65 protein-coding genes (2 of these 65 only partly in view) are annotated in these 55,333 nt (G+C 59.9%); 58 read left to right on the forward strand and 7 right to left on the reverse strand.

Annotated features, from left to right (window positions below; genetic code table 11):
- The 4 genes from E6W33_RS04360 to E6W33_RS04375 form a co-directional block, all read left to right on the forward strand.
- On the forward strand, nt 1-285 hold the 3' portion of the coding sequence (locus tag E6W33_RS04360; protein WP_247869516.1) for a lysylphosphatidylglycerol synthase transmembrane domain-containing protein. It extends 702 nt beyond the left edge of the window; 285 of the gene's 987 nt are visible here — the last part of the coding sequence; its start codon lies beyond the left edge, outside the window; it ends in the stop codon at nt 283-285.
- 2 nt (nt 286-287) lie between these two features.
- Nucleotides 288-1,616 (forward strand): NAD(P)/FAD-dependent oxidoreductase, encoded by a 1,329-nt coding sequence (locus E6W33_RS04365; RefSeq protein WP_136414724.1) that lies wholly within the window; start codon nt 288-290, stop codon nt 1,614-1,616.
- Nucleotide 1,617: 1 nt separating this feature from the next.
- Nucleotides 1,618-2,790, forward strand: a complete 1,173-nt coding sequence (locus E6W33_RS04370) for a hypothetical protein (RefSeq protein WP_136414726.1) — start codon at nt 1,618-1,620, stop codon at nt 2,788-2,790.
- A 630-nt stretch (nt 2,791-3,420) separates the two neighbouring features.
- Nucleotides 3,421-4,893 (forward strand): AarF/UbiB family protein, encoded by a 1,473-nt coding sequence (locus E6W33_RS04375; RefSeq protein ID WP_136414728.1) that lies wholly within the window; start codon nt 3,421-3,423, stop codon nt 4,891-4,893.
- A gap of 18 nt (nt 4,894-4,911) precedes the next feature.
- Here the strand turns inward: E6W33_RS04375 and E6W33_RS04380 are convergent, their stop codons facing one another.
- Nucleotides 4,912-5,967, reverse strand: a complete 1,056-nt coding sequence (locus tag E6W33_RS04380; protein WP_136414732.1) for a helix-turn-helix domain-containing protein — start codon at nt 5,965-5,967, stop codon at nt 4,912-4,914.
- Nucleotides 5,968-6,176: 209 nt separating this feature from the next.
- Here E6W33_RS04380 and E6W33_RS04385 point away from each other — a divergent pair, with 209 nt between their 5' ends.
- Nucleotides 6,177-7,589 (forward strand): MmgE/PrpD family protein, encoded by a 1,413-nt coding sequence (locus E6W33_RS04385; protein ID WP_168798522.1) that lies wholly within the window; start codon nt 6,177-6,179, stop codon nt 7,587-7,589.
- Nucleotides 7,590-7,687: 98 nt separating this feature from the next.
- Here the strand turns inward: E6W33_RS04385 and E6W33_RS04390 are convergent, their stop codons facing one another.
- Entirely contained in the window at nt 7,688-7,882 is a 195-nt protein-coding gene (locus tag E6W33_RS04390) for a hypothetical protein (protein ID WP_136414736.1), read from the reverse strand.
- 325 nt (nt 7,883-8,207) lie between these two features.
- On the opposite strand from E6W33_RS04390, the gene E6W33_RS04395 reads away from it, so the two are divergent.
- The 9 genes from E6W33_RS04395 (at nt 8,208) to E6W33_RS04435 (ending at nt 19,191) form a co-directional block, all read left to right on the forward strand.
- Nucleotides 8,208-9,800 carry an ABC transporter substrate-binding protein gene (locus E6W33_RS04395; protein WP_136414739.1) on the forward strand — a complete coding sequence of 531 codons (1,593 nt, stop codon included), beginning with the start codon at nt 8,208-8,210 and terminating at the stop codon, nt 9,798-9,800.
- Between the two features lie 57 nt (nt 9,801-9,857).
- Nucleotides 9,858-10,835, forward strand: coding sequence for an ABC transporter permease (locus E6W33_RS04400; RefSeq protein ID WP_136414742.1), 978 nt, complete (start codon nt 9,858-9,860; stop codon nt 10,833-10,835).
- A 2-nt stretch (nt 10,836-10,837) separates the two neighbouring features.
- The gene (locus E6W33_RS04405; protein ID WP_247869517.1) at nt 10,838-11,737 is read left to right on the forward strand and encodes an ABC transporter permease; all 900 of its coding nucleotides are present in this window, start codon (nt 10,838-10,840) and stop codon (nt 11,735-11,737) included.
- A gap of 12 nt (nt 11,738-11,749) precedes the next feature.
- Entirely contained in the window at nt 11,750-12,730 is a 981-nt protein-coding gene (locus E6W33_RS04410) for an ABC transporter ATP-binding protein (protein WP_136414746.1), read from the forward strand.
- Nucleotides 12,727-13,788, forward strand: a complete 1,062-nt coding sequence (locus tag E6W33_RS04415; protein ID WP_247869518.1) for an ABC transporter ATP-binding protein — start codon at nt 12,727-12,729, stop codon at nt 13,786-13,788. Before E6W33_RS04410 ends, E6W33_RS04415 begins: the two co-directional genes overlap by 4 nt.
- Nucleotides 13,789-13,845: 57 nt before the next feature.
- Nucleotides 13,846-14,736 (forward strand): LysR substrate-binding domain-containing protein, encoded by an 891-nt coding sequence (locus tag E6W33_RS04420; RefSeq protein ID WP_136414751.1) that lies wholly within the window; start codon nt 13,846-13,848, stop codon nt 14,734-14,736.
- Nucleotides 14,737-14,971: 235 nt separating this feature from the next.
- Nucleotides 14,972-16,396 (forward strand): MmgE/PrpD family protein, encoded by a 1,425-nt coding sequence (locus tag E6W33_RS04425; RefSeq protein ID WP_136414753.1) that lies wholly within the window; start codon nt 14,972-14,974, stop codon nt 16,394-16,396.
- A gap of 222 nt (nt 16,397-16,618) precedes the next feature.
- The gene (locus E6W33_RS04430) at nt 16,619-17,812 is read left to right on the forward strand and encodes a M20 aminoacylase family protein (protein ID WP_136414755.1); all 1,194 of its coding nucleotides are present in this window, start codon (nt 16,619-16,621) and stop codon (nt 17,810-17,812) included.
- 359 nt (nt 17,813-18,171) lie between these two features.
- Nucleotides 18,172-19,191, forward strand: a complete 1,020-nt coding sequence (locus E6W33_RS04435; RefSeq protein WP_136414757.1) for a porin — start codon at nt 18,172-18,174, stop codon at nt 19,189-19,191.
- Between the two features lie 470 nt (nt 19,192-19,661).
- On the opposite strand, the gene E6W33_RS04440 is transcribed toward E6W33_RS04435, so the two are convergent.
- Nucleotides 19,662-20,045: a DNA-binding protein gene (locus E6W33_RS04440; protein WP_168798523.1), complete on the reverse strand. Its 384-nt coding sequence runs from the start codon at nt 20,043-20,045 to the stop codon at nt 19,662-19,664.
- A 243-nt stretch (nt 20,046-20,288) separates the two neighbouring features.
- On the opposite strand from E6W33_RS04440, the gene E6W33_RS04445 reads away from it, so the two are divergent.
- Together E6W33_RS04445 and E6W33_RS04450 are read left to right on the forward strand one after the other, a co-directional pair.
- On the forward strand, nt 20,289-20,606 hold the full coding sequence (locus E6W33_RS04445) for a helix-turn-helix domain-containing protein (RefSeq protein ID WP_136414762.1): 318 nt from the start codon (nt 20,289-20,291) through the stop codon (nt 20,604-20,606).
- A gap of 55 nt (nt 20,607-20,661) precedes the next feature.
- The gene (locus tag E6W33_RS04450; RefSeq protein WP_247869519.1) at nt 20,662-21,147 is read left to right on the forward strand and encodes a hypothetical protein; all 486 of its coding nucleotides are present in this window, start codon (nt 20,662-20,664) and stop codon (nt 21,145-21,147) included.
- Nucleotides 21,148-21,211: 64 nt separating this feature from the next.
- Here E6W33_RS04450 and E6W33_RS04455 read toward each other — a convergent pair whose 3' ends face one another.
- Nucleotides 21,212-21,592 carry a hypothetical protein gene (locus E6W33_RS04455; protein ID WP_136414764.1) on the reverse strand — a complete coding sequence of 127 codons (381 nt, stop codon included), beginning with the start codon at nt 21,590-21,592 and terminating at the stop codon, nt 21,212-21,214.
- A 149-nt stretch (nt 21,593-21,741) separates the two neighbouring features.
- Here E6W33_RS04455 and E6W33_RS04460 point away from each other — a divergent pair, with 149 nt between their 5' ends.
- From E6W33_RS04460 to E6W33_RS04530, 16 genes are all read left to right on the forward strand, one after another.
- Nucleotides 21,742-24,048: a Mu transposase C-terminal domain-containing protein gene (locus E6W33_RS04460; RefSeq protein WP_136414766.1), complete on the forward strand. Its 2,307-nt coding sequence runs from the start codon at nt 21,742-21,744 to the stop codon at nt 24,046-24,048.
- A gap of 64 nt (nt 24,049-24,112) precedes the next feature.
- The gene (locus E6W33_RS04465) at nt 24,113-24,847 is read left to right on the forward strand and encodes an ATP-binding protein (protein WP_136414768.1); all 735 of its coding nucleotides are present in this window, start codon (nt 24,113-24,115) and stop codon (nt 24,845-24,847) included.
- Nucleotides 24,844-25,461, forward strand: coding sequence for a hypothetical protein (locus E6W33_RS04470; RefSeq protein ID WP_136414770.1), 618 nt, complete (start codon nt 24,844-24,846; stop codon nt 25,459-25,461). The genes E6W33_RS04465 and E6W33_RS04470 overlap by 4 nt, the downstream gene beginning before the upstream one ends.
- Nucleotides 25,445-25,972, forward strand: a complete 528-nt coding sequence (locus E6W33_RS04475) for a helix-turn-helix transcriptional regulator (RefSeq protein WP_136414772.1) — start codon at nt 25,445-25,447, stop codon at nt 25,970-25,972. Before E6W33_RS04470 ends, E6W33_RS04475 begins: the two co-directional genes overlap by 17 nt.
- On the forward strand, nt 25,972-26,250 hold the full coding sequence (locus tag E6W33_RS04480; protein WP_136414775.1) for a hypothetical protein: 279 nt from the start codon (nt 25,972-25,974) through the stop codon (nt 26,248-26,250). Before E6W33_RS04475 ends, E6W33_RS04480 begins: the two co-directional genes overlap by 1 nt.
- Nucleotides 26,251-26,294: 44 nt before the next feature.
- Complete coding sequence (locus E6W33_RS04485) at nt 26,295-26,549, forward strand: hypothetical protein (RefSeq protein ID WP_136414777.1); 255 nt, start codon at nt 26,295-26,297, stop codon at nt 26,547-26,549.
- Nucleotides 26,550-26,578: 29 nt separating this feature from the next.
- Entirely contained in the window at nt 26,579-27,238 is a 660-nt protein-coding gene (locus tag E6W33_RS04490; RefSeq protein WP_136414780.1) for a hypothetical protein, read from the forward strand.
- Nucleotides 27,239-27,259: 21 nt separating this feature from the next.
- Nucleotides 27,260-27,889: a DUF3164 family protein gene (locus tag E6W33_RS04495; RefSeq protein WP_136414782.1), complete on the forward strand. Its 630-nt coding sequence runs from the start codon at nt 27,260-27,262 to the stop codon at nt 27,887-27,889.
- Complete coding sequence (locus E6W33_RS04500) at nt 27,886-28,140, forward strand: hypothetical protein (protein WP_136414784.1); 255 nt, start codon at nt 27,886-27,888, stop codon at nt 28,138-28,140. Before E6W33_RS04495 ends, E6W33_RS04500 begins: the two co-directional genes overlap by 4 nt.
- 11 nt (nt 28,141-28,151) lie before the next feature.
- Complete coding sequence (locus E6W33_RS04505; RefSeq protein ID WP_136414786.1) at nt 28,152-28,538, forward strand: hypothetical protein; 387 nt, start codon at nt 28,152-28,154, stop codon at nt 28,536-28,538.
- Between the two features lie 5 nt (nt 28,539-28,543).
- Nucleotides 28,544-28,810 carry a hypothetical protein gene (locus tag E6W33_RS04510; protein ID WP_136414789.1) on the forward strand — a complete coding sequence of 89 codons (267 nt, stop codon included), beginning with the start codon at nt 28,544-28,546 and terminating at the stop codon, nt 28,808-28,810.
- A 36-nt stretch (nt 28,811-28,846) separates the two neighbouring features.
- Nucleotides 28,847-29,323 (forward strand): hypothetical protein, encoded by a 477-nt coding sequence (locus tag E6W33_RS04515; RefSeq protein WP_136414791.1) that lies wholly within the window; start codon nt 28,847-28,849, stop codon nt 29,321-29,323.
- Between the two features lie 5 nt (nt 29,324-29,328).
- Complete coding sequence (locus E6W33_RS04520; protein ID WP_136414794.1) at nt 29,329-29,757, forward strand: regulatory protein GemA; 429 nt, start codon at nt 29,329-29,331, stop codon at nt 29,755-29,757.
- Nucleotides 29,758-29,777: 20 nt separating this feature from the next.
- The gene (locus tag E6W33_RS04525; RefSeq protein WP_136414796.1) at nt 29,778-30,206 is read left to right on the forward strand and encodes a hypothetical protein; all 429 of its coding nucleotides are present in this window, start codon (nt 29,778-29,780) and stop codon (nt 30,204-30,206) included.
- 159 nt (nt 30,207-30,365) lie between these two features.
- Nucleotides 30,366-30,677, forward strand: coding sequence for a hypothetical protein (locus tag E6W33_RS26925; protein WP_168798524.1), 312 nt, complete (start codon nt 30,366-30,368; stop codon nt 30,675-30,677).
- The gene (locus E6W33_RS04530) at nt 30,647-31,306 is read left to right on the forward strand and encodes a transglycosylase SLT domain-containing protein (RefSeq protein ID WP_168798525.1); all 660 of its coding nucleotides are present in this window, start codon (nt 30,647-30,649) and stop codon (nt 31,304-31,306) included. The genes E6W33_RS26925 and E6W33_RS04530 overlap by 31 nt, the downstream gene beginning before the upstream one ends.
- Before the next feature lie 32 nt (nt 31,307-31,338).
- Here the strand turns inward: E6W33_RS04530 and E6W33_RS26930 are convergent, their stop codons facing one another.
- Nucleotides 31,339-31,512 carry a hypothetical protein gene (locus tag E6W33_RS26930; protein ID WP_168798526.1) on the reverse strand — a complete coding sequence of 58 codons (174 nt, stop codon included), beginning with the start codon at nt 31,510-31,512 and terminating at the stop codon, nt 31,339-31,341.
- 25 nt (nt 31,513-31,537) lie between these two features.
- Between E6W33_RS26930 and E6W33_RS04535 the strand changes: the two genes are divergently transcribed.
- The 18 genes from E6W33_RS04535 (at nt 31,538) to E6W33_RS04620 (ending at nt 44,370) form a co-directional block, all read left to right on the forward strand.
- Nucleotides 31,538-31,798 carry a hypothetical protein gene (locus E6W33_RS04535; RefSeq protein ID WP_136414800.1) on the forward strand — a complete coding sequence of 87 codons (261 nt, stop codon included), beginning with the start codon at nt 31,538-31,540 and terminating at the stop codon, nt 31,796-31,798.
- A complete protein-coding gene (locus tag E6W33_RS04540) occupies nt 31,795-32,052 on the forward strand; it encodes a TraR/DksA C4-type zinc finger protein (RefSeq protein WP_211097232.1) in 258 nt (85 codons plus the stop codon). Before E6W33_RS04535 ends, E6W33_RS04540 begins: the two co-directional genes overlap by 4 nt.
- Before the next feature lie 13 nt (nt 32,053-32,065).
- Entirely contained in the window at nt 32,066-32,392 is a 327-nt protein-coding gene (locus tag E6W33_RS04545) for a hypothetical protein (RefSeq protein ID WP_136414802.1), read from the forward strand.
- Entirely contained in the window at nt 32,392-32,901 is a 510-nt protein-coding gene (locus E6W33_RS04550; protein ID WP_136414804.1) for a DUF1804 family protein, read from the forward strand. Before E6W33_RS04545 ends, E6W33_RS04550 begins: the two co-directional genes overlap by 1 nt.
- Complete coding sequence (locus E6W33_RS04555; protein WP_136414807.1) at nt 32,898-34,673, forward strand: hypothetical protein; 1,776 nt, start codon at nt 32,898-32,900, stop codon at nt 34,671-34,673. The genes E6W33_RS04550 and E6W33_RS04555 overlap by 4 nt, the downstream gene beginning before the upstream one ends.
- Nucleotides 34,670-36,244 carry a DUF935 domain-containing protein gene (locus E6W33_RS04560; RefSeq protein ID WP_136414809.1) on the forward strand — a complete coding sequence of 525 codons (1,575 nt, stop codon included), beginning with the start codon at nt 34,670-34,672 and terminating at the stop codon, nt 36,242-36,244. Before E6W33_RS04555 ends, E6W33_RS04560 begins: the two co-directional genes overlap by 4 nt.
- Nucleotides 36,245-36,246: 2 nt before the next feature.
- Entirely contained in the window at nt 36,247-37,494 is a 1,248-nt protein-coding gene (locus E6W33_RS04565; RefSeq protein ID WP_136414811.1) for a phage minor head protein, read from the forward strand.
- A gap of 120 nt (nt 37,495-37,614) precedes the next feature.
- Nucleotides 37,615-38,145 carry a phage virion morphogenesis protein gene (locus tag E6W33_RS04570; RefSeq protein ID WP_168798527.1) on the forward strand — a complete coding sequence of 177 codons (531 nt, stop codon included), beginning with the start codon at nt 37,615-37,617 and terminating at the stop codon, nt 38,143-38,145.
- A gap of 246 nt (nt 38,146-38,391) precedes the next feature.
- Entirely contained in the window at nt 38,392-39,528 is a 1,137-nt protein-coding gene (locus E6W33_RS04575) for a phage protease (protein ID WP_136414815.1), read from the forward strand.
- Between the two features lie 40 nt (nt 39,529-39,568).
- The gene (locus E6W33_RS04580; RefSeq protein WP_136414818.1) at nt 39,569-39,970 is read left to right on the forward strand and encodes a hypothetical protein; all 402 of its coding nucleotides are present in this window, start codon (nt 39,569-39,571) and stop codon (nt 39,968-39,970) included.
- Nucleotides 39,971-40,045: 75 nt separating this feature from the next.
- Complete coding sequence (locus E6W33_RS04585; RefSeq protein ID WP_211097233.1) at nt 40,046-41,104, forward strand: Mu-like prophage major head subunit gpT family protein; 1,059 nt, start codon at nt 40,046-40,048, stop codon at nt 41,102-41,104.
- Nucleotides 41,105-41,200: 96 nt separating this feature from the next.
- On the forward strand, nt 41,201-41,500 hold the full coding sequence (locus E6W33_RS04590) for an HI1506-related protein (RefSeq protein WP_136414820.1): 300 nt from the start codon (nt 41,201-41,203) through the stop codon (nt 41,498-41,500).
- 3 nt (nt 41,501-41,503) lie between these two features.
- Nucleotides 41,504-41,899 carry a DUF1320 domain-containing protein gene (locus E6W33_RS04595; RefSeq protein WP_136414822.1) on the forward strand — a complete coding sequence of 132 codons (396 nt, stop codon included), beginning with the start codon at nt 41,504-41,506 and terminating at the stop codon, nt 41,897-41,899.
- The gene (locus E6W33_RS04600; RefSeq protein ID WP_136414824.1) at nt 41,896-42,318 is read left to right on the forward strand and encodes a hypothetical protein; all 423 of its coding nucleotides are present in this window, start codon (nt 41,896-41,898) and stop codon (nt 42,316-42,318) included. The genes E6W33_RS04595 and E6W33_RS04600 overlap by 4 nt, the downstream gene beginning before the upstream one ends.
- A complete protein-coding gene (locus tag E6W33_RS04605; protein WP_136414826.1) occupies nt 42,315-42,563 on the forward strand; it encodes a hypothetical protein in 249 nt (82 codons plus the stop codon). Before E6W33_RS04600 ends, E6W33_RS04605 begins: the two co-directional genes overlap by 4 nt.
- Nucleotides 42,556-43,503, forward strand: a complete 948-nt coding sequence (locus E6W33_RS04610) for a hypothetical protein (RefSeq protein ID WP_136414828.1) — start codon at nt 42,556-42,558, stop codon at nt 43,501-43,503. The genes E6W33_RS04605 and E6W33_RS04610 overlap by 8 nt, the downstream gene beginning before the upstream one ends.
- A gap of 82 nt (nt 43,504-43,585) precedes the next feature.
- Nucleotides 43,586-43,927 (forward strand): phage tail assembly chaperone, encoded by a 342-nt coding sequence (locus tag E6W33_RS04615; protein ID WP_136414830.1) that lies wholly within the window; start codon nt 43,586-43,588, stop codon nt 43,925-43,927.
- An 83-nt stretch (nt 43,928-44,010) separates the two neighbouring features.
- Nucleotides 44,011-44,370 carry a DUF1799 domain-containing protein gene (locus E6W33_RS04620; RefSeq protein ID WP_136414832.1) on the forward strand — a complete coding sequence of 120 codons (360 nt, stop codon included), beginning with the start codon at nt 44,011-44,013 and terminating at the stop codon, nt 44,368-44,370.
- Nucleotides 44,371-44,454: 84 nt separating this feature from the next.
- On the opposite strand, the gene E6W33_RS27440 is transcribed toward E6W33_RS04620, so the two are convergent.
- Both E6W33_RS27440 and E6W33_RS27445 read right to left on the reverse strand, forming a co-directional pair.
- Nucleotides 44,455-44,631, reverse strand: a complete 177-nt coding sequence (locus tag E6W33_RS27440) for a hypothetical protein (RefSeq protein WP_247869520.1) — start codon at nt 44,629-44,631, stop codon at nt 44,455-44,457.
- A gap of 64 nt (nt 44,632-44,695) precedes the next feature.
- On the reverse strand, nt 44,696-44,980 hold the full coding sequence (locus E6W33_RS27445) for a hypothetical protein (protein WP_247869521.1): 285 nt from the start codon (nt 44,978-44,980) through the stop codon (nt 44,696-44,698).
- Between the two features lie 6 nt (nt 44,981-44,986).
- Here E6W33_RS27445 and E6W33_RS04625 point away from each other — a divergent pair, with 6 nt between their 5' ends.
- The 8 genes from E6W33_RS04625 to E6W33_RS04665 all read left to right on the forward strand — a co-directional run.
- Nucleotides 44,987-49,837, forward strand: coding sequence for a phage tail length tape measure family protein (locus E6W33_RS04625; protein ID WP_247869522.1), 4,851 nt, complete (start codon nt 44,987-44,989; stop codon nt 49,835-49,837).
- Nucleotides 49,834-51,435 (forward strand): hypothetical protein, encoded by a 1,602-nt coding sequence (locus tag E6W33_RS04630; RefSeq protein WP_136414836.1) that lies wholly within the window; start codon nt 49,834-49,836, stop codon nt 51,433-51,435. Before E6W33_RS04625 ends, E6W33_RS04630 begins: the two co-directional genes overlap by 4 nt.
- A 1-nt stretch (nt 51,436) precedes the next feature.
- A complete protein-coding gene (locus tag E6W33_RS04635; protein ID WP_136414838.1) occupies nt 51,437-52,306 on the forward strand; it encodes a hypothetical protein in 870 nt (289 codons plus the stop codon).
- A gap of 9 nt (nt 52,307-52,315) precedes the next feature.
- Entirely contained in the window at nt 52,316-52,927 is a 612-nt protein-coding gene (locus E6W33_RS04640; RefSeq protein WP_136414840.1) for a hypothetical protein, read from the forward strand.
- Entirely contained in the window at nt 52,927-54,186 is a 1,260-nt protein-coding gene (locus E6W33_RS04645) for a sialidase family protein (protein ID WP_136414842.1), read from the forward strand. Before E6W33_RS04640 ends, E6W33_RS04645 begins: the two co-directional genes overlap by 1 nt.
- Nucleotides 54,187-54,188: 2 nt before the next feature.
- Complete coding sequence (locus E6W33_RS04650) at nt 54,189-54,485, forward strand: hypothetical protein (protein WP_136414844.1); 297 nt, start codon at nt 54,189-54,191, stop codon at nt 54,483-54,485.
- Complete coding sequence (locus E6W33_RS04655) at nt 54,442-54,987, forward strand: hypothetical protein (RefSeq protein ID WP_136414846.1); 546 nt, start codon at nt 54,442-54,444, stop codon at nt 54,985-54,987. Before E6W33_RS04650 ends, E6W33_RS04655 begins: the two co-directional genes overlap by 44 nt.
- A gap of 244 nt (nt 54,988-55,231) precedes the next feature.
- A protein-coding gene (locus tag E6W33_RS04665; RefSeq protein WP_136414848.1) for a hypothetical protein crosses the window boundary here: on the forward strand, nt 55,232-55,333 show its 5' portion. 330 nt of this gene lie beyond the right edge of the window; 102 of the gene's 432 nt are visible here — the first part of the coding sequence; its start codon is at nt 55,232-55,234; its stop codon lies beyond the right edge, outside the window.

The raw sequence follows: 55,333 nt of genomic DNA on the forward strand, positions 1-55,333 counted from the left end.
TGGTTTGCCGCACTGGCATTGCCAGCTGTTCTTTCCCCCATTGCTGCTTGGCTCGCTCTTCCGGTCGGCACGCTGGCTACTGTTATTCCAAGCACCCCCGGGTATGTCGGGACATTTGATTTTTTCACCGTGAGCGCCATGACAGCGCTCGGCAACTCAGTGGCGGCTGCAACAGGGTATGCACTTCTTGTGCATGCCCTGCTTTGGATTCCGCCAACAGTCGTCGGCGGGCTGTACTTGTTGCAGCACCCGATAAGACCAGGTGACAAATCGAAGGAAGCATGAGGATGAGTTTGTCTCACAAGACCCAGGTGACGATAGTCGGTGGCGGCTTTACTGGTTTGGCCGCAGCCTATGAATTGGTCAAAAAGGGTATCCAGGTCACGGTTCTTGAGGCTGAGCCGGAACTAGGCGGACTGGCTGCCGCTTTCGAGGTGGGAGGGGAAAAGCTCGATCGCTTCTACCATCACTGGTTTACAAATGACCTTGAAGTCATGGGTTTGATAGATGAGCTCGGACTGAACGATCGTGTTGAAATCAGTCCGACCAATACCGGCGTCTATTACGCGAACAATATCTTTCGGCTTTCCACCCCGTGGGATCTCCTGAATTTCACGCCACTCAGTTTTTGCGATCGAATTCGTTTAGGTTTGCTGGCGTTGCGCGCACGTCGAGTCACGGATTGGAAGTCTCTCGAAAGCAAGACCGCGCATGAGTGGCTGCGTGAACTTGGCGGTGAAGAGGTGTACAGGGTGGTGTGGCAGCCGTTGTTGAAAGGGAAATTCGGCCCGTATGCCGAGGAAGTTTCGGCGGTCTGGTTCTGGAACAAGCTCAAACTACGGGGTGGCAGTCGTGGCAAAGGCGGCGAAGAGCGTCTTGCCTATTTCAAGGGGGGCTTCGTCGCATTGGCTGAGGCAATCGCGGGCAAAATACGGGAATTGGGTGGCCGTATTGAAGTCTCTGCACCCGTGCTAAATATCGGATTGTCGGATGGGAAATGGACGATCACGACAAGCAAAGGAGATGTTTCATCTGAACGCGTCATCGCTACGACCGCATTGCCGCTTGTGGCCGGCATGATCGGAGGCTGGGCCAGCAGCGACTATATCGAACGTCTTGAACGTATTCGATACATTGGAAATGTTTGCCTGATTCTTGAACTCGACCGGCCGCTATCCAAGACCTATTGGTTGAATGTGAACGACCCGAGCTTTCCGTTTGTCGGCGTCATTGAACATACCAATTTTGAACGCCCGGAGACCTATGGCGGGCGACATATCGTCTACCTCTCAAAATATCTGCCACACACGGATCATCTGTATTCCATGAGTTCTGACGAATTCCTTGAATACGCGCTTCCATTTCTAAAAAAAATGTTTCCGTCGGTGGAGCGTAGCTGGATCCAAAAATATCACTTATGGCGCGCTCGATGGTCGCAGCCAGTTGTCGAAAGACATTACAGCGGCCTCATTCCAGATGAAAAAGGCCATGAAGCCGGTTTTTACATCTGTTCGATGGCACAAATCTACCCTGAAGACCGAGGGACAAACTACGCCATTCGTGGTGGCGTCGATATCGCGCGAAAAGTGTGGTCTTCTTTTGAAACGAGGAAATGACATGGCAATTCAATTCCGCGAGCACAGAGGTAACTCGCTCGCAATTGTTTGTGTGGTTATTACACTTGGCATAGTCCTCAGGTTATGGGCCGCTTTGCGGGGACACAACTTCGATGTCGATTCGTACAGAATTGTTGCGGATATTGTTGCTGCGGGCGGCAATGTGTACGCCGAAACGCGTCGGTATAACTATGGGCCGATCTGGTTTCATATTCTTCATTACCTAGACGTTATCCCTTGGCCGGGCGTCGATGCATTGACATCATTGCGGATCAAAGTCGCTGAATTTTTGACGGTAGTTGATTTGTGTATTTATTTTTTCCTGCTCAGGCGTTATTCGAATGCCGTTGCTGCCCTGTTTTTCCTTAATCCGATATCGGTATTGATCACAGGTTACCACAGCCAGTTCGATAACCTAGCCGTCTTGTTGGCCTTGATAGCGGTGGCAGACTATCATGAAGAAAAAGGCGTTGGTGTGCGGCTTTCCTGTTTGATTGGTATTGGATTATCTCTGTCCGTCAAACACTTACTATTTGTATTCCCCCTATGGATGGCGTTCAGGGAGCGGATTTGGTCGAGACGCCTATTTGTCTTGCTAGTGCCTTACCTGGTATTCATGTCGGGCTTCGTGTTTTATCTCCCCCAAGGATTGCAGGGGATCATCAGTAATGTGTTTTTGTACAAATCGTTTGACAATGCCCCGTTCTGGGCAATTTTTGCACCCAGCGTTGTTTTTAATGCTTTTCCCAAAATAGACTTGTTCATTAGTGCATTGGCATTGCTTGGGATATGGGCTCGTCAAAAGTCACCGCTTGAAAGCCTTCATCTTTACCTGATATCGCTGGTGACTTTTTCATCGGCCATCGCCAATCAATATCTGTCCATTCCGACAGCATCGATCGCGGTTTTCTGGAATTGGGCTTATGCCTTGTACTCGCTCGTCGGAGGGCTGTATTTGACAGTTGAAGGTAATGGATTGCACCTGGAATATGTTCGTAACCTTTTGCATTGGAACGGAAGCACCGGCTACCACTGGCTTATTTTCTTGCTCGCGATTGGGTTGTTATTCACTGTCCTTGGCAAACAAAGGGCGGGCACCTATTTCAGAAACTGTGTTGGTTTCATGCGATCGCGGATTCAGGAAGCGAGAGTCCAGATCAACGCTCCCTGGTGAGTTCATCGATTCTCTCGATCATTGCAACCACATGTTCTACTGGAAAGGCAGAGATTAGTGCGTTCATCAAGATCCCGAAATGAGCCAAGCAAAAAAGTATGCTGCCCTTCTTGTGGTCAGAAGGCGGGCGTGCCTCTGGTATGGGGCGATCCGGATGAAGAAACCTGGGCGGCTTATCAGCGTGGCGAATTGATCTTGGCCGGCTGCATGATCAAGCCAGTTGGCGGGGCGGCCCCTGACTATGCTTGTTTGAACTGCTGCCATCGATGGATATCGCAAGACGATTTTCTGGAACGCTCCTAGGCTGATACAGCAGCTGCTGCAGATACAGGTGGCGGTTCGACAGGACGCATCGATGGACATAAAAAAGCCCGCGAACCATGCGGCTGCGGGCAAGACTTTCATCAGTAGGGAGGGAACTGACGGAGCCACTTTACTCGGATGGCCGTCGTCTCTCTGCAACAATTACAACTGTTTACCTCGAACACACTACGATACATTCGGCTACCTGCTGACAGATGCCCGGATGCTGGCCGGGCACATCAAGTGCGACCGCTGACCAGACTAGAATTGGGAGTGAACGGTTACAGTACCCGCGGGAACTCCCTGAGCCAGGCTGAAGGAGCCATCATGCTGCACGACGAATTGCTCGAATCGATCAGCTTGCACCAATTGCTCCCTTCGTCGCTCGCGCCATGGCGACCGCTGCTTGCCGATGGCATGACGTTCTTTCTCGGGCATTTGCCGGCCCATCGACAGGAAGAAATATTGGCGCACCAGTTGGCGCTCCCTGCGCGCGCCGATGCACCGATTCGTCTGGCGACCCTGCTTGTGCAGTGCCCCACGCTGCATAAGCTGGGACAGGTGCTGGCGCGCAACCGACAGCTTCCCGAGGAAATACGGCACCAGTTGCAAAAGCTGGAGTCGATGCCGCCCACCACGCCAATGGAGTCGGTGCTGACCCGGCTTCACGATGAACTGTCCGATGATCCGCCGGTGGACGTTGCGCAAGATGCCCTGGCCGAGGGGAGCGTCGCGGTGATTGTGCCATTCACCTACAGGGAAAACGGGCAAGTGCGTGACGGCGTTTTCAAGGTGCTCAAGCCGGGGATCGAGGAGAAGTTCGACGATGAGATCGCCGTGTGGGGTGCATTGGGAACGTTTCTGGAAGAGCGTGGCCGGAATTTGGGCCTGCCCGCCCTGGATTATCGGCATACGCTCGACAGCGTGCGCGAACTGCTGACCAATGAAATCCACCTACGGGTTGAGCAGCACAACATGCGAGCGGCGAGAGCATTCTACGCGCACGATCCGCGCATCCTTGTACCACGCCTGCTGCCGTGGTGCACGCCGCGAGTGACCGCGATGGAACGGATTTTCGGTGTAAAAGTGACCGACGCACGGCTATCCAGGCTGCGCCGCGCGGACCTGGCGTCGACCCTTGTTTCCTCCTTGGTGGGGCAGCCGTTCTGGAGTGTCGCGCAGTCAGCCATGTTTCACGCCGATCTCCATGCGGGAAACCTGTTCGCGACGGACGACGGCCGGCTGGCGGTCTTGGACTGGAGCCTGACGCTGCGTCTCTCGAAGGCTGACCGGGGCTTGCTTGTGTCCATCATCCTCGGAGGCTTGACGCTGGACGGCGAGCGCATTTGCAAGGCGGTGGCGGCACTCGGGACGATCGCGGCGGATGATCCGATACTTGAGCGCGCGGTTGAGCGGGCACTCGACCGGGTAGCATTTCAAGGGCGCTTTCCGGGATTCGACTGGGTACTGGATTTCCTTGACGAGCTTGCGCTGGAGACTGCGACCGGGTTTCGGGAGGATTTTGTGCTGTTCCGGAAGACGTGGTTTTCGCTTTCCGACGTGATTGGTGACATGGTGGGCGCATATTCGCCCGACATTCCCTTGCTGATGGCAGGGCTGACCCGATTTATCGCCGAATTGCCCGAGCGATTGTTTGCCCGCCCCGAGTCGACCTGCTATTCGACGCATCTCTCCAACGCTGACATGATGCAGGCCAGCGCTTCGGCATGCCTGATTCCCGGGCGCTACTGGGCAAGATGCTGGCAGGGCCTCGTGCCGCGCGAGTTCTCCCCGGAATGATGCAGGCCGCGCCTGAATTCAGTCAACGTCTTCGACCTTCCAGTGCACACGGCGCGAGCGAAGCGCGAATCGCGCCCGGTAGGCATGCGGGGTCATCCCGGTCTCGGCACGGAACAGTCGTCGGAAGGAGGCTGCATCGGAATAACCGCAGGCGAGGGCGATGGTGTGCACCGTCTGCAAGGTGACTTCAAGCAGCATTTTTGCTCGTTCGACCCGAAGCTTGTGCAGGTAGTCGAGCGGGCTCATGCCCGTCACTTCCTGAAAGTGACGCAACAAGGTTCGCTCGCTCGTCGCCGCCGCTTCCGCCAGCGCGGCAAGGCGATAGGGTTCGTCGATATGCGTACTGAGCCATTGCGTCGCCCGATACACCGGGCTGTCGGAAGTTTTCTGCGACCAGTTCTTTCGCGAGATGTCCCGGATGGAGGCTTGGCGCTCATGCTGATAGCAGAGGAGATTGGCGCATGCTTGCGCGAGATCGGTATCGAGCAGGTGATCAAGGATGGCGAGCATCATGTCCGTCTGTGCATCGATGGCCACGCTGACGAAGACCTTGCGATGCATTGCCACACGGTCGGTACCGGAGAAGTCGAGGCCCGGATAGGTCCGTGCAAACCAGCTTTGAAACGCCCAGGGCGCACATATCCGCTCGCCGCTCAAGAGCCCAAGTCTGGCGGCGAAGGCGAGCCCGGTGAATACCGTCGCGACCCAACCGCCGGCGGTCGCATGTTGATGGAGCATTTCCAGGGCCTGGGGATTGGCGTCGGTGATTTCTCCGAGGTGCGGATTGTTGTGGCAGTGAATAGCGGGAACCAGCATCAAGGTCTGTTCAGGCCTTGGCTGGTCGGTCTCGTCGCGCGGTTCTTCGCAGGGCACGCCTGGCAGCTTCACGGGATTGCCATCGGGAGAAACAATCTGCCAGGAGACCGGACTCGGTTGCTTCGGATGCTGCAGCCGGTAAATCATCGATGCCGTCTTCAGGACATCACGCGCGTTCAGCAATGTCCCGTGCATCGCATCGGGAAGCCAGAGCAGCTTGACGTGAAGACGGCCCGCCGAAGAATCGAGTGATTTCATGTTGCTAATATTGGCAGTGTGACACCGGCTTGGCAAGCACTTGCGTCTGCCTGCGGCGGGCCGTATCGAAAGCGAATCGATATACCGCGACCGGGCTATTCCGGATCGGAATGGGCGGCGGTACCTATATTCATTTTGCAAGCCTTGCCACGCTGGCGATAATGCCTTTCCAGATCTGTCGGCGAACGAACAGTCAACAAGGAGACATCATGACAAGCGACCCACAACGCATCCGGCTGACTCGGCGACTTGCGAACTTTTGCGCCGACCAGGCCTTGCATGCACGCTTTCCGTCCTCTGCCATCCTGACCGCCGAACTCGCCATTGCCGACACCGTCGCCTGCATTCTTGCTGCCGTCGATGATCCCGCCGTCGTCAAGCTCGGGCATACGATACCCGACGAACCCTCCGGCCCGTCCAGAAGATCAAACTCGGTTCGCCACGCGTTCCCGGTCTCGGCACGCGATGCAGCCGCGGTCAACGGCTGCGCCGCCCACGCGCTGGACTTTGACGACAACGTCCTGCCAGCGGTTATCCACTCCAGCGCCATTCTGGTCCCCGCCCTGTTCGCACTGGCCGACGAAATCCATGCGTCGGGCGCCGACATCGTGCGGGCGTTCATCGTCGGGATGGAGGTCAACGCGCAGATCGGCAGACTCGTCAATCCGAGACATCATGAATCGGGGTGGCACACGATCTCGACCATCGGGCTCATCGGCGCGGCTGCGGCTTGCGCCGCATTGATGAAACTCGACAGCGACCAGGTCGGACATGCGATGAGCCTCGCCTTCAGCAAGGCCAGCGGCAGCAAGCTTCAGTTCGGATCGGAAGCCAAACCGATGCAATGCGGATTCTCGGCAGAAGGAGGCGTTTGGGCCGCGCAACTGGCGCGGCAGGGGTTCGAGGGGAACCGGGAAGTGTTGCAGGGAAAATGGTCTTTTCAGGATTTGTACGCGGGTTGTCGTAGCGACGATATATTCGAGCCGGTGATGTTTCCGGACGCGCCGCTTGCCATTGACGAATATCCGCCGGTTGCCAAGCTCTATCCGTGTTGCGGGTCGGCGCATCTTGGCATCGGCGCGCTGCTTGAGCTGCGCGACAAGCACCGAATTGCCTTGCAGGACATCGAGCGGATCGATGTTCACATGCAAAAAGTAATGACGGAAAATGTGCGGTACAAGGTGCCGCTCGATGAAAAAGAGGCTCGCTTCAGCATGCCGTATTGCGCAGCCATTTCGCTGGTGTATGGCATTCCGCGCTTGTCCCATTTCACACCGGAAGCCGTATCGCGGCCCGAACCCATGGTGGCCCGGCTCATGCCGCTGGTGCATACCGTCGTGCGCGATCCTACTGCCGAGACGCGCAAGCTGCCGTTTGGCGGAGATTGCTGCGTCGAGATCCGCATGAAGAACGGCGAGGTATTGAAACAGATCGCCGAATGCCCGAAGGGCTGTACCGACAATCCGCTCACCGCGGAAGAGCGGCGTATCAAGTTCCTCGACTGCGCGGCTACGCGGCTGGAGGAAGCCCGGGCGGCGCAATTGTATTCCAGCGTTGGGACGCTGTTCCGCACTGAGTCGATTGCCGGTGTAACGTCGGCATTGAGGATGCTGCGCTCGTAGCTTGCAGTTGCGGCGTCTCTGCCGCATCGTGCCTGCAGGATGAAGAGCAAAAACAAACCGTGCTCTTTACCCTGCAAGCAATTCAATCCAAAACCCCATCAGAATTCTTCCCTCCTGTCTCTGGCGAAGCGCAGCTTTTGCGCTCCCATCCCCGTTCCAAAACGTCTCTTCCAGTGTCCTTGGCGCAGCCGGCATGCAGTGCCGCGCCGGCGGAGCGTGGACGCGTTCACCATGTGCAGTTGCAGCAATTTTGCGGCGGTTCCGGCACCAATGATGGCGGAATAGGCATTCATGAAAAAAATTTCCCGGGATTAGAATCCGTCTCACTGAATCACAAAAAAACAAGGAGACGTGTTGGATTGCGGCGTTCCGGGTTCGAAACCGGACTGCTTGCTGTTGCCGGCTTGTTCTGCGCAATTACCGGTGTTGATCCAACGAAGTGGCGCGCACGAGTGAGGAAACGAACTCAAGGATCAGCGTCAGATCGTCCACGAGACGAATGCAAGCCTGCAGCAGTTGCTGCCCTCTCGTCCCCTTGTGCAAAAGGTTCGTTTGAACCTGCAAGCACCTATGGCAACGCATAGGCTCCGATGATGTACATCATGGATGGGAGAAACAATGAAACTCACTCGTGTCGCGCACCACTTCAAGCGTTTCGCCGCTGCGGCTGGTCTTGCTGCAATCTGCATGGCCGCGCATGCCGAAGATTTTTCACTGGCGATCAGTTCGCCGCCAACTTCGATGGACCCGCATTTTCATGCCAATACGCCCAACTATGTGGTGTCGGCACACATGTTCGAAGCGCTCGTCAAAATGAACGAGGATAGTACGCCCGTCCCAGGACTGGCCGAATCCTGGAAACCGATCAATGACGTAACCTGGGAGTTCAAGTTGCGCAAGGGGGTGAAGTTCCACGACGGTTCCGAACTCACCGCGCAGGATGTAGCCTGGTCGCTGGATCGGCCGGCGACCATGGTGAACAGCCCGGGAAAATATGACATATTCACGCGATCGATCGCGTCCAAGAAAATCGTCGATCCGTACACGATCCGGCTGACGACGCACGAGCCGTATCCTTTGCTTCCGCGCGATCTGGCGGCTGTGGTCATTGTGTCGAAGAAAGCCACGGAAGGGCTCAAGTCCGAGGACTTTGCAAACGGCAAGGGAATGATCGGGACCGGGCCGTTCAAGTTCGTCCGTTATCTGCGCAACGATCGCGTCGAGATGGAGCGAAACGATCACTACTGGGGGCCCAAGCCTGCGTGGGATAAGGTCTCGCTCCGCTTCATTTCGAATAACGCGACCCGTCTCGCCGCGCTGTTGGCCGGGGATGTCCAGGCGATCGAGGCCGTGCCGACCGCGGACTTGCCGAAGGTGCGCGAGAACAGCAATCTGCAACTCTATTCAAAGGTATCGCATCGGCTGATTTACGTCTTCATGGACTCCGCGCGCGACAAGTCACCGTACGTCACCGATGCCAACGGCAAGATCCTGGAGCACAATCCCTTGAAGGATCGCCGGGTGCGGGCTGCGCTCAGCATGGGCATCAACCGCGAAGCGATACGAGACCGAGTCATGCAAGGCATGGCGGTCCCGGCAAGCAATCTTGTGCCGATTCGGTTCTTTGGATACAACCCTGCGATCAAGGAAACCAGGTACGACCCGCAAGGCGCCAAGAAGCTGCTGGCGGAGGCGGGTTATCCGAATGGCTTCGACCTGACTTTGCACACGCCGAACAACCGCTACGTCAATGACGAAAAGATTGCGCAGACCATCGCACAGATGTGGGCGAAGATCGGCGTCAATACTCGTGTCGAATCGCAGCCGGTCGCGGTATTCGTGGCGCAGTCTTCACCCAAGAAGAATAGCTACTCGGCAGGTCTGTTCGGATGGGGAGCGGCCACCGGAGAGTCGTCGTCTTCTCTGCGTGCGATTGCGGCCTGCTACAACAGCGAAAAAGGCATGGGAAGCTCCAACCGGGGGCCGTATTGCAATCCCAAGGTAGACGCAGTTCTGGAAAAGGCGCTGTACACCATGGACGACGGTGAGCGCCTGAAGCTGTTGCAGGAAGCGACTGCGGTCCTGACCGACGATGTCGGTGTGATTCCGATTCATCATCAGGTCACGACATGGGCCACGCGCAAGGGTATTGGCTTCACTCCGCGCACGGATGAAACGAGCTTTGCGCAGGATTTCCATCCGCTGCATTAACTTTGCCTGCCGTTCGTCCGGCAGTGGCCGGGCGAACGCTGAATTGATCGGATTGCCATGCTTGTATTTATCATTCGCCGCTTATTGCAAAGCATCGTCGTGCTGGCAGTTGTCTCGCTGCTGGTGTTCGTCGGCGTGTACGCCATCGGCAACCCGGTGGAAATTTTGATTCATCCGGACGCTACGCAGGTCGAACGCGAAGCCATGATCGCTGCGATGGGCCTGGACAAGCCGGTGTGGATGCAGTATCTCGTATTCGTCGCCAATGCCTTGCGCGGCGACCTGGGGAACTCCTTTGTCTATGCGTCGCCGGCGATCTCGCTCATTCTGGAGCGCATGCCGGCCACGCTGGAACTGGCCGTCGCCGCGATTCTGATCTCGGTCGTCATCGGAATACCGCTCGGCCTGTGGGCCGGATTGCGGCCGAATCGACTCGTCGGGCGCGGCATCATGTTGTTCTCGATTCTCGGCTTTTCCCTTCCCACGTTCTGGGTCGGGCTCATGTTCATCATGGTTTTCTCGGTGCAGCTCGGCTGGCTGCCTTCCAGTGGACGCGGCCCGACCACGCTGCTGCTCGGGCTGCCCGTAAGCTTCCTGTCGTGGGAAGGCATTCGGCATCTGATCATGCCGGCGACCAATCTGGCGCTCTTCAATATCGCCATGGTGATCCGCCTCACGCGGGCGGGAACGCAGGAGGCGCTATTGCAGGACTACGTGAAGTTTGCACGGGCAAAAGGCCTTTCGGAGATCCGGATCATCGGCGTGCATGTCTTGAAGAACATCATGGTTCCGATCGTCACGGTGCTGGGTTTGCAGTTCGGTGCGATCATCGCTTTCGCCATCGTGACGGAATCGATCTTTGCATGGCCCGGCATGGGAAAACTGATCATCGATTCGATCATGATGCTGGACCGCCCGGTCATTGTGGCCTATCTGATGTTGATCGTCGTGTTTTTCGTGCTGATCAACCTGGCCGTCGATATCGCCTACTCGCTGCTTGACCCACGCGTCCGGCTCACGGAAGCAAAAGGATGAACATGAAACCAGCAACTCTGGCCCCCGAAACGCCGTTCCAGCGATTCAGGAGGGACTTCTTCGCCAGCACCACGGCGACCATCGGATTGATCGTGCTGGGCCTGATCATTATCGTCGCCGTGTGCGCGCCGCTGATCGCGCCGCAAAACCCCTATGACTTGATGAAGCTTGACATCATGGACTCCCGCCTCACACCGGGAACGCCGTCCGCCGACGGGGCGATGCGCTACGTATTGGGAACGGACGAGCAGGGGAGGGATATCCTGTCGGCCATCATGTACGGGCTGCGCACATCCGTCTTGGTGGGTGTGAGCAGTACCGTGATTGCGCTCGGTATCGGTCTGGGTCTCGGTCTCGCCGCAGGCTATGCCGGCGGCCGGGTCGAATCCCTGATCATGCGAATCGTGGATATCCAGTTGTCGTTTCCGCCGATTCTGCTGGCGCTCATCCTGCTGGCGACGAGCGGCCCCGGCGTCGGAAAAATCATCATCGCGCTGGTCGCGGTGCAGTGGGCCTATTATGCGCGGACCGCGCGCAGCGCGGCGCTGGTGGAGCGAAGGAAAGAGTATATCGAGGCGGCCATGGCGCTGGGGCTCTCTTCGCGGCGCGTCGTGTTCCGGCATCTGCTACCGAACTGCCTGCCGCCCTTGATTGTCATCGCCGCACTCCAGGTGGCACATGCCATCTCGCTCGAATCCACGCTGTCATTCCTCGGCATGGGGCTGCCGGTCACGGAGCCGTCGCTGGGACTGCTCATTGCAAACGGATTCCAGTACCTGCTGTCCGGGAAATACTGGATCAGCCTGTTTCCGGGCCTTGCGCTGCTTTTCACGATCGTTGCCATCAACGTCGTCGCGGACCAGCTTCGGGATGTCCTCAATCCCCGGCTGCAGACTCAATAGGGAGCAGTCGACATGAGCACAACCGTATTGAAAGTCGAGAACCTGCGCACCCACTTCTTTTCCCGGGCGGGTGTCGTCAAGGCCGTCGATGGCGTCTCGTTTCAGGTGGGCGCGGGCGAAGTGGTCGGCCTGGTCGGGGAATCCGGATCCGGCAAGTCGATCACCGGATATTCCATCATGGGACTGGTGTCCGAGCCGGGAAAAATCGTCGGCGGCAGCATCCGTTTCATGGGCAAGGAATTGCGCGGACTGTCGCAGTCGCAGATGCGCGCGATTCGCGGCAAGGACATCGCGATGATCTTCCAGGACCCGATGATGACCTTGAACCCGGTGCTGCGCATCGACACGCAAATGATCGAAGCCATCGCCGCACACAGCAAGGTCGGGGCGAAGCGTGCACGCGAGCTGGCGCGCGACGCGCTGGCCCGCGTCGGCATCCCCTCGCCAGATGAGCGGCTGCTGGCCTATCCGCACCAGTTCTCCGGCGGCATGCGTCAACGGGTGGCCATCGCGATTGCCTTGCTGAACAATCCGAAGCTGATCATCTGCGACGAGCCGACCACGGCGCTCGATGTGACCATACAGAGCCAGATTCTGTGCGAAATGCAATCGCTCTGCCGCGAGTCGGGTACCGCGCTGATCTGGGTGACGCACGACCTTTCCGTGGTCGCCGGGCTGGCGGATTCGTTATGCGTCATGTATGCCGGCAAGATCGTCGAAAGCGGAAACACCGCCGACGTGCTCGACCGCGCCATGCATCCTTACACCCGAGGCCTGATCGGTTCGATTCCGGCCTTGAACCAGCGCGGTCGAATGCTGAGGCAAATTCCCGGCGTGACGCCATCCCTGCTCAATCTCGGCGCGGGATGTGCGTTCCGCGAACGCTGCGAGCACGCGTCGCCGGCGTGCACGCAAGACCCGCCGCTGAGCAGCGTGCTTCGGCATTCGCTCCGATGCTTTCACCCCCTATCCGAAGTCGAGGCAGTGCAATGAGTATCCAGTACCTTGCGGGGGAAGCGCCGCGGCCGATCCTGAGCGTGAAGACCGTCGGCAAGAAATTCATCAAGCCGCTCGATGTCGCCGCCAAGATGGCGAACCTGTTCGGCGCCGGATTGAAAGAGGAAGTCGTGCATGCGGTCGACAGCGTGACGCTCGACATACGTGCAGGCGAAGTCGTCGGCCTGGTGGGCGAATCCGGTTGCGGCAAGTCCACGCTCGGCCGCATGGTCGTCGGCTTGCATGGATTGAGCTCGGGCACGCGCTTCTGGAAGGGGCGGGACATCGACCAGATGGATGCCGCGCAAAAGCGCGCGACGCGACTGGCAATCCAGATGATCTTTCAGGACCCTTATGCGTCCCTGAATCCGCGCATGCGGGTGCAGGATATCGTTGGCGAGGCACCGGTCGTCCACGGCCTGGTCGAGCGGGCCATGCAAAAGGAATATGTAGAAGAGAAGCTGAAGCTGGTGGGGCTGGACCCGCTGATGATCCGCCGCTTTCCGCACCAGTTTTCCGGCGGCCAGCGCGCTCGCGTGGGCATTGCGCGCGCACTGGCGGTGAATCCCGAATTCCTGGTGTGCGATGAGGCGGTGGCCGCACTCGACGTATCGATCCAGGCGCAGGTGCTGAACCTGTTCGTCTCGCTGCGCGACATGCTGAACCTGACCTATCTGTTCATCAGCCATGATCTGAGCGTCGTGCGCCATCTTTCCGACCGGGTCGTCATCATGTACCTCGGCCGCGTCGTCGAAGTGGCCGCGACGGACGAGATTTTCTCGCGGGCGAATCATCCCTATACGCAAGCCTTGCTCGCGTCGGCGCCCGAAATGACCGTCAGAAAAAAGGTGTTCGCAGCGGTGCGCGGCGAAATTCCATCGCCCTTGAATCCGCCGTCCGGTTGCCATTTTCATCCGCGCTGCCCGCACGCGATGGATCGTTGCAAGAGCGAGCGGCCGGAATTGGTCGAGATCGCGCCGCTGCATTTCTCAGCCTGTCATCTGGAGCAAGGCGCGGCACGAGCCATCACGCCGCTGCAGGCTGCAGCAAGATGAACTGAACAGGATATTTCAACCGGCAGGTTCAACATATCGATATCCGAGGGAACAGCAATGCAGCTTTTGCCCCACTCCTTGACGGCTATCCGGGTGTTTGACGCGGTGGCGCGGCATGCTTCGTGCTCGCGTGCCGCCGACGAGCTTTTTCTAACCCAGAGCGCCGTCAGCAAGCAATTGCAGTCACTGGAAGACTACCTGGGCGTGAAACTGTTTACGCGCCTGCACCAGGGCGTCGCGCTGACCGACCCCGGTGCGGAGTACTGGCAGGCGGTGAAGCCCGCGCTCACCATTCTGGCCGACGCGACAGTCAAGGCGCGCATGCAGATGAATGACGACGCGACGATCCATCTAGGGCTGCCGGCGACGTTCGGACAGAAATGGCTGATTCAGCGCGTCGCGGAGTTCACGCGCCTGCATCCCGACATTACGGTTCAGTTCGCTCCTAAGCAAACGACGGCTTCCGCATCCGCGATCTTCTCTGCCGAGATTCGCGCCGGCCGCGGCGTATGGGAGGGCATGCACAGTCACTACCTGATGGGACGCGAGCTGTTCGCCGTGTGCAGTCCCGCCGTGGCGAGCGCGATAGGGACCAGGACGGCAGAGCAGCTCCTGAACTATCGATTGCTGGAGCATGTGCGTTTTCCGCAAATGTGGCACCGCTGGTTTGCCGCCAGGCGAGTATCCGCCCACGAAGGAAGAAACGCGCAGCGATACGAGCAGTTCTCAGTGATGATCTCGGCGCTGTCCGCAGGGATGGGAATCGGACTGATGCCGAGATGCCTGATCGAACAGGAGATGGCGGATGGCACGCTCACTGCGTTGTTCGAGGAGCCATTGAAAACGGAATACGGGTATTACCTCACGTACCGGAAGGATCAGTATCCGTCGACCGCGTTGAAGCGGTTTTCGGACTGGTTGCTGCAACTATGTGCGGCATCGGAATGACGCGACATCGGTTTCCACGAATGCGTTCCTTGCCGGGTCAGAAAAAAGGCCCAAGCACAGGTGCCTGGGCCAACGCGGGAGTTTTTACCCGTGGAGACATTGATGATTTGTCGCACAACGCTTCCAGCGGAGTGTTGCGCACCCGGCACCGTCTTGCAATCGACAAAATTTCGGTACGTCATTCCAAAGCGGCATACACCCGAACAACCTCACCATCCATCATTCATCATCCATCATGAAGCGCGAGACACCACCGATTAATCTCACCAGGCTGCTGGCCGACTTCTGCGCGGATTACGCGCTGCATCATCAATTTCCGGAATCCGCCATCCGGCTCGCCGAACTCGCCATTGCCGACACCGCAGGCTGCATTCTCGCCGGGGTGAACGATCCGGCGGTCGTGAAGATCGGCGATACCATACCGGACGAGCAGTCCGGACGTTCGCGGCGGTCGAAATCGGTCCGGCACGCCTTCCCGGTGTCGGCGCGCGATGCCGCGGCGGTCAATGGCTGCGCGGCACATGCCCGCGAGCTTGACGACAACGTTCTGCCGGCGGCCATCCACTCGAGCGCTGTCCTGACACCGGCGTTGTTCGCGCTGGGAGAGGAGATCGGCGCCAGCGGGGCGGATATCGTGCGCGCCTTTATCGTCGGCAAGGAAGTCAACGCGCATATCGGCAATCTGGTCAACCCGACTCACTATGAATCGGGGTGGAACACCAACTCCACCATCGGTGTCTTTGGCGCGGCAGCGGCCTGTGCAACGCTGCTGAAACTCAATAGCGGCCAGATCGTGCATGCGCTGAGCCTGGCCTTCAGCATGTCGAGCGGTGGCAGCCTCCAGTTCGGATCCGAGGCGAAACCGCTGCATTGCGGGATGGCCGCGGAATGGGGTATCTGGGCGGCGCGGCTGGCGCAAAAAGGCTTCGAGGGAAATACGGATGTATTGCAAGGAAAGTGGTCGTTCCAGGACCTGTACGCCGGCGGCAAGGGCTGTGTGCCGTATCACGCCGTCCTGTTTCCCGATGCGCCGCTGGCCATCGATGCGTATCCGCCGGTCGCCAAGCTTTACCCCTGCTGCGGATCATCGCATCTCGGCATCGACGCCATCAGGGCGCTGAGGGCAAGGCAAACGTTTTCGCTGGACGACATTGTGCGCGTCGATGTGCACATGTTGAAAATCATGAATGAGACCTTGCGTTACCGGATTCCGGCCAATGAAAAGGAAGCGCGGTTCAGCATGCCCTACTGCGCGGCCGTGACACTGGTCGACGGCATGCCGACGCTGGCGCACTTCACCCAGCGTGCGGTAACAGAACCCGAACCCGCCATCGCACGGCTTTTGCCCTTGGTGCATACCCATGTCCGCGATCCGTCGCCCGAGGTGCTGGCCAAGAAACTGATTTTTCAAGGCGACTGTCTTGTCGAAGTCCACCTGCGCAGCGGCGAGGTCCTGAAGCAGATTGCCGAGCACCCCAAGGGATGCAAGGAAAATCCGCTCACGCCGGATGAACGTCGCGCCAAGTTTCTTGACTGCATAAGACTGCAATTGGATGAGGCAGGCGCGACGCAACTATATGGCGACCTTCTCGACCTCTTTCATCTGGAAGCGATCGACGGCATCACGTCGAGTTTCCGGGCAATGGCATTGATCTCGTAGGCGGGCTTATTTGGGCATCCATTCCAATCAGGAATGAATAGTCGAAATTTAATCAATTGCGAATGCGCGTGGCGGCGGCGATAGTGAATTGCTCGAGGTGGCACGCGTTCTTCAACGCATGCCTTGTCGAGCGCCTGATTGCCAGCGGCCAGCGTATCCCGCCACCGAGACAGCCAGTGCCGGCCGATCATTTTTCTGACAACCTCGACTGCATACCTGCCTATGTTATTACTTGATCCGATCGTACAAAATCTGGCCGAGCTTCAACGCATACGTCGTGACATACATGCCCATCCCGAGCTGTGTTACGAAGAGGAGCGAACGTCGAGGGTCGTCGTCGAGAAGCTGACTGAATGGGATATTCCGGTGATTACCGGCATGGCCGGGACCGGCGTCGTCGGCGTCATCAGGAACGGACAATCGTCGCGCGCGGTCGGCCTGCGCGCGGACATGGATGCATTGCCGATGCAGGAGGCCAACGCATTTGCGCATGCATCGGTTCATCAGGGAAAGATGCATGCCTGCGGGCACGACGGGCACACCGCCATGCTGCTTGGCGCGGCGCAATATCTTGCGCGGCATCGAAACTTCGACGGCACGGTTTATCTGATTTTTCAGCCCGCGGAGGAAGGCGGCGGCGGCGCAAAGCGCATGATGGATGATGGACTCTTTCAGCAATGTCCGATGGAGGCCGTCTTCGGCATGCACAATCTTCCCGGCGCTCCGGTCGGAACCTTCGGTGTGAAGCACGGCCCGATGATGGCGTCGTCGAATCAATTCCAACTGCGCATTCAGGGCAAAGGCGCGCACGCCGCACAATCGCACAAGGCGATTGACCCGATTACGGTGGCGGTGCAGATTGCGCACGCCTGGCAGACGGTCATCACGCGCAACAAGGATCCGCTTCAGCCCGCGGTCATGTCGATTACCCAGATCAATGCGGGAAGCGCGTTCAATGTGATTCCCGATGAAGCGAACCTGCGGGGTACCGTACGCACTTTCCATCCGGGTGTGCTGGACCTGATCGAACATCGGATGCGCGTGATTGCCGAGCATACGGCCGCCGCGTTTGGCGCAACGGCGGAATTCAGCTTCGTGCGGAAGTATCCGTCGCTCATCAACCATGTGCAGGAGACCGAACTGGCGATCGAGGTCATGCGCTCGATCGTCGGCGAGGAAAGGGTCGACGTCAGGGATGAGCCGACGATGGGCTCCGAGGATTTCGCATTCATGCTTCAGGAAAAGCCCGGGTGTTACGTTTATATCGGCAATGGAAACGGTGATAGCAGAGAGTCCGGCCATGGCGTAGGCCCCTGCGAGCTGCACAATCCGAGCTACGACTTCAATGATGCTCTGCTGCCGATCGGCGCCACTTATTGGGTCAGGCTGGCGGAGAGATTTCTTGCTCAGGCCTGAGGCCAACGGCCCGGCGCTCAAGCATCGCGCTGGCGCCGGCGCCCACCCTGTTTGAATCGCCATGACGGGCAAGTCGCGCACTGCTAGCGCGACGTTTAACACCTTCATCAATTCCAGGCCGACGCCGAACAGGCGCGCCACTCGCGCCATCATCCTTTCTGAAGAAAGCCGAGTTCTTGCAGGCGTCGTTCGAGCGGGGCTTGAACACAGGCTATTCCTTCACGGCATGGCCAAAGGAAATTTATTCGTTTGCCTGCAATTGTGCCTGCCCCGATAGTTTCGGTGCGCGCCGCTCTCTCCGGGTGTAAAGGTCCGGCGGAGCGATTTCATTTTATGTACAACTTCAGGGAGACGAAAACTTGAAAAAAACAATTCTAGCGCTGGCCATGCTCGGCGCATTCGCCGGTGCAGCCAATGCGCAAAGCAGCGTGACGGTCTACGGGTCCATCGATGCCGGGCTGCGCAGCCTGACGAACACGAACGCTGCCGGCGACAGCACCTTGACGATGAATTCATCCGGAACATACCGAACCAACCGCCTCGGATTCAAGGGAGTGGAAGACCTCGGCGGCGGACTGAATGCGCACTTCAAGCTGGAAAGCGGTTTCAACAACGGCACCGGCGCGCTGGTGGGTGATCTGTTCGCACGTACCGCGATGGTCGGCATCGGCGGTGATTGGGGCACGCTGGATCTGGGCCGCCAGTATTCGGTCACCTTCATCACCAATGCCGGCTTCGAACCCTTCTTCAACAGCTTCTGGACAGGGATCAGTCTGGCAGTGCCGCAAGGCGGCGTCGTCCGTCTCAACAACGACATCCAGTACACCCGCAAATTCGGCCCCGCGACCATCCGCGCCGAATACGCGTTGGGAGAAGTGGCGGGCAGAACCAGAGCGGGCTCGACGATGGCGCTCGGCGCCGACTATGTTGCCGGGGCCTTCAACTTCGGCGCCAGCTACATGACCCGCAAGAACGCCGCCGATACCGCAGACCAGAAGAACTGGTCGGCCGGCGGTGCCTATACATCCGGGCCGCTGCGCATCGCCGTCGGCTACGCCAAGGACGACCGTGATCCAGGCTTCTTGACAGCGAGCGCATTGACGATCAAGGACGTCTGGATTGGCGGCACTTACAAGGTGGCCCCGGCAATCATGCTCGGTGCGGCCCTGTACCGGAACTCCACCGACGCCGCCGGCGTCGATGGGCACAAGAATTTGCTGATCCTCAACGGGACGTACGCACTGTCCAAGCGGACCAATTTCTACGCCGACGTCGACTTCAGCAGATACGGTGGCACGTACAACAACCCGGCGTTCCGTCAGCCCGCCGGACATGATCACCAGCGCGGCATCTCGGTGGGCATTGCACACGTGTTTTAAGCAGTCGCCCATATCCGGCACCCAGCCGGGTTCCCGCGGCCTTGATGTTGTGAGGGGGTGTTCGTTTTGACACCGGGCCAGAGGCTGACGAGAACCAGTGAGGCCCAGTAACGGCGCGGGTTTCCAGGGTGTTTTGCCATCAAGGCCCGTTTTGCGCGAAGTGCAAAAAAATAGGCGATTCCTCGCCTTTTTTGCTCCGATTTTGGCACTGAAGCGCGCTTAGATTGGGCAGGAATAGCCTGGGGCCGGCGATAGGTATCATCGTTCCTGGCTTTGCACCTCATCCAACATGCCAACGAGCCGAGGCGAATCAAGGTGTTTCCGATGGGATGAGTAGCCACCTGATCCAACAGGCGTTTGAGATTCAGCGCAACATCTTGCTTCTTCATAACGATGGTCAAAAATCGACCAGCGTATTTCCGCAAGGAAAATAGCGCATCCCACAAACATGGTAGGCGTTAATCAGACGCCTATCCCAGCGCTTTCAGTAACTGGTCGATCTCGTCCTGGTCCGCGCCTTTCGATATGTAGTTGTACAGGACCGCGATAATTGCACCTTCCCTGTCCGCTGGAATCTCGATCCCACGTTCGCGGGACCATTCCTTGAGCGTACGCACCACGAGCTGCATCAGCTCGGTATCCACCTTGGCCGTGCCCGCGACGATCGTGCCCACGACTGGCGCCGCACTCTGGCGCGTGCCTTCGTCCGACTGCTCTTTCGGCAGGTATTTTTCGGGGATTTCGTAGAGACGACGCGTGCCACCTACACCTTTCTGTTCCTCGAAAGGCCACCCCTCACTAGCCGCCCTGGCAATGATCTTCCCTTTTGAAGTCGGCAGGCCAGGTAACTGCATCGCTGCAATTTCGGACGCCGAGTATCGATTTTTGTGCGGCACACTCATCCCCTTTTAAGCATTCCCATTTGGTCAATATTTCCAGCAATAGGAACACTCGCGTAAATAACAATGGAATCAATCACTTAATTCACGCCATTTCTCGGGAGTGAAAGATTCAAAGTGTTCCGTGCGGAATTCTCTTGACGGAACACTTGGGAATGCTTAGTATTCCCTTCTGAAGTCACCAAAACGGAGTTATCCATGAGCGTAGATAAATCTCAAAAAAAAGCCGCCCAAGCTGTTGATTGGCATCGGGCGGACGTTGTCGCGGCCCTTCACAAGAAAGGCTGGTCCCTGCGCGAGCTGTCCAGGCAAAGCGGCTTGAGCGATGGCACGCTGAAGTCGGCCCTGGATCGTCCCTATCCGAAAGCGGAGCGCATCATCGCCGCCGCCCTCGGTCTCGATCCCCGCGCTATCTGGCCGAACCGTTACGCAAAGCGTGATTTTACGCCGGTTTTAACGCCGCCCTCCCACTCTTCGCCCCGCCATCAGTCCGAACACGCGGCTGCCATGGCTTGAATCTTAGTCACGACCGAATCAGTGCGCTACCACGGCGATTCCCGGAGACACAGAAATGACAATGCGAAATAGGCGATGGAAGTCAGTCAGGCCGGCAAGCCTGTCCGAGGCAATGGAGCTGTGTGTGGAGTTTGCCACCGAGCACCGGCGCCCGATCAAGGTGCTGGCCGACCTGATGGGTGTCGAGCCCAAGACGCTCTACCGCTGGCTGTCCGACACGTCCATGCCGCTCAACAAGATCCGTCAGTTCGAGCACTTCTGCGGCGCATCCTTCATCAGCGAATACCTGTGCCTGGCGCACGGCGACAAGGTGGTCATCAGCATCCCGCTCGGCAAAAAGGCCGACGTGACCGACCTGGCCGAGGTCCAGTGCAGCTTCGGGCAGGCCATCGCACTGCTTGCCCGCTTTTACCAGAACGGCGAGGCGCTGGACGAGACTGTCAGCGCCCTGACCACCACGCTCACCCAGCTGGCGTACCAGCGCAGCAATGTCATCAAGGCCGCAGAGCCTGAACTTGGTCTTTTTAACGACTCACATTGAAGGGCAGGCATGTTCCAGCATTCAAGACAGAACGCGAATGACCTGCGCACACTGAGAGCAGTGCTCAGTGCGGCCTTACAAGATGGGGATGACTTCGTTGAATTTCGTGCGCGATTACAAACAGCGCTTGTCTCCAAGACGGGAGATTCGAAGGAACCCGCCATGTTTTCTCAACAAACGGACCGTTCGGATGCATAAGCTTTGCCAAGAAATCAAGCATCAGCGAGTTGACGACTCGTCTTACCGGTGGGGTGGCATGTCCCCATCCATCAATCTCAGGATTCGTTGCGAGGCTGATCAAGAACAGTGCGGAATCCATTTCGGAATCTGCATCAGCAGGCGTCATAACTCCACCGCTATTGATCCATGCCTTCTTCATCAACAGTTCATACAACGCCCCTGCAGCTTTATCGCAGTTGATTTCTTCGAACGCGTCTTTGTCCATGAGGAGTGTCCTGTGAAAGTGAATGACATGCAGTTTGAGAGCCTGCCAGGTCATTTTACCGAAGCGGGGCACGCCCTCACCCAATCCGGAGGCTTGGCATGAGCCAGGTAACCGTTAAAACCTACTACAGCGCGGCAGAACTGGCTGCCATGCGGCTGCCGATGCTGCCGACCAGTAAAGGCAAGGTGCTGGCCAAGGCCGAACGCGAAGCGTGGCCAAGCACTGAAGTTACGGGCATCGGCGGAAAGCGCCGCGAATACGCTCCACCGGCACCTGTCATGGTGGCCATCAAAGAATTTGTCGTTAAACGCCTACTTACAGGAGGGATGCATGAGAGTGAAGCTGTTATCGAAGGTGCTCATTGCCAAAACCCGCGCGCACATGCTGCGCAAGGGATACATGGTGAGAACGGAAAAAGGGCGCTCTCGCACGCCGAAATCGGTACGGGGACAGAAGATGGCCGCCAAAGTGGATGGCATGTCTCCTCTTTACCTGGCAATTCTCAACCGGCGCAGTCTGTTCAACACGGCATCACGCCTGCATCGCCGGGAAGGGTTCACGGGGCCGCTGAGCCTGTCAAGACTTCAATCGGTCAGGCGCGGGTACCTGCCGCTGCGCTGACTGACCGCCAGAGGCAGATCGCCGAGGCGCGCGCGGCCCTCCTGCGCGAGGTCGAGCGCATCGCCCAGGTCGTCGGCCGTGAGAAGGCGATCACCAAGGTCGTCATCATGGCGCAGGACGGCACGCTGCCCGAGCACCTGGCGCGCCTGGTTCCCGTAGCCAATGCGCGGTCCGGCACGGACGGCAAGCGCACGCTGACCCGGCGCACACTCTACCGCTGGTTTAACGCCTACCGGCCGGGCGACGTCCGCGCAGTCAATGCGCTGGCCCCAAAAGATCAACAGACGGCGGTTCGGATTCCCGCCTGGGCCCCCGACCTGCTTGCGTACTTTCAGGTGCCGCAAAACGTCTCACTGGCCTGGGCGGTGGAGCAGATCGCCGGCAAGCATGGCATCGACCAGGACAAGCTGTACCACCGCGCGCGCCGCTTCCTGGACAAGATGGGCAACGTCGAGCGGCATGCCGGACGCATGGGCGCGCGGGAAATCAAGAACATCAAGCCGTTCGTGCGGCGCGACAGCGGCATGCTGTGGCCGGGCGAGGTGTACACGGCGGACGGCCATTCCTTCGATGCCGAAGTGGCGCATCCGGCGCACGGCAAGCCGTTCCGTCCCGAGATCACCACCGTGATCGATGTCGGCACGCGGCGCGCGGTCGGCTGGAGCGTGGACCTGGCAGAAAGCGGGCTGGCGGTACTGGACGCGCTGCGCCATGCATGCGAGGTCGGCGGCATTCCGACCACGTTCTATGTGGACAACGGTTCCGGTTACAAGAATGCATTGATGAGCGCGCCTGGCGTTGGCATGGAAAGTCGGCTCCGCTTCACCATGACGCACAGCATTGCCTACAACTCGCAGGCGCGCGGCGTCATCGAGCGCGCCCATCAGACGATGTGGGTGCGGGCGGCCAAGGAATTGCCGACCTATATTGGCGCACCGATGGATGCGCAGGCCAAGCAGAAGATCCACAAGCTGACCCGCCGTGATATCGCGCTGGCCGGTCGCAGCAAGTACCTGATGCCGTTTAACGCTTTCGTTGCCTTCTGCGAAAGCAAGGTCGATGCGTACAACAACCGGCCGCATCGCAGCCTGCCGATGATGTTTGACCCGGCACTTGGCAAGAAGCGGCATATGTCGCCGAACGAGGCGTGGGCACAGGGCGTTAAAGACGGCGCGCAGTTGGCTGTCGTCACGCAGGAAGAGGCACGCGAACTGTTCCGTCCCCAGCGTGAAGCGAAGGTTCTGCGTGGTGAAATCCGCCTGTTCAACAACCTGTATTTCGCACATGAGCTGACCGAATACCACGGCGACGTGGTGCGCGTGGCCTATGACATCCACAACGGCGACATGGTGTGGGTGTACGACCAGCAGGGGCGCTTCATTTGCGAAGCCGGCTTCGAAGCCAACAAGCGCGCCTACTTCCCCGAGTCGTACCTCGACCGGAACGAACGCAAGCGCATCGAGGGCCAGCTACAGCGGATCGATCGCAAGCGGGAAGACGTCGTGCTCGCCGCGCAGAGAGGTGAGAAGTACATCAAGGCGCTGGAGGACAACCCCAGTCCAACTCTGGAGTTGATGGGCGCGCTGACCGCCATTGAGGAGGTTGTGCCGGCTGAGCCGATCATACCGGCCTCCAACGGGCGCCCGATCTTCATGCTGGAGTCCGACCGCTACGAGTGGCTGATGCAGCACCGTGATGCATGGACCGACGGCGACCGGCAGTTTTTAACGCAGTTTGTTTCCGGCGATATCTATGAAGGGCTGCGCGAGCGGTTTGAGGCGCTGGGCCTGGCCTGGAGCGGGTTCGACGGGAATGTTTTGAAGGTGGCTGTCTGACGCGGGCACGCCAGACAGCCGATTGATGAAGTCGCAGTAGCAACCACAACTTGGGAGAGTATAAGTGAAAAAGGGATTTGTCCAAAACAGCAATTACGCGCGCTTCCTGCAGGCCGTCAAGGCGGTCGAGCTGCGTGGCGCGCGCGAGGCGTCGCTGATGCTGGTGACCGGCCCGGCCGGCCTCGGCAAGAGCGAGACGGTGGACCGCTTTGCGGTCGACACCAACGCCGTCTACCTGCGCGCCAAGGAAACCTGGACCAAGCGCGGCCTGCTGGTCGAGATGGCGGACACGCTGCGCATCCAGACCAACACCACGAACCACGACATGCAGGCGCGCATCATCGGCGCGGTCGGCGCGCGCCAGACGCCTATCATCATCGACGAGGCCGAATTCACCGTGCGTTCGAGCGCCAGCATCTTGGAATGTGTGCGCGACATCAGCGATCTGACGGAAACGCTGGTGGTGCTGGTCGGCATGGAAACCATGGAAACGCGCATTGCCCGCTATCCGCAGATTTCCAGCCGTATCGCCCAGGTGGTGCACTTCCAAGCCCTGACCGAACAGGATGTGCAGTTGGCGTGCAAGCAGTTGGCAGAAGTCGACATCGACGCCGACCTTGTACGCGAGCTGCACCGTCAGAGCGAAGGAAAGATGCGCCTGGTGATGAACGGCATTGCGACCATCGAGCGCGTGGCCAAGGCCAACAGCCTGGTGCGGGCGGCGGCGGATGCCTTCAAGGGGCTGGAGCTGTGCATCGAGTGGCAGGCGCGCCGGCCGCGCGCGGGAGCGACGCGATGATCTGGACCTCCCAAACCGTCATGAATGCCGTCAAGGCGCTCTATTGCCCGCGCGGCTGCGTGAAACACGATGCCATCGTCAAGCACACCAGCCTGTCCGGTAAGCAGGTTGCCGACGCATGCGCCAAGCTGGTGGCGCATGGCTATATGAAGCGTGAAACCTATGCCGATGACACCGTCAAGCCTGGCTGCTACACGCTGACTGCGCTCGGCCGGGCAGCCTTGGAAGAAGGCGCCAGGCTCACCAGCGGACCGAAGGGGCCGACAGGCAAGACCCGGCCGCGCACCGACACCCTGCGCGACCGTGCCTGGCGCGCGCTACGCATCCGCCGCAAGGCCAGCGTGCCGGAACTGATCGGCGTGCTGCTGGATGCCGGCATTAACTATGCCGAGGTCAAGCGGGCGCAAAACAACCTGCACAAGTATTTCGCGCTGCTCACACGTGCCGGCTACCTGGCCCAGATGCGCAGAGACGCGCCGCAGTCGCCGACATCGAATGGCGCGAAACGATTCCTGCTGGTGCGTGATACCGGCCCCTTGCCGCCGATCCCTCAGGTTGGCGCCGGCAAGGTTTTCGACCAGAACGAGGAGAAGCCGTATGACATCGTCCGTTAAACAGGAACCGGAATGGATGGCGATCCTGCGAGCCGATGTCCAGGCCACGGGCAGCATCGCCGACACTGCCCGTCGCATAGGAGTCTCTCGGCCGGCCATCTCGCAGATCCTCAACGGCATCGGGCCGTATGGCACTGGTAAGTCCAGCACCGTCAGGGTCGCGGAGAAGGTGATGAACACCATCGGTCTGATCGCATGCCCGTTCCTGAGCCAGGATCGCGGCACGGAGTATCGCATCACGGGTCTGCAGTGCCGTGAATATGCATACCGCACCACACCGCCGACCAACAGTCCGCGCGACATGCGCCACTGGCGCGCGTGCCAGGGCTGCAGCAAGCGCGTTCCTGCCGCTGCGGTGGCTACGCCAGAAACGCCGAAGCCTGCTAGGAAGATCGGCAAGGTCGGCGCCGTTAATAACGAAATCTACTGCCAGCAAGCCGGCGTGATCGACAAGGTGACGTTGCCTTTGCCGGTGGTTGGTGGGCCGCAGGTGGAAGAGGAGGTCGTGTGATGCAGATCGATACTCAGCAACACCGTGTATTCAACACCGAAACCGTTCTCCGTCTCGGACTGCAAAACCGTGTAATGCGCAAGCTGCGCCAGCTCGGCTGCAAGGTAACGCAGGCGTCGCTCGATCCGTGTCTGACGATCGCGGTGGAGCCGTCCGACACGCTGCGCATGCGCCGCCAACCGGGCGGCCATTCCATGCGCAATACGGAGGAAGGCCGCCTGGTCTGCATCGACGTAGACGGCTGCAAAGTGATCTGGCTGGAAACCAATCCGTCGTGAGTACGTTCATCGACGGCCAATTTAACGTGCATAGGGAGAAAAACATGACTACTTGGGACCAACGCGTCAAGGCATCACTGGAAGCAGGCAAGAAGCCGGCCTATAGCGATTATGAAGAGGGCTTGGAGTACACGATGAAGGAGCTGAAAGCCGTCAAAGCGGTGCTGCAAGACATTTCAGGAACGCTGGCGCAGATCGTGATTGCGCGCATGCACGGCGACGCGACGAGCGCTCTGGAGGCGATCGACAAGGTGATCGAGAACAACGTCATCGTGACGGCACCCGGTGACCTTCATTAATCAACGGCATTTCAATGGGAGGCATTGACATGAACTCTGAAAACTACACCCCGCGCGCCGGTAGCAAGGTCGAGGCGGCGACGCAAGCACTGAATGATGGTCCGATGACCACGGCTCAACTGGCCTCGGCGATCGGAATGGCCAAGTGCGACCTGCCCGCCACCTTGTCGGCGGCGATCGACCACGGCGTTATCCGCCGCGTAAAGGATGAAACCGGCTTGATGCACTACGCACTCTGCGGCCAAGTCCTGGATGGCCGTTTCACCGACGCCGGTGGTCGCACCATGCCGGATACGCAGATGGTGAGATCCGTCACGAAGCCCAGCGTCAATGCGTCGGCTGAGGCCCTGGGGGCAGCAAACCTGTTCGGGGCACGCGGTGGGATCTTCCCAGCAAACCCGCTCACGGCCAGGCCGAAGGAACCGGTAGCGCGCAAACCGCGCGCCATGGCGAAGGTCGAGACGTCACCGGTTGCATCGGAGCCGCCCGCACAGCAGGAAGAAAAGCTGGTCGCAGGGCTGTTCAACACCGGCGAGCTGATGATTTCCGCCGGCGAGAAGTCAATCCGCCTGAGCCAGCAACACACGCGTGAACTGTTCGAGTACCTGGACAAGATCACCGACATGATTCAAGCAGCCGAGGGGCACCAGGCTCTCAGCGCGACGCGCATCGGCTCGCCTCTTCTTTAACGTTAATAGGGAGTAATCACAATGAGCGCAGTTCAACAAATTGAAACCATTCCGACCGGCTACCGCAAGGATGCGCAAGGCCGTCTCATTCCGGAATCGATGATCAAGCCGATCGACGCCGAGCGTGACACTCTGGTGCAGGCGCTGATCGCCAGCGCGCAGAAACTGAGTAAGGAGATCGGCGACTTCAAGGTCAAGGTGTTCGGCGACGTCGGCGCGTTCGTCCAGCTGTCGGCCGAACAGTACGACACGAAGCTGGGCGGCAAGAAAGGCAACGTCACGCTGTACAGCTTTGATGGCCGCTACAAGGTCCAGGTGGCTACCGCCGACAACATCGTGTTCGACGAGCGCCTGCAGGCGGCCAAGTCCCTGATCGACAAGTGCATCGACGAATGGAGCAAGGACAGCCGGCCCGAGATCAAGGTGCTGGTGCAGGAGGCGTTCCAGACGGACAAGGAAGGCAACCTGAACACCGGCCGCGTGCTGGCGCTGCGTCGTCTCGAAATCGAGGACGATCGCTGGCAGCGCGCGATGAAGGCGATCGGCGAGTCCGTGCAGGTGGTCGGCAGCAAGCAGTATGTCCGCTTCTACGAGCGCATTGGTGACACGGATCAGTACGTGGCGATCAGCCTGGATATCGCTGCCGTATGAATGCGATCGTCCTTTTCAGCACGACTTTCGTCCTGGTCTTTGCGCTCGGCGTCAACACGCTGAGCGTTAATAAAGGCCAGTACGGAATCGCGTTTTTAACGTCGTTCCTGATCAGCGGCAGCAACCTGGTCATCCTGCGCGCCGTGCCGCAGGGTGACCTGCTTGAGGTCGCCGCCTACATGCTCGGCGGTCCGTTCGGGATCGTGACCAGCATGTGGGTACATGAGCGCGTGCTTGAACGAAAGAGATAGAGGAGGCCATCATGGAAATCGACCTGCCGAGATTCGTTAATGGCGTACGTGAGTTCGTCCTTGGACAATTGCACGGAAACCTTACTGCTACGTGTTACGACAGCGTGCGTGCAGTTGACCCTGCATGGCTGGCAAACGTTGTGTTGGAGAGCCAAGGACAACCGCTTCCGACGAAGCCGCAGATTTACATCAGCGAGACAGAACTTGATGCATTCAATCGTTTCTGCGAATGCTGCGAAGACTCGGACGCTGACGGGCATGACGTACCCAAGGAAATGATGGCGCGGCTCTGCAAGATCGGGCTAGTCCGGTCTTGCGGATTTGGCAAGCACGAAACGACGCGATACGGCGACGCTATACGCTGCCAGGCTAGTGAAAATCAACGACAACGGGGATAAACCACATGAAAGCTAGAGTGCATCATTTCTCGGAGCCGCGTAGACGAAATTCCGGTTACGACTGCGAAGAACTGAAGATCGAAATAGATCTTCCTTTTGTGCCGACGCAAGGAACCGGATTGCAGGTAACGCCAAATGGGGAAATTCTCATCGTCGATCAGGTTATGTGGTTAATCGAAGAGCCAGACGTTCTCTTAGTTTTTACGAAGGAGCCAGAGATATCGTTTCGGCCATACAAAGAAATGATCGCGGAAGGCTGGGTCGGGGATTAATCCAAGGGAAAAGGCTGTGAACGTAATGGAGTCACCATGCAGATAACAAAAGAACAGTGGACGAAAGTCGAGGCCGAGCTGTCGCGGATCTATGGCTACGTCAAGATGAAATGCGACGGGTATGAGTTGACACTCGAAGTCAGTCCGGTTGCTGCGCTTCAATGCGGCATCGTCGTCTACGTTAATGGCCAGTTCAAAGGGAAATGGCTTATTGAAGACTGTGAAGAGCGGCGGCGTTTTTTGCGCCCGGTAGAGCGTTTCCTATGGGGCACAAAGCAGCGCGCCGGCTTTCTCAAGATCTATGGTGGGAAACGCGCGCCCAAGAAGGAAGTCGAGCGGATCAATGAGAAGATCACCGCCTATTACAGCCACTGGACCAGCGTTACGGCGTTGCGCCGCCACCTGAAAAAAAACAACCACGACATCCAATTACTGTCGGTCGGCGAGGAAGTCATTGCATTGCCAGATCAGGCTCGCGCCACGTCGTGCGAGTTGGTTTCCGCTCTGGGGTGAAAGACATGGCTACCAAAGATACCAATCGCAACAAGGAAATCCGGCTGATCCAGATCGCCAAGCGCCAGCTCAACATGGACGACGACGTCTATCGTGGCCTGTTGCGCGAGGTCGGCGGCGTCGACTCGTCGACCAGGCTCGATGCGGCCGGCCGGGGCCGCCTGCTCGATCGCTTCGCTCGCCTGGGATTCGTGTCCACCGCGCGTGCCAAACGTGCCGCCAAGGGTTCCATGAATGTGGCGCCCGACCGCGCGAAGCTGCTGGCCAAGATCGATGCGCTGCTGCTGTCGCAGGGGCGCGATCGCCGCTATGTCGAAGAGGGCATGGTGCAGCGGATCTGCAAGGTCGACAGCCTGTCGTTCTGCACGCCCGAGCAGCTGGTCAAGCTGGTCGCGGCGCTGCAGTACGACAAGAAACGCCACGAAGCCCGGTAACCTGCCCTGGGAGGACCGCCATGCACACCGACCTGTCCCATCTGCCGACGAGCGCGCAAAAGCTGATCGCCTTGATCGGCCTGCCGGCGACGCTATGTCTGGTCGACAAGTTCGGCGGTTGCACGATCACCCTGTACGGCAGCGAGAACAGCCTGCAGAAAATGACCGATATCGTCGGACAGGACGCGGCGTTCAAGCTGTTGAAGTTCTACGGAAATGCGCCGTTCACCGTGCCGCTGTGCCATCGCGCGTTAAAAGCGGTGCGCAATGCCGACATCCATGCCGAGTTCGACCGGCTGACCATGCAGGAAGGTCTGTCCGCTCGCGCCAGTGTGACAAAAATCACCAGACGATTTACACCGTACCTGCATGAGCGTACCATCTGGCGCATTCTCAAGCGGTCGACGGCCATCAAGCCGATCGACCCGCGCCAGATTCCCCTGTTGTAACCCTTCCCGAATTTCCTCCTCCCGTCAGCACGGTAGTGCTGACACGTGTCACCACTAATCATCCCTCGCATGCGCGCGTACAGTCCGGGCTAACGGTGACGTACGGCAACCCGGCATGTCACCGTCCGTTCAATCACGAACCAGGACAGGACCACGGCGATGCATGAGACCGACAACGAGATCGAAAACGAAACAGAAAACACCCGCGACAAGCTGCGCATGATCGAATGGCTGCTGGTCGCGGCGCTCCTGCTGGGATCGGCCGGTCTCATGCTCCTGCTTGGCATCCGTGGCCCTTATCAAACGCTGGTCTGGAAGCTCGGCCTGGTCACGCTGGGCGGCTTTGTCGGCTACCGTCTGGACCGTGCCGCATACCGCGACCGTATCACGCTGAACAGCCCGCCGCCGATCATGATCCGGCGCGCCATCATCATGGCCGCGTGCATTGGCGGCCTGGCACTGGGGGTGTAATGGGAAACTTCCTGCGCCTTCTCGCGGCCTGGACGATCGGCATTGCCATTGCGGTGGTGCTGCTGATCGCAGGCTGTCTCTCTGCATTCGCCGGCGACCTGTGCAGTCAGTATCGACGGACGCTGATGCGCGAGGCGCAAGCCGTGATGGGCTTGGGTGCGCCGATTCCCGCCCTCGCTGGCCAGATGCGTCAGGAGTCGTCGTGCGACGCCGACGTGACCGCCTGGGACAACGGGCGCGGCCTTGCCCAGTTCATGGACGCCACCAGCGAGCATGTCTCCAGGATGTATCCGGAGCTGGGCGCGCCGGACCCGTACAACCCGACCTGGGCGATTCGTGCCCTGGTGCGCTACGACGACTGGCTGTACGACCACGTCAAGGGCACCGACGACTGCGAGCGCTGGGGCGCGGCCTTCAAGGGTTATAACGCCGGCCTCGGCTACGTGCAGCGCGCGCAGCGTCAATCGCCCACGCCTGGCAAGTGGTTTAACGCCACAGAGAACATCAACGCCGGCCAGAGCGAAAAGAACTTCATCTACTCTCGCCGCTATTCGCACCTGATCCTGTTCAAGCACCAGCGCCTCTATGAAGACTGGGGCGTGACGCTGTGCCTGGAGGACGCGCGGTGAATCCGTACCTGGCTATCGGCTTCTTGCTGTGGTCAATCGCGCTCGGCGGCGGTGCGTTTGTTTTTGGTACCCACGTCCAGCACAACGCCGATATCGCCGACCAGCAAACCGAACGCGAAAACGATGCGGAAATCCTGCGCATCAAGAATCGCAAGGGCGTGGCCGCCGGCGTGCGCACCGAGAAGGCACAAGCCAGGAATGATCAATTTTTTCAGAAACTTCGAGCCGACTATGAAAGCGATAAGAAACAGCATCCTGCTGCTGGCTGCGTGCTTGATCCTGTCAGCCTGCGCCGCTGGAACGAGGCAAACGCGGGGGCAGACGGCGACGCCGCAAGCGAACCTGCTGCAGGAGTGCGGCCCGGTGCCGATGCTCAAGGACGGTGAGGATGCCGTGGACAACCATATCGAGCTGTCGCGCCTGTACCACGTCTGTCGCAATCGCGTCGCCGGCTGGATTGACTGGTACCGGTCGACCGAGGGGGAGCAGTGACGGATATTTTTGACCGTGCGACCAAGGCGGAAGAAGAGGACCGCGCTGACGCCATCAGCCTGCAGCAGTTCAAGCGTGAGCAGGAGATCCAGCACCATCAGCGCGTCGTCGAGCAGTTGGGCCATGAAGTAACGCATTGCGGCGCATGTGGGATCGAGATTCCCGCCAAGCGTCGAAAGGCAGTGCCGAACTGCACCAGATGTGCGGACTGTCAGCGGGACGTTGAGGTCCGTAACAAGATCATGAACCGTTAAAAGAAGGGTACGCATGCAAATCAGTAACGAAGACCTGGCCCGTATCCTCGGGCGCATCGAGGGCAAGCTGGACGAGCAGACAAATGTATCAAAACGCCTAGAAGGCAGCATTGCCGGGCTGGATGCCAAGGTCAGCCGCCGTCTCGATGAGCACGACCTGCGCCTGCGCGAGCTGGAAGTCGCCAACCCGAAAGCGCTGAAAGACCGGGTCGACAACCATGAGGAGCGCATCCGCTCCCTGGAAAACGGCGCGGCCAAGGCTGGCGTGATCGCCGGTGTCGGCTCCAGTGTGGCGGTTGCCGCCCTCATCGAGCTGGTGAAGCGCAAGCTGGGACTGTAATGGCAAAAAGTGACGACGTCCGCGCCCTGGTGCGCAAGCATTACGTCTTCGACCGCCTGTCCATGGACCAGGCCGCCAAGCTGGCCGGCGTCGCCTATACGACCGCCAAGCGCTGGAAGAGCAAGGCGGCCGAGGAAGGCGACGACTGGGACAAGGTGCGCAGCGCAGCGGCATTGGCCGGCGGCGACGTCGAGCAGCTGGCGCAGCAGATCCTGACCGAGATGCTGGTGCAGTTCAATTCGGTGCTGGAGCTGATCAAGGCCGACAAGGACATGCAGGCGGCCACGCGCGTCGAACTGTTGACCAGCCTGATGGACAACATCCACAAGAGCATGGCGGCGATGAAGAAGTTCCTGCCGGAAGCCAACACCCTGGCGATCGGCATGACCGTCCTGCGCGGCCTGGCCGAGTTCGTCCAGGAGCGCTTCCCGCAGCACGGCTCGGTCCTGGTCGAGATACTGGAACCGTTCGGCGACGTGCTGCCCAAGATACTGGCGGATGCCAAATGAGTCGCAACGATTTAACGCTGAAGGAATTGAAGGACGAGCTGGCCGAACTGGTCAGCTCTTTGCGTCAGGACATCGAGGCGCACAAGATCGGCCTATCGGCGTCGCCGGAGGCGATTCGCGAGCGCCGCAAGCGCGTGCTGGAAGGCGACTTCCGGTTCTTCGCCTACACCTATTTCCCGCACCATGTACGCGGCGAACCCTCTCTGTTCCAGGCGCAGTTCTGCAGCCGATTCCCGCAGCTGCTGCGCCAGCCTGGCGGCGTCAAGGAATGGTGGATCGCGCCGCGCGGCGAGGCCAAGTCGTCGCTGCTGACCAAGATCGGACCAGTCTGGTGCGCCGTGCAGGGGCTGCTGCAGCGGCCGGAGGTGCGCAGCGAGATCGGCTGGCAGGGAGATCTACCACCCTTCATCGACTACATCATCCTGCTGGGCGCTGAAACCAAGCTGCCGACCAAGCTGGTCGAAGTCGTCAAGACAGAGCTGACGGTCAATGCGGCGCTGGCGATGGACTTTCCGGAGGTCTGCGGTCGAGGATCGATCTGGAAGGTCGGCGAAATCGTCACCAGGACCAACGTGAAGGTGGAGCCGTTCGGTGCCGAGCAGGCCATTCGCGGCACCTTCCACGGCGCCAGCCGGCCGAAGCTCTTGATGGGCGATGATCTGATCACCGACGCGGAAGCCAAAAGCCCGACCGAGCGTGAGAACCGCTGGAACTGGCTGACCAAGGCGATCGACTACCTCGGCCCGCCGGACGGCAGCGTCAAATATGCCGGTGTCGGTACCATCCTGGACAAGGACGATCCGATTTCCCGCGCCAAGCGCACCATCGGCCATGTCGTGCATCACTTCCGCGCGATCGAACAGATGCCGACCGACATGGCGCTGTGGGAGCAGTGCGAGGAAATGATGCGCAACGCCGATGCCCGCGCTGCCGAAGAGGCCGCCAGGGCCGGCAAGGTCGTCGCGGACAGCGAGCTGCCGTCATACCGCTTCTACCTGGCCAACAAGGCGGCAATGGACGCCGGCGCGGTGGTCTCCTGGCCGGCGGTGCGATCGCTGTTCTGGCTGATGCGCCAGCGGGCGACCGCACGCCGCGCGTTCAATACCGAAATGCAGGGCGATCCGCGCACCGATGAGGACAAGGTGTTCGGGAACATCACGTTCTGGGTGCAGCGGGCGCTGGACTGGATCATGTTCGGTGCGTGCGACCCGTCCATGGGCAAGGGGGAGACCTCCGACCCGTCGGCCATCCTGGTCGGCGGCTTCGATCCCCGCATGAAGCGCCTGCATGTGATCGAGGCGCTGATTAAGCGACGCGTGCCGTCCAAGTTGGAGGCCGACTTGATCGCGATTCAGCGGGAGTTCCGCTGCCGTGCGATCGGTTTCGAGAATAACGGCGCGTTCGAGCATTCGCGCCAGACCTTCATCAAGGCCGGCATCGAGGCCGGTGTGCCGCTGCCGCTGGTCGGGATCACGGCGACCGTGGCGCCCGAGGTCCGGATCGATTCGCTGGAGCCGTTCATCACGGACCAGTTCTATCCGACCATCCTGTTGCACGCCAAGCTCAAGCAGCTGCTGGACGAGCTGGACACCTGGCCGCAGGCGCAGCCGAACCACCACTACGACGGCCTCTCTGCCCTGTACATCCTGCAATGCATCGCGGTCACACGCGGTGCCGGCATTTACGAACATCAAAGCGTCCCACGGCGCGGCGGTGTCAATACTGACGCAAGCCGTGACGGTGGCGACACGCACTCCAGGAGAATGGTGTGACAAAGATTCTTGATCAATTCGGCAAGCCGATCGACCGCGTCGTCCTGGACGAGCCGCAGACCGCCCGGATCTCGGCGCTGCAGAACCAGTACCTGACGCCGATGCTCGGCGGTTTAACGCCGACCCGCCTGGCGCGCACCCTGCTGGAAGCCGACCAGGGCAACCTGCTGGACCAGCATCGCCTGTTCGCCGACATGGAGGAGCGCGACGGCCACCTGCGCGCCGAGATGGACAAGCGCAAGAACGCGATCGTCGGTCTGTCCTGGGACATCGTCCCGCCGCGCAATGCCAGTGCCGCCGAAAAGGCCGCTGCAGAGTGGGTACGGGAGGTGTTGCAGGATGCGGTCGACCCGCTCGAAGACTTACTGCTGGCGATGATGGAAGGCGTTGGCCACGGCTTCTCCTCCGTGGAACTGGAATGGCGCAACGAGGGAGGCGAGCTGCTGCCGTCCTTCCATCCGCGCCCGCAGGAATGGTTCCGGCTGGACCGTTCACGCACCGAACTGCGCCTGATGGACGCGACCATGGACGGTATCCCGCTGATCCCGTTCGGCTGGGTCATGCATACCCATGGCAAGGCCAAGACCGGCTACATGGGGCGCATGGGCCTGTATCGCACCCTGGTATGGCCGTTCCTGTACAAGGCGTATGCCTTGGGCGACTTCGCCGAGTTCCTGGAAACCTACGGTCTGCCGATCATCGTCGGCAAATACCATTCCGGCGCCACGGGCGAGGAGAAGGACAGCCTGATGCGGGCAGTCACCGCGCTTGGTCATGATGCGCGCGCGATCATGCCGGCCGAGATGACGCTGGAAGTGCAAAAGATCACGGGCGGCGCCGGCGAGTCCGCGCACCTGAAGATGATGGAGTGGGCCGAGCGATCGCAGTCCAAGAGCATCCTCGGGCAGACGCTGTCGGCCGACACCGGTGCCAACGGCGGTGGCAGCTATGCGCTGGGTCAAGTGCATAACGAGGTGCGCCACGACATCATGCGCAGCGATGCTCGCCAGCTCGGCGCAACGCTGACGCGGGATCTGGTCTATCCGCTCATCGCGCTCAACCGGGGCGGCGTCGACGGCTTGTCCCGCTGTCCGCGCTTTATGTTCGACCTCGGTGAGGCGGTCGACCTCAAGGCATATGCGGACGCCTTGCCGGGCCTGGTCAATATCGGACTGAAGGTTCCAGTCGCCTGGGCGCAGGAAAAGCTGCAGATCCCGCAGCCGAAGGATGGTGAAGCCGTGCTGGTGCCGGCCAAGCCTGAGTCACAACCGCCGGCCGCCGCCGCATTGACCTTGCAGCTCGGCACCGGTACTGCCGCGCTGTCGGCCGAGGCGCCCGACCCGAGCGAAGCCGATGCCGACCAGCTCGGCGCGGCAACCGCTGCCATCTGGACTGCCCGGATCGACGCGATCAAGGCCATGGTCGACCAGGCCACCGATCTGACGGCCCTGCAGCGTGACCTGGTCGCCGCATTCGGCGGCCAACCGCCCGAGGAGCTGGTCAAGATCATGACGGCCGCAATGGCGCTGGCCGAGATAAAAGGCATGGCCGACGCGCAGGCGGGGCGTTAAACGTGACCGTCGATATCGGCCTCAACAATCCGTTCGCCGAGCAGTTGGAGTTCTTCCGCAACAAGCTGGCGCTTCCGTCCGAACGATACGACGACATCCTGAAGGCGGCGCACGACCGCGCCTTCATCGTTGCCGGTGCGGCCAATGCCGACCTGGTGAATGACCTGCACCAGGCCATGCAGCGGCGCATCGAGGACGGCAAGGGACTGGAAGCGTTCCGCAAGGAATTCAAGGATGTCGTCCTCAAGCACGGCTGGGTCGGCTGGACCGGCGAAGGCAGCGCGGCCGGCCATGCCTGGCGCACGCGCGTCATCTACCAGACCAACATGGCCACCAGCTACGCGGCCGGGCGCTGGAAGCAGCTGACGAATCCGGCCTTGCTGTCAGTCCGGCCGTACTGGAAGTACCACCATGCGGACGGCGTGATGCATCCGCGTCCGCTGCACGTCTCCTGGGACGGCCTGGTCCTGCCCTGGGACCATCCGTTCTGGCTGACGCATTTCCCGCCGAATGGCTGGTTCTGTCATTGCTGGGTCACTGCGGTCGACCAGAAAGAGTATGACAAGGCCAAGGCAGAGGGACGCGCCACGCCGCCGCCCGGCTGGGATACCGCCGACCCGATCACCGGAGCGCCGCCGGGCATCGACAAGGGGTTCGACTACGCACCGGGTGCGAGCGTCAGCAAGCCGCTCAAAGAGTTCATTGATGAAAAACTGATCAACCTGGACGCACCGGTCGGCGCATCCATGTATGAGGCGATGCGGCCGATCCTGCAGCAGGAGATGCAGGCCGCCTACCAGGCATTCCTGGGTGAGGTGCTGGCGGATCCGGTCAAGCGCGGCCGTGTGGCGATCGTCGGCGCGATCGCACCCGAGACGCTGGCGTGGCTGGAGGCGAACAAGGCCATTGTGCCGGTCACGGCCGAGATTGCGGTGCAGGATGCCCTCATCGTCGGCAGGAAAGCCATACGGCACCAGGAAGCCGGCGACGCGCTAACAGCCGATGATTGGGCGCGCCTGCCTGACATCCTGGAGAAACCGGACCAGATCCTGTTCGACACGGTGCACGGCAAGCTGTTTTATGTTGCCTCGACGTCTGATCCGCAGCGCGATGCCAGGATCGCCGTGGAATTCGATTACCTGCTGAAAAAGAAAAAGGGCGAGACCAATCTATTGGTGTCGGCCTTCCGGGTGTCAAAAGACGCGCTCGCCGGATGGATCGTTGGCAAGCTGTATGAGGTGGTAATGTGAACCGGCGGGAGGTCGGACGTTCCTCCATCCATGCAGGCCGCCAGGGGCGGCTTTCGAAGCCTGTGGACTCCGAGATTTCCACAGCTCGCCGGCTCACGATTCAGTATAGGGCAAAAAGCCATGAACAAGGTAATTCAGGTCGACAACCAGGAAGTCAAGGAAGCGCTGGCCAAGCTGCGTGGCCGGATGGAAGACATGTCGCCGGTCCTGATGGCCATCGGCGAAGACATCATCGAGCGCATCAAGATGCGCTTCTCGTCCGGGGTCGGACCGGACGGCGCCAGGTGGAAGCCGAACGCACCATCGACCCTGATGCGATACATCCAGAGCAGGGGCGGTTTTTCCAAGAAGACCGGCAAGATCACCTCCAAGGGGCAGCAGCTGGCGATGGGCAAGCGCCCGCTGCAGGGCGAAACCGGCGATCTCGCCCGCCAGTTCAGCAGCGTGGTCGTTGGCGGAACCTCGCTGCTCGTGAGTTCGACGATGATTTACGCGGCCATGCAGCACTTCGGCGGCACCAAGGCACAGTTCCCGAACCTGTGGGGGGATATCCCGGCGCGGCCGTTCTTCCCGATCACGGCCAGCGGCGAGCTGTATCCGAACGAAGCCGAGGCGATCGTCGATCGCATCCGTCAATACCTGGAGGATTGACCGGAAAATGTCCGATTTGCTTTTTCCGCGTTTGGGCGATTTAATTGGAGGTGGGCAGCACATTCCCGCACGGTTCCTGCAGCGAAAGTTTTTAACGCTGATTTAACGGCCTTGCCGGCGCTTCCCGGCCTGCTTGCCGCCTGTCAATTTCTCTTTCCTCCCGGCTTTCCCATTTCTGGCTATCAAAATGCCTGCTGACAACTGTCAGTAGTTTCTCGCCGCGCGCGCGCCGGCACCATGGCGGACATGACGAAGAAAGCCACTCCCCGCCGCGCCACGATTCCTGCCACGCTGTTCGCCGTGGCGGCATGCTCCATGTCCCTGACAACGGGCAACGAGCTGCAGTTGACGCCGGCCGGGATCTTCCGCGGGTTGGACGGCCGGCCGATGGACGCGCCGCACTGGTATATAGACGCCGTCGTGGCGCAGCGGCTGATCGCTGCCGCCGACGCCAGGCAGACCAGCTACGTCATCGACTACGACCACCAGACCCTGCGCGCCAAGGAAAATGGCCAGCCGGCCCCGGCCGCCGGCTGGTTCAAGAAACTGGAATGGCGCGATGGCATCGGCCTGTTCGCGGTCGATGTCGAATGGACCGACGATGCCAAGGAAATGATCGCGGCCGATAAGTACCGCTACATCTCCCCCGTTTTCGGCTACGACAAGGACACAGGAACGATCACCGTCCTCTACATGGCCGCCATTACCAATAACCCTGCGGTCGACGGCATGGACCAAGTGTTATTGGCTGCCGCCTCGCGGCACTTCACCCCCCATCAATCCACCGCGTCCCTTTCTCAGGAGGTTCCTTCAATGGACGAACTGCTCGAACAACTTCGCTGGCTGCTCAACCTGCCGGTCGGCGCCACTGCGGAAGATATCCTCGCCCAGCTGCAGAAGCTGACCGAGGCCGTCAAACAGGCTGTGCCGGACCAGGCCGCCGCCGCTTCCTTCGACCTCGTTGCGCACCTGGCGGCGCAACAGCAAGCCATCGCCAGCCTGTCAGCTGCCACGCCCGATCCGGCCAAATTCGTCGCCATCGGCGTCATGCAGGAGCTGCAGACACAGGTCGCTGCGCTCACATCCCAGCTGAATACGACAAAGCTGGATGGCCTGATCAAACAAGCCATGGACGCCGGCAAGCTGCTGCCGTCGCAGGAAGCCTGGGCACGCGAGTGGGGCGGCAAGGACTTCGCGGCGTTGTCGGCCTATATCGACGTCGCGCAGCCGATCGCGGCGCTGACGGGCATGCAGACCGGCGGTACGCCTCCGTCCGGCGACAAACCCGGCGCCTTGACCGAGAACCAGGTGGCGCTATGCCGCGCCATGGGCATCTCGGAAGAGGATTTCCGCAACAACCTCCAGGCCGCGTCGCAGGCGTAAGCCGGCGGTCCGTTCATCTACCTCTTGATTGGAGACATCCATGGCTGCACTCACAGCTGACCGCAACACCCCGCACAAGGACGGCGATCTGCTCCCGGTTCTCGTTGCCGGGGCCACGAAGATCTACGCCGGCGCGATCGTCGTGGCCAACGCCGGCTATGCCGAGCCTGGCTCGACCGCGCTCAACCTGGTCTACCTCGGCCGCGCCGATGAGAGCGTCGATAACTCGGCCGGCGCAGATGGTGCGAAAACCGTCACTGTCCGCCGCAACAAGGCGTTCAAGTGGGCAAACAGCGGCGCCGACGCGATCACCCAGGCCGAAGTGGGCAAGACCTGCTACATCGTCGACGACCAGACCGTGGCCAAGACCGATGGTGGAGGCACGCGCTCCGCTGCCGGCAAGGTCGTCGGACTGGACGCGGACGGCGTCTGGGTCGAGTAAAGGCGTTCGCACCAGGGCGCAGCCGATCGCGCCCTGGGTGGCGAGACACAGTCACTTATATAGGACTTGCAAACAATGAAATCCCAACATTTCCGAATCCGACTCCTGGCAGGCATCGCCCTTGGCGCGCTGTTTGCCCTTGTTAACGTGCCGGCAATCGCCGCGTTGCTTCCTGCGACTGGCGACCATGGTGGAACCTTCCTTGCGGCCGGCATGCTGGTCAACAAGGAAAGCCTCAGCAACCTGTTCATCAGTCTGAAAACGACCTTCAACAATGCCTTCAGCGCCGCGCCCTCGGTATGGCAGAAGATCGCCATGAAGGTGCCGTCGACGTCTGGACAGAACGATTACGCATGGCTGTCGAAGTTTCCGAAGATGCGCAAATGGATCGGCGACAAGGCGGTCAAGGCGCTGGAAGGCTTCAAGTACACCATCGTCAACGATGACTTTGAAGCCACTGTCGAGGTAGACCGCAACGATATCGAGGATGACAACCTCGGCATCTACGCTCCGCAGGCGCAGATGGCCGGCGAATCGGCGGCGCAGCTGCCCGACGAGATCGTCATTGACCTGGTGAACAACGGCTTTACGGCAATTTGCTACGACGGCCAGTATTTCTTCGACACCGACCATCCGGTGAAGCAGAAGGACGGAACGACCGCCTCGGTCAGCAACAAGGGTACCAAGGCACTGTCGATCGCCACACTGGCCGCCGCACAGGCCAGCTTCGGCGCCGGCCGCACGGCGATGCGCAAGTTCAAGGATGACGAAGGCCGTCCGCTTAACTGCAAGCCGAACATTCTGATGGTCGGCCCGGCGCTGGAAGACACGGCCAACGCATTGGTGACGACCGATCGCCTGGAGGACGGCAAGCCGAATCCGTACAAGGGCACCTGCGAAGTGGTGGTCGACGGCCGCATCGAATCGGATACCGCCTGGTTCCTGCTCGACACGACCAAGCCAGTCAAGCCGTTCATCTACCAGGAGCGCAAGGCGCCGGTCTTCGTGCAGCAGACCGACATGTCAGCCGACGATGTGTTCAACCGCCGGAAGTTCAAGTTCGGCGCCGAGGCACGCGCTGCCGGCGGCTACGGCTTCTGGCAGCTGGCCTACGGCTCGGACGGCAGCGTCTAACCCGATACACCCCGCGAGCGAAGCTGTCGGCCCCCGCCCTGATTGATGGGCGGGGGCTGGAACAGGAACCCAACATCATTTCATCTGGAGCCTGAAATGGCAAAAAACGACACGCCGGCGGCAAATGCCGGCACAAACCCGGCCGGTACCGGATCGTCCTCCAAAGAACAGAGCGGCAAGCAAAAGAAGTCGACGGCAAGCACCGCTGGCCTCGAAGTGTGTTCGACTCGGGATGGCTTCCGTCGTGCTGGTTTGTCCTGGTCTAAGCAACCAACTACCGTGCCGCTGTCCGAGCTGACCAAAGAGCAGATCGCCACGCTCAAGGCGGAGCCAGCGCTGAAGGTGCGCGAAGTCGAAATCCAGGCCGACGCCGAAGACGAGAGCAAGGACGAGTAATCCATGCCCTACGCCACCCGCACAGACCTGGAACAGCGCTACGGGGAAGATGAAGTCGCCCAGCGCGAGGCAGCTCTGCCCGCCGGCGCTGTCGATCGCGCGCTGGCCGACGCCGACGCCCTGATCGATGGTTATCTGTCCGGCCGTTATGTCTTGCCCTTGTCGCCGGTGCCGGGGATCTTGCCGCAGCTGGCATGCGCGATCGCACGTTACAACCTGCTGGGAGATTCCGCCACGGAACGCTCTCGCAACGACTTCACCGACGCCATCGCCTGGCTGCGCGCTGTGCAGGATGGCCGCGTCCTCCTGGTTTCGTCCTTCAAGGCCGAATCCGCACCTGCCGCGACTGTCACGATGACGGCGGCGGAGCGAGTCTTCACACGGGCGGGTCGGCCATGATCAACGAAGTGATCCAGCGACTGAAGGACACCGTGCCGGCGTTAAAACTCGTCGAAGGCGCCGCCGGCTTCCAGGCGGCCGTCGAGAGCAATCCGAAGGTGACACCGTGCGTCTTCGTGATCCCGCTGGAAGAAACGCCTGGACAAAGCGTCGATGCGCCAGTCGTGATCCAGAACGTGCGCACCAAGATCGGCGTGGTCTTCGTGGTGCGCAACCTGACCGACGCCAAGGGGCTGGCCGCCAAGGTCGATCTCGACGCGCTGCGCAACGCGACAAAGGCGCAGCTGCTTGGCTGGCAGCCGCAAGCCGGTTATGACCCGCTGGAGCGCGGTCCAGGCGGTTTGCTGGCCTTTCGGGACGGCCACATGTGGTGGCAGGACATTTATCAATCGTCGTATGTCGACAGGAGTGTTTTATGAGTGCCAAAAAACGCACTGATATCCCCTCGATTTTTCCGGACTGCCCGCACTGGGGCAAGGGCGGGCGCTACGTGGTCGACCTGACCAATGGCCGCCGCGTTCCGGTCGAGGAAGCCCAGGCTGAGGCTGTGCAAGCCATGGCTGATACCAACAGTGGTGGCGAGTCCGCTGATGCCGCAGCTGCGGCCGATGCGGCGCCGGCCGCCGATTCCCAGCCCAACGTAAAGGAGAAGAAGCGTGCCTAATCTGATCGCAACCCCTCGCAAGTGGAAGAACAAGGCCATCCTGGTCAAGACCGAAGCCGCCTACGGCACAGACGCTGCGCCGACCGGTGCTGCCAACTGGATCGAGGCGCGCAACGTGACGCTGACGCCGATGGACGTCGACAAGGTTGAACGCAACATCGAAATGCCCTACATGGGCAATAGCGGATCCGTCGTGGTCGGCAAATGGGCAAAGCTCAGTTTCGATGTCGCCATGGTCGGTTCGGGCGCTGCCGGTACCGCCCCGAAATGGGGACCGTTGATGCTGGCCTGCGGCACATCCGAAACGATTGCGGCGGCGACATCGTCTGCCTACAACGTGGTCAGCGCGGCATTCGGTAGCGCGTCGTGCTACATCAACATCGACGGCACGCTCCACAAGCTGACCGGTATGCGCGGCGAGGTAAAAGGCAAGATGGCTGCCAAGGGAATTCCGATGCTGAGCTTCAGCTTCGACAGTCTCTATATCGCGCCGCTCGCCGAGGATCTCCCGGCCGTGACCCGTACCGGCTGGCAGCTGGAGGAAGGTGTCAATAGCGCCAACACCCTGCCGCTCACGCTCAATGGCATTGATCTGGCGTTTTCTTCGCTCGACTGGTCGTTTGGCAACAAGATGGCGCGTATCAACCTGCCGGGCCCGCAAGTGGAAGTCGCGATCACGGACCGTGCGCCGCAGGCGAGCGTGACGGTTCTTGCCCCGGATCTGGGTACCTTCGACCCGTTTGCACTTGTGGATGCCGGGACGGTCGTCGATCTCACGACAACGCATGGCTCCGCAGCCGGCAAGAAGGTTCAGACCGACATCAAGGCCAAGCTGATTGGCGTGGATTACGACAAGATCGACGACTTGCTGGCCTACAAAATCACTTTGGAGCCGACACCATCGGTCGGCAACGACGAGATCGTGCTGACCGCCCTGTAACACCGTGCCCCTCCCGCACGGGTGGGGCATACCTCGCGTTAAAACGTTTTCAATTCACATTGCTACTCCCAGGAGAGATTCCATGTTCAAGATTGCCGTCAATCCCACCTACACCGCCGAAGTCAAGGTCGATGTGCCGACCGACAACGGCAAGACCGTCCAGCGAGTATTCGAAGCGAAGTTCAAGCGTCCGACGCAGACCGAGTTGGACTCCATCTACAAGCGTATCAAGGACAGTGAATTGTCAGATGCCGGACTGATTGATGAGGTCATGGTGGGATGGAGTGCGGTTGCGGATGAGGAAGGTACTGCCCTGGAATTCAATCCCGCAAACCTCGCTGCATTGCTGGAGATCCATCCGACGCGTCCGACGATCGTCCAGACGTTCTTCTCCACTGTTCATGGCGCCAAGCGAAAAAACTGACGGATGCCGCCGTCTGGTGGGCCGGCGGCGGCAAGCGTATCACGCGCCCGAAGACCCATGTCAGCGCGCAGGTGGCGGACGACATGGCCGCGTTTGGCCTGGACGAAGAGATCGCCGGCGCCGAGATCAAGAGTGAGCAAGAAGAGCAAGCGGATGTCGATGAGTTCGAAGTCTTTGAGGAAAACTGGGCAACCGTCCAAGCCTTCCGTGCGATCGAGACGCAATGGCATTGGGCTTCAATCAATTTGCCACTTGCCGGCGGATTAGGCGGTTTCAGCACGCGGCTCGTCCGGACCGCACTCAAGCATGAGGCGATACCCATCCTGTTCAGCATGCGCGGAATCAAGAAGAAGGATCGTTCGGAGATTTACGAGGGCATCCTGGTCATGGAGCGCGCAGCCCTCCAGGAGATGCGCAAGCAGGAGGCGCAGCAGTCGGACTAGTAGCCCTTCAGCCTGAAAACGAGAGAAAAGTCACGCAATGAATGCGCCCGTAGAGTTTGGCATCAGGATCAAGGTCGATGGCAGTCAGCCGTCCGTCGACAGCATCGACAAGATCACCGACGCCACGTCCCGCGCCGGTGTGGCTGCCGAGACGGCCACACAGCGCATGTCGGCCGCGCAAAAGGAATTGAGCGGCGTCACCGCGCAGACCTGGATGTCCGCCACGGCCGCCATGGCCAAGAACAGCGACGCGACGGCCATGGCCTCCGACCAGGTGCAACGCCTGGTCGATAAATACGATCCGCTTGGCGCCAAGCTGCGCGCGTTAAAAGCCGACTTCGAATCCCTGAACAAGGCTGCGTCCAGCGGTGCGGTGCCGGCAAGCCTCGATGCTGCTACCGACGCAGCCTATCGCAGCCTGCAGAAGCAGATCCAGGCCACGCAAAAGCTGATGGATACCGCCGGCGGCGCGGTGTGGCAACAGACCATGCACGGCCTCAAGCAGGTGGGCGACACGGCCGAGCATGCGCATGACCAGATGGCGTCTGGCGCCCAGAAGAGCGCGTTCGCCACGGCGGGCGCCACCCGCGAATTGATCGTGCTTGGCCATGAAGCGATGACTGGCAATTTCTCGCGCATGCCCGGCTCGCTCATGGTGCTGGCCGAGCGCATGGGTAATCTGCATTCGCTGCTGAGCCCGACTAACCTGGGGATCGTCGCCATTGGCGTTGGCGTCATTGGCATGGCGGCAGCCATCGCGCACGGCCATGAAGAGATGGTCGCGATGAACAATGCACTGGCAGTCACCAGCAATTATGCGGGAATGACCCGCGCCAGCATTGATGCGCTGGCGGAGACGATGACCAGGACAAAGGAAGTCACGATCGGGCACGCCAAGCAGATCGTGACCGAGCTGGTCGCATCGGGGCGGATCGGGCAGCAATCGATCGCACAGGTCGCCCAGCTGGCCAGCGACTTTGCGAAAGCGACCGGTCGGGACATCGAGAAGATCACCCCGGAACTCATCAAGCTATTTTCCGACCCCGCCAAGGGCGCCGAGGAACTGAACAAGTCGATGCACTTCCTGACGGTGACGGACCAGGAGCACATCGTCACTCTGGAGCGCCTGGGCCGCACGCAGGAAGCGCAGCAAGTGCTGGCGGAGAAACTCACGCAACACATGCCCAAGCAGGCGGAAAATGTCGCCTTGCTGGAAAGGTCATGGCGTGGCTGGGCCGGAGCGATCGCTGAGGTGGTCGATTCGATTGGCAAGCTGGGCAAGACGGATACCACTGCGGACCTGTTGAAGAAAAACCAGCATCTGATTGAAGTGCTGGAGGCCGGTAACACTTGGGGCGTTAACGACAAACAGATCGAGCGCCTAAAACAAGCGAACATGGCGCTGATGGACAAGTACAAGGCCGAGCAGCAGGATGTCAAGGCGAGCGCCGACGCTGCAGCGGCAAATCAGCTCCAGGCGCAATCCTGGGATGCCGTTAAAAAGGCGTCGCAGCTCTACCATGCCCAGGAGCTGCAGGACCAGATGAAGCTGATCCAGCAATTGAAGCCTGAGACAGCCGATCAGGCCGCCGCGAAGCTGGATGCGGAGCGGCGTGTGGCCAAGGAAATCCAGGATCTCTATCGCTCGATGGGCGCCGAGGGCCGCCAGCTCGCCCAGCAGCGCGCAGCGTCGGAGGAGCAGCTGGAGCAGATCCGGATCAAGTCTGAAGAGGATCAGATCAAGACAGAGCTGGACCTGGGCAAGATCACCAAGGAACAGTTCGACCTCAAGATGGTGAACGTTAAACTTGAGGAGAACGCCGCCAAGCAGGAGTATGAGCACCAGGTCCTGCGCATCGGCGGCCTGTCGAAGGTAGAAGAGCAGGCACATAAGCTCCGGCTAAATCAGCTCCAGGAGGAGTGGAACTTCATTGAACAGGCTGGCGTCAACAAGCAGGCGGTCAAGGAGAAAGAAGCTTACGACGAGATCGTCAAGGCGGTCATTGATACCGGCAATGCGGAACTCAAGCGCCTGAACGACGCAATCCGCGCCCAGAAGGAACACAACGCCGAGATCGGCCTGACGGCCGAGGGCAAGGCGGCGGTCAAGCGCGCCATCGAGGATGAAACGGCAGCACAGCTGCAGAGCGACGCGGCCTTTCTGCAGTCGCTGCTCGATGAACAGCAGTTCGATGAAAAATCCCGCGCCGTCTACGAGATGCGCCTCAAGCTGCTGCAGGACGAGATCGCCAAGCGGCGCGAACTGGCGGGACTGATGGGCCAGGCGAGCGTGCTGGAGGCCGAGGCCAAGACCGCTGCTGAAGCAAAGAAGCTGGCAACCGACGTCGGCAATTCCCTGTCAGACGCGATCGTCAATGGCGGCGAGCACTCCGCCCAACGCCTGCGCAGCATCTTCGGGCGCCTGGTGTTAAATCCGATTGTGCAGCCGATCGGCGCCGCTTTGGGCAGCATGGTGTCCAATGTGGTTTATGGAAGCAATGGGATGTCCACAATTGGCACGCTCGGCAGTGCAGGGTCAAATCTATATAGCGCAGCAGCTGGCATGACTTCGATGGGGAACACTGCCGCTCAGCTCTATCAGTACGGATCAACGGCGCTCGCGGGAGGAACTGCTGCTGTCTCCACGGGCGCTGCTGGAACTGGATGGGTTTCTGCGGAAGGTGGAGCGTCTTACCTGTCAACCGGAGCGTCATCAGTCGGTTCAGCATTCAGTACCGCTGTTCCGTACCTTGCCGCAGCCTATGCGATTTACTCGATCGCCAAGTCGCTTGATCACTCAGGCACGTACCATACCGGCGCGCTCGCTGAGTACAGTGCTGCTGGTGGCCTCCTGACGGGTTCAAACGGTACGCACGCAGGGCCGCGAGCAGGAGACACGAACTATGGGACTGGCTTTGGTGGCGTCGATTTCTCTCAGCAGACCGCTGATTTCGTTGGCGGCATCAGCAAATCGATCGTCGGCATTCTCGATTCCACGGCAGCGACGTTCGGCAAGACGGCAGGCTACACGGCTGCGACCGCGTTCGCTGACGACACATCGAAGGATGGCGCTTGGGGCGCGCTCCTGATCTCAAAGCTCGGCGAGAAGATCGTCGATTGGCAAGACGCGCGAAACAGCTCATGGGCGCCGCGCGAGTTCGGTGACGGTGAAGCTGGTCGCACTCAGTACCTTGCCGAGTTGAGCAAGTCAGTTCGCACGGCTCTTGATGACATTGGCCTGCCAGGTTGGGCGCAATCGATGCTCGATAGCCTGGGCGACGCGCCGGCATTGACGGACCTGGCCGCAGTCGTGGACAAGGTCAATGCGATACAACATGCCCTTGTCGGCATGGGTGATGTGATTGCCGGATTCTCCAATTTGAGCGATGACGCCACATCCGCGCTGATTGCAGCGTCGGGCGGTGCCGACTCCTTCATCTCCGGGATGAATGCCTTTTATAACGACTATACGAACGAGGCTGAAAAAGTCGCAAACCTGTCATCGCAGGTGAGCGCTGCTCTGGCCGCCGTCGGCCTTGAAATGCCCACGACGCGCGATGGATTGCGGGCATTATTCGAGGCTCAGTTATCGCTTGGCGAAGCGGGGGCGCCTGCAGTCGCCGCGATCTTGCGTGTGCAGGGAGCATTTGGAACGGTTGCGGATTATTCGAAGCAGATGGCCGATCAGGCGATAGCGGATGCGCAGCGCCGAGCGGATGAAAGCAACCGCCTGGCGCAAGAAGAACAGCGCATCGCAAGCCAACGCACTGACCTTGAACTCCGCCTCATGGAGCTTTCGGGCGACGCGGCCGGCGCCCTTGCTATTCAGCGCCAGCGTGAACTAGCCGCCATGGACGATGCACTGCAGCCGCTTCAACAGCGCATCAATGCACTCGAAGACCTTGCGAATGCTGAGCAATCCGCCTTGTCCACATTCCAGGACTTCATGTCGGGCATCAACTCGACCCTCGATTCTTCACGGTCCGCCCTTCAGGCATCGTGGGACGATCTGAAGCGGCGTGCCGGCGCCGGCGACGCGGCGCGGCAAGTGCTGCAGCAGGCATATGACCGCGAGTCAGCAGAAAACGCACGGCGTATTGCAACCGCCGATACGGCGCGGCAGGCACTGGATGCGGCCTATAAGGAGCAGGCCGATGTCTTCCAAAAAACCATCGACCAGTTCGACACGTTCGCAAAGTCCTTGGCTGACTTCCGCACCCAGCTTGCCGTTGGCGATCTGTCGCCACTCTCTCCAGAGCAAAAGTATTTGCGATCCAAAGAGGAGTTTGAGCGCGTTGCTGCAGCTGCCCGTGCAGGTGACGTTGATGCAATTGGCCGGTTGCAAGGAGCAATCAGTACGTTCCGATCCGCGTCAATGCGGTACAACGCCAGCTCTGCCGGCTTTGTCTCGGATGCCGCGGCAACGGATGCAGTGCTGCAGGAAGTGCAGTCATTCGCAAAGTCAAAAGCAGATGATGGGCGTACCCAGTTGGAAGCGCTTAATCAGCAAGTCGTCGGCCTGCTGACTGCATCAAACAGTTCGGCGCTATCAGTGGCTGATGCGATTGCGAACCTTCGGTCTGCCTTGCCGGATGCCGAGGCGGCACAGCAGCGGCAAGCGACGATTGATCAAGAGGTTGCCGGATTGCTCGTTGCAGCTAACAATTCGGCGCTGTCCGTTGAAGACGCCATCGCGAACCTGCAATCTGTGCTGCCGGATGCTGAGGAGGCGCAGCGGGAACTGACCCTCCGTCAGAGTGAGGTCGAGGCGTTGCTCGGGCTGACAACCGGCGTTGGTGACCTGCAGACAACGATCGACAACTTCCGTAATGCACAAACAGCGGTTACCACGGCGAACTCGAATCAGTCGGCCATCGGCAGCATGTATCAAGACATCCTTGGGCACGGCGCTGATTCGGCGGGACTGGCAAGCTGGATGAACGTGCTGAATCACGGCGGGACGCTGGATCAAGTGCGGGCTGGCATCCAGAACAGCCCGGAGAAGGCCATCCAAGATCTGTACAGGTCTATCCTCGGTCGGGCCGGATCAGCGGATGAAGTTCATGCATGGCAAATGCGCTCCCTTGGCGGAACGTCGATCGACGATATCCGCAATGCGTTCCTGAACTCGGACGAATACCTGCGCAATCATTCGCACATGGATGGCGGTGTCGCATCTGGATGGTCGCTCGTCGGTGAAGAAGGACCGGAGCTGATCAACTTCACTAATCCAGCGCGGGTCTACACCGCAAGCCAGACGCGTGCAGCGCTTTCTGATGGTGAGAGTGACCAGGCCGCGCGGGAAACATCTGCAGCGATCAGGCGCAACACCGAGGTCGTGGAGCGCCAAAATGAATTGCTCGAACAGCTCGTATTGGAAGTGAGGACCGGGACGGAATCGGGGCATATTGACATCCGCGATCTCAAGCAGCATTTGTCCTACGTAGTCTCCAAGGTGGCAGCATGAACGAACAAATAATGCTCGTCGAAATCGACGGCTACAACAAGGCGACAGGGCTCGAAGAGACTCTGCGTTTTTGTGACGGGCTGGCATACCGGCTACGGCCGACCGAGACGCCGGCCAATGCGTTGTACCGACCGTTCGTGTTGGATCCGGGGTGGTGCCGCGTTGACGTATTTTCAAAGCCAGGGCAATACAGCCACGTGACGCCGGGCGAAGTCATCTTGCAAGACATGAGCGGCTCGCTCGGTGCACAGCTGATCAACTATGCATTCGACGGCCGCCGCATCGTCATGCGGATCGGCGATCGCGGCGCAGCCTATCCTGTCGGGTTCGTGACGGTCATTAACGGCACGCTCGATGGGCAGCCCACATTCAACTGGGACCGGATCATCTTTCGACCGGCCGATCTCACTGCCGCGATGCGCAAGCCGCTGCAGACCGAGCGGTACGCCGGGGATAACGTGCTGCCGAATGGTGTGGAAGGCGTCGACGACTTGAAGGGGCGGGTCAAACCGATCGTGCTTGCCCTGGCATCGAACATGACGCCGCAGCTGGTCAATACCTCGAAGTTGATCTATCACGTGTCGATCCCGGTCGGTACGGCGGCCGTCTCTGTGTCGGCGGGTCGGGACAAAGGCGTGCCTCTTGTCGCCGGCGCGGCCTATGTGTCGATCGCGGATATGCTGACCAACGCACCGGCAGCGGGGCAATACCGAGTCCTGTCAAATGCCGTCGATGGGTGCTATGTCCGCCTGGGAAGCTCGCCAGCCGGCGCTTTCACGCTTGATGCCGCGTACGGCACGGCGACCGACCGGACCCATGCTCAAGTCTGGCGCCGCATTCTGCTCTATGCCGGTGTAGCACCGGAAGCGATTTCGGACGCCGACGTCGCGGCGCTCGACGCTGCACTGCCTGCTGAGATCGAATTTGCCGTCTTCGACGAAACCACGGTCGACGCGGTATTGACTGACGTGGCCACCAGCGCCGGATCCGGATGGATTGGCGACGAGCTCGGCATCTACAGGATCACGCAGTGGTCCGCGCCGGCCGGCACGCCGGTGGCCACGCTGTCGACACCGAGAATGGATTCGATGGGAATTGCCGATCCGGTCGGAAACGGCGACGTGGCGCCAGCCTATCTGGTCACCGTGCAATGGGGCCGGAACTGGACCGTGCAGCCGGATTCTGCACTCGGCGGGGACAAGACGAGCGTAAGCGACCCGGTACGCGCACCTGGTGGTCGCGCCGGCATTGCTGCACGCGCGTGGCTTGCCGTTGAGACAAGGACAGTCACGGCGAGAGATCTGAGTGTGCAGACCGCGCACAAGAATGCGGTGGAACTCGCGCTCACATCCCTTATCGCCGACCAGGCGGCCGCGCAAAGCTTCGCCAACGCGCAGTTGGCGTTGTACGGCGTTGACCGGCACATGACCCAGCTGTCGCAATGGCTGTCGCCGGCGCAGATCGACGTGATCCGACCAGGCGTCGTAGTAACGGTGAAAGAGACCCGCTGGGCATATGACGCCGGACGCATGATGCGGGTCGCCGGCGTCAAGATCGATCGCGGTACCGGCAAAACCGAATTGAACTGCTGGGGCTGATATGGCAAATCCAAGTTTTTGTTATCCGAACTGGACACTTCCCACAGCGACCGTGACGCCGACGATTACCGGACCGGGCTGGGTTGATCTCGATCTGCTTCAGGGCGACGTCTTGTCCGAGATGGCGCGCAGCGACAGCGTTGATCCTGCATTGACCAAGGTCGTCATCGACATGGGGGCGATGCGCAACATCCGCGTGCTCGCGATTCCGCTGCATAACGCCAAGCTCGGCGACGCTGCAAAGATGCGGCTGGCCACGGACGTCGACTTTAACGATGTCACGCTCGACACGGGATGGAAGCAATTCTTCGGTGAGACCTATCCGTTCGGCTCACTGCAGTGGGGCGCCGAGGAATGGTTGACTGGACAGTTGAGTGTGGAGCGCGCTACCGGAAAAAGGCCACCCTGGATGCACGTTGAACAGTCAGACGTCTATGGCCGGTATCTTGAGGTGAGTCTGGATTTTAGCGGCAATGCGGACGGCTTCGCCGACCTCGGACAGATCATCGCATCACCGGCCGTTTCACCCATCTATAACCGCTCCTATGGGGCGAATCCGCCGTTTCTGAGAGATCCATCGACGAAGACCAGGACAAGAGCCGGCACGCAGTTCGCTGACAAAAAGCAATCGTACCTGATGACCAGGATGCAGTTCGACTGGCTCGGAGAGAACGAGCTATATGGTGGCTTTTTTGAGATGGTGCAGGAGTATGGAATCACCAAACCGATGTTCTTCATCTGGGATGCCGATGCGCCGGCGGGCTTGCTCGCAAAGCAAAGCTTTATGGCCACGGTAGAGAACATCAGCGACCCGGTGCATCCGAGTTACGGCCGTTACTCGCTGCAGATAGAAGTTGCACAAGCTTTTTAGGGAGAGATCGTGTCATTCACATTTACGATTAACGGGCACACCTATACCAGCGACCCGGCCAATGTCGATGTGCCGGACGGCTATCGATTCATCGGCTATGGCTACATATCGGCACTGGGCAACCTGGGCGCCGATCTTGCCACCGTGGCCGCGCAAGTACTGCTGTCTGCCGGATCGGCCACAAACAGCGCACAGGCAGCAAATGACAGCGCCATAACTGCCACCGGCGCGGCTGACGTGGCGACGGACAAGGCGGCAGAGGCATCGGCAAGCCTTGCGGCGACACAGGTGCTGGCGGATTCCGTCGCGGGGATGAGCAGCGTCTTGCTATCGGATCACATCTATTTCAACACCACGACGGCCGTCAACAAGGCCGTGGCCAACCGCGAACGTTGCAAGGTGACGGCCGCGTGTACGATCACGGCGCCAGCGGCGCCAGCAGACAACGACGAATTCGTATTGCTGATCCCTGCAGGTGTCACCGGTGTCGTGATCGCCCGCAACGGATCGAACATTGACAGCGTCGCCGACGACTTCACGTTGGATGTTGCGAGCGCGACGGATTATTACGTGACGGTCACGTACTTTGGCCCCGCTGTGGGCTGGGAGGTAATTTTCTAATGCAAAAACTTAGCTCAAAACTCAGCCTGTACCCGGCAATCGGCGACTTCAAAGACTTCGGTGATCATTGGGAAAGCCTGATCATCGAGAACGGGCAACACTGGCTCAAGCTGGGCGCGGCCATTCTTGATGATGGGACTTATGCACAGGCGCGTGCCCTTCCTCGGTTGAACCCGATCGTATCGGCGTACGCATTGCCGAACGTCGGAACTGCGGTGCGCGGAATCACGCTCGCAAACGGAAACATCGTTACCGGTGTCAGTGCAACTGGCGGAAAGACAATCAACGTCTCTACGGATGGTGGGGCGACATGGGCGAACAAGACCGTTACAGGTAGTACGACGCATAATGAGGTGACGGAACTTGCGACAGCTGGTACGACGGTCGTCGCAACGTGCGACTACAATGCGACTGCGACAAACCGGTTCATGCACTCGACCGATAGTGGTGTGACGTGGAACTCGACTGGGCCGAGCGAAACAGCGTCTTGGGATGGATTAGCATGCAAGCCGGACGGGTCGTTGTGGGTCGCCGCAAAGTCACTGGCAGGCACGCTCGGATTTTCCCGGACGTCGCCCGACGGCGTGGCGTGGACTGACCGCACGCCGGCAGGGCTCACCAGTGTTACGTCGATCAGCCGCATCCGCTGGTCGGCGCTGATGGATACGTTTATCGGCAGTGGGGGCGGTAGCAGCTCGAAATTTTTCACGACATCAGACGGCATTAACTTTACCGACATTACGCCGGCGGGCGTGTCCGCTGCGGTGTTTTATGATCTGTTCGAAGTTGGTAGTGTCATGTACATGCCCGGAGCACGTACGCTGACCGGCGGCACGTCGCAGCCTGGTTACTGGAAATCTACCGACAACGGCGCAACCTGGACGTTTACGACATACGCCACCATCGCCGCTCTCGCAAACTATGCCTCAGCGTGGGAGATGCGGTATCTCGGCGGTATGTTCTATTTCATGTCGACCGGTAACAACGTGTTCCCCGTCTTTGTTACGTCGGCTGACCTCATCACGTTCTCGTCGCCGAAGCCGGCCTATACGGGAATATCGACGGCCTACCGATCGTTCGTCATCCAATCGTCATTCAAGTGCGGAAATCGGCTTGCGATCGGCATGACGAACGGAGGGCAGATCTACGACTTGCCGTTGGCATCACAGTATGTCGGTGCGCCGTCGTACACTCAGAGCCCGACGTCTAACTCGACCCTGTTGCAGCAGCAGTTCGGCAAATTCGTGAGGATCAAATGACCATGAGCACACCGATCATCATTACCAGCCTGCCGGGACCAACAAACGATACGGCTGTTCCTCGGAGCGTCACGATGCGGCAAGCCCGGCGGGCTCTGTTTGCTGCGGGTCTTTACGACAGCGTCGATGCAGCCATTGCGGCCATTGAGGATCCGTCGACGCGCAAGGCTGCGCAAATTGAATGGGAATACTCGCAAGAGGTGCATCGAGATAAGGATCTGGTGCAGATGCTCGCGCCTGCTCTTGGTCTTGACGATGCAGCTCTGGATCAGTTGTTTATCACTGCCTCGAGGCTCTGAAATGAAGATTGCCTTCTACAAGGGCCGCACGCGGCTTTTCAATCGCTTCGTCAGCTGGTGGACCAGCGGACCATATTCGCACGTGGAAGCGGTTTTTGACGGCTTCCAAAGCTTGGATGCGCCAGTCTTATGTGCGTCGTCCTCATTCATGGACGGTGGTGTACGGATGAAAATGATCGAACTCACGCCGGCTCATTGGGACATTCTCGATATCCCCGCCATCGACAGCACCCAGGTGTGCGAGTGGTTTCATAAGCATGTCGGGTGTCGCTATGACCTGGTCGGTTTGCTATCGACTTCGTGCCCGATCAAGCAGGATCGGGACCGCTTCTTCTGCAACGAAGCGATCGGAACGGCGAGCGGCCTGCGCGATGCCTGGCGCTTTAACCCGAACAGCTTTGCCCGAATCTGTGAGCTGCTTGGCGGTGTATGGGTCCAGGGCGGTCCGAACGGCGAATCCCATGCGTGCCTGGCGTCGGCACGTTTGGCCGGAACACATTAGGCGTTAAACGAGAGCGACGGTAACGGTGCGGCCTTCGAGGACTTTCAGATGGGGCAGGTTGACATCCTGTGCAGGTAGGCGGTGGTAACAAGGTTGTGGCGCGTAACGAGCTGATCATCGACAGCTGGAACCGGGAAGTTGAACCGGACGGGCTTTTTTAGGGGCAGAGCCGAGACAACTGCGCTTGGACTGGTATTTTTGACAGTCCCAATCTTCCCGGACTACCCTAAAATATGATTGCTGTATGGCAATATTTGTTATCAACAATCTTTTTGCGGAGGTAGATGTGGATGATCTTCTGAAGGCCATTGGGGTCGTAATCCTCTTGATTCTGGCTTGGCTTTTC

Origin of the sequence: Herbaspirillum sp. ST 5-3, assembly GCF_004804275.1 — a bacterium.
Lineage (GTDB): Bacteria > Pseudomonadota > Gammaproteobacteria > Burkholderiales > Burkholderiaceae_D > Noviherbaspirillum.

Coding starts and splice junctions, on each gene's coding strand:
- E6W33_RS04420 (WP_136414751.1), top strand. CDS start 13,846: ATGCAGCTTTTGCCCCACTCCTTGACGGCTATCCGGGTGTTTGACGCG.
- E6W33_RS04535 (WP_136414800.1), top strand. CDS start 31,538: ATGAAAGCGATAAGAAACAGCATCCTGCTGCTGGCTGCGTGCTTGATC.
- E6W33_RS04545 (WP_136414802.1), top strand. CDS start 32,066: ATGCAAATCAGTAACGAAGACCTGGCCCGTATCCTCGGGCGCATCGAG.
- E6W33_RS04650 (WP_136414844.1), top strand. CDS start 54,189: ATGAGCACACCGATCATCATTACCAGCCTGCCGGGACCAACAAACGAT.
- E6W33_RS04490 (WP_136414780.1), top strand. CDS start 26,579: ATGAACTCTGAAAACTACACCCCGCGCGCCGGTAGCAAGGTCGAGGCG.
- E6W33_RS04630 (WP_136414836.1), top strand. CDS start 49,834: ATGAACGAACAAATAATGCTCGTCGAAATCGACGGCTACAACAAGGCG.
- E6W33_RS04595 (WP_136414822.1), top strand. CDS start 41,504: ATGCCCTACGCCACCCGCACAGACCTGGAACAGCGCTACGGGGAAGAT.
- E6W33_RS04505 (WP_136414786.1), top strand. CDS start 28,152: ATGGAAATCGACCTGCCGAGATTCGTTAATGGCGTACGTGAGTTCGTC.
- E6W33_RS04370 (WP_136414726.1), top strand. CDS start 1,618: ATGGCAATTCAATTCCGCGAGCACAGAGGTAACTCGCTCGCAATTGTT.
- E6W33_RS04585 (WP_211097233.1), top strand. CDS start 40,046: ATGAAATCCCAACATTTCCGAATCCGACTCCTGGCAGGCATCGCCCTT.
- E6W33_RS04380 (WP_136414732.1), bottom strand. CDS start 5,967: ATGAAATCACTCGATTCTTCGGCGGGCCGTCTTCACGTCAAGCTGCTC.
- E6W33_RS04655 (WP_136414846.1), top strand. CDS start 54,442: ATGCAGCTCTGGATCAGTTGTTTATCACTGCCTCGAGGCTCTGAAATG.
- E6W33_RS04645 (WP_136414842.1), top strand. CDS start 52,927: ATGCAAAAACTTAGCTCAAAACTCAGCCTGTACCCGGCAATCGGCGAC.
- E6W33_RS04405 (WP_247869517.1), top strand. CDS start 10,838: ATGAAACCAGCAACTCTGGCCCCCGAAACGCCGTTCCAGCGATTCAGG.
- E6W33_RS04415 (WP_247869518.1), top strand. CDS start 12,727: ATGAGTATCCAGTACCTTGCGGGGGAAGCGCCGCGGCCGATCCTGAGC.
- E6W33_RS04515 (WP_136414791.1), top strand. CDS start 28,847: ATGCAGATAACAAAAGAACAGTGGACGAAAGTCGAGGCCGAGCTGTCG.
- E6W33_RS04605 (WP_136414826.1), top strand. CDS start 42,315: ATGAGTGCCAAAAAACGCACTGATATCCCCTCGATTTTTCCGGACTGC.
- E6W33_RS04575 (WP_136414815.1), top strand. CDS start 38,392: ATGACGAAGAAAGCCACTCCCCGCCGCGCCACGATTCCTGCCACGCTG.
- E6W33_RS04550 (WP_136414804.1), top strand. CDS start 32,392: ATGGCAAAAAGTGACGACGTCCGCGCCCTGGTGCGCAAGCATTACGTC.
- E6W33_RS04590 (WP_136414820.1), top strand. CDS start 41,201: ATGGCAAAAAACGACACGCCGGCGGCAAATGCCGGCACAAACCCGGCC.
- E6W33_RS04495 (WP_136414782.1), top strand. CDS start 27,260: ATGAGCGCAGTTCAACAAATTGAAACCATTCCGACCGGCTACCGCAAG.
- E6W33_RS04475 (WP_136414772.1), top strand. CDS start 25,445: ATGACATCGTCCGTTAAACAGGAACCGGAATGGATGGCGATCCTGCGA.
- E6W33_RS04580 (WP_136414818.1), top strand. CDS start 39,569: ATGGCTGCACTCACAGCTGACCGCAACACCCCGCACAAGGACGGCGAT.
- E6W33_RS04425 (WP_136414753.1), top strand. CDS start 14,972: ATGAAGCGCGAGACACCACCGATTAATCTCACCAGGCTGCTGGCCGAC.
- E6W33_RS04450 (WP_247869519.1), top strand. CDS start 20,662: ATGACAATGCGAAATAGGCGATGGAAGTCAGTCAGGCCGGCAAGCCTG.
- E6W33_RS04390 (WP_136414736.1), bottom strand. CDS start 7,882: ATGAATGCCTATTCCGCCATCATTGGTGCCGGAACCGCCGCAAAATTG.
- E6W33_RS04440 (WP_168798523.1), bottom strand. CDS start 20,045: ATGCAGTTACCTGGCCTGCCGACTTCAAAAGGGAAGATCATTGCCAGG.
- E6W33_RS04430 (WP_136414755.1), top strand. CDS start 16,619: ATGTTATTACTTGATCCGATCGTACAAAATCTGGCCGAGCTTCAACGC.
- E6W33_RS04570 (WP_168798527.1), top strand. CDS start 37,615: ATGAACAAGGTAATTCAGGTCGACAACCAGGAAGTCAAGGAAGCGCTG.
- E6W33_RS27445 (WP_247869521.1), bottom strand. CDS start 44,980: ATGGCCAAGCACGATCAATTCGCGGGTGGCGCCCGCCGTGGCGAACGC.
- E6W33_RS04365 (WP_136414724.1), top strand. CDS start 288: ATGAGTTTGTCTCACAAGACCCAGGTGACGATAGTCGGTGGCGGCTTT.
- E6W33_RS04395 (WP_136414739.1), top strand. CDS start 8,208: ATGAAACTCACTCGTGTCGCGCACCACTTCAAGCGTTTCGCCGCTGCG.
- E6W33_RS04635 (WP_136414838.1), top strand. CDS start 51,437: ATGGCAAATCCAAGTTTTTGTTATCCGAACTGGACACTTCCCACAGCG.
- E6W33_RS04625 (WP_247869522.1), top strand. CDS start 44,987: ATGACTGGCAATTTCTCGCGCATGCCCGGCTCGCTCATGGTGCTGGCC.
- E6W33_RS04485 (WP_136414777.1), top strand. CDS start 26,295: ATGACTACTTGGGACCAACGCGTCAAGGCATCACTGGAAGCAGGCAAG.
- E6W33_RS04470 (WP_136414770.1), top strand. CDS start 24,844: ATGATCTGGACCTCCCAAACCGTCATGAATGCCGTCAAGGCGCTCTAT.
- E6W33_RS04555 (WP_136414807.1), top strand. CDS start 32,898: ATGAGTCGCAACGATTTAACGCTGAAGGAATTGAAGGACGAGCTGGCC.
- E6W33_RS04375 (WP_136414728.1), top strand. CDS start 3,421: ATGCTGCACGACGAATTGCTCGAATCGATCAGCTTGCACCAATTGCTC.
- E6W33_RS04480 (WP_136414775.1), top strand. CDS start 25,972: ATGCAGATCGATACTCAGCAACACCGTGTATTCAACACCGAAACCGTT.
- E6W33_RS04510 (WP_136414789.1), top strand. CDS start 28,544: ATGAAAGCTAGAGTGCATCATTTCTCGGAGCCGCGTAGACGAAATTCC.
- E6W33_RS04460 (WP_136414766.1), top strand. CDS start 21,742: ATGCGGCTGCCGATGCTGCCGACCAGTAAAGGCAAGGTGCTGGCCAAG.
- E6W33_RS04385 (WP_168798522.1), top strand. CDS start 6,177: ATGACAAGCGACCCACAACGCATCCGGCTGACTCGGCGACTTGCGAAC.
- E6W33_RS04400 (WP_136414742.1), top strand. CDS start 9,858: ATGCTTGTATTTATCATTCGCCGCTTATTGCAAAGCATCGTCGTGCTG.
- E6W33_RS04620 (WP_136414832.1), top strand. CDS start 44,011: ATGGCCGCGTTTGGCCTGGACGAAGAGATCGCCGGCGCCGAGATCAAG.
- E6W33_RS26925 (WP_168798524.1), top strand. CDS start 30,366: ATGCATGAGACCGACAACGAGATCGAAAACGAAACAGAAAACACCCGC.
- E6W33_RS04410 (WP_136414746.1), top strand. CDS start 11,750: ATGAGCACAACCGTATTGAAAGTCGAGAACCTGCGCACCCACTTCTTT.
- E6W33_RS04525 (WP_136414796.1), top strand. CDS start 29,778: ATGCACACCGACCTGTCCCATCTGCCGACGAGCGCGCAAAAGCTGATC.
- E6W33_RS04500 (WP_136414784.1), top strand. CDS start 27,886: ATGAATGCGATCGTCCTTTTCAGCACGACTTTCGTCCTGGTCTTTGCG.
- E6W33_RS04520 (WP_136414794.1), top strand. CDS start 29,329: ATGGCTACCAAAGATACCAATCGCAACAAGGAAATCCGGCTGATCCAG.
- E6W33_RS04455 (WP_136414764.1), bottom strand. CDS start 21,592: ATGGACAAAGACGCGTTCGAAGAAATCAACTGCGATAAAGCTGCAGGG.
- E6W33_RS27440 (WP_247869520.1), bottom strand. CDS start 44,631: ATGGCCGTCGCGTCGCTGTTCTTGGCCATGGCGGCCGTGGCGGACATC.
- E6W33_RS04615 (WP_136414830.1), top strand. CDS start 43,586: ATGTTCAAGATTGCCGTCAATCCCACCTACACCGCCGAAGTCAAGGTC.
- E6W33_RS04600 (WP_136414824.1), top strand. CDS start 41,896: ATGATCAACGAAGTGATCCAGCGACTGAAGGACACCGTGCCGGCGTTA.
- E6W33_RS04445 (WP_136414762.1), top strand. CDS start 20,289: ATGAGCGTAGATAAATCTCAAAAAAAAGCCGCCCAAGCTGTTGATTGG.